General features: G+C 70.4%; 53 protein-coding genes and 3 pseudogenes (1 of these 56 only partly in view). 24 read left to right on the top strand and 32 right to left on the bottom strand.

The window, feature by feature from the left end; translation table 11 throughout:
• The 3 genes in view from ACFV7R_RS06750 to ACFV7R_RS06740 are tightly spaced (at most 22 nt apart) and all read left to right on the top strand, a layout consistent with a single transcriptional unit that may run on beyond the window.
• Positions 1–120: the 3' portion of a DUF1266 domain-containing protein gene (locus ACFV7R_RS06750; protein ID WP_385260710.1), read on the top strand. It extends 558 nt beyond the left edge of the window; 120 of the gene's 678 nt are visible here — the last part of the coding sequence; its start codon lies beyond the left edge, outside the window; the stop codon is at positions 118–120.
• A gap of 4 nt (positions 121–124) precedes the next feature.
• A complete protein-coding gene (gene recO / locus ACFV7R_RS06745) occupies positions 125–871 on the top strand; it encodes a DNA repair protein RecO (protein WP_129801862.1) in 747 nt (248 codons plus the stop codon).
• 22 nt (positions 872–893) lie between these two features.
• Complete coding sequence (locus ACFV7R_RS06740; protein ID WP_385260707.1) at positions 894–1,766, top strand: isoprenyl transferase; 873 nt, start codon at positions 894–896, stop codon at positions 1,764–1,766.
• A gap of 57 nt (positions 1,767–1,823) precedes the next feature.
• On the opposite strand, the gene ACFV7R_RS06735 is transcribed toward ACFV7R_RS06740, so the two are convergent.
• From ACFV7R_RS06735 to ACFV7R_RS06720, 4 genes are read right to left on the bottom strand one after another with little or no spacing between them, the layout of a single operon-like run.
• The gene (locus ACFV7R_RS06735; protein ID WP_385260704.1) at positions 1,824–2,243 is read right to left on the bottom strand and encodes a Fur family transcriptional regulator; all 420 of its coding nucleotides are present in this window, start codon (positions 2,241–2,243) and stop codon (positions 1,824–1,826) included.
• A gap of 58 nt (positions 2,244–2,301) precedes the next feature.
• Positions 2,302–3,204 carry a metal ABC transporter permease gene (locus ACFV7R_RS06730; protein WP_385260703.1) on the bottom strand — a complete coding sequence of 301 codons (903 nt, stop codon included), beginning with the start codon at positions 3,202–3,204 and terminating at the stop codon, positions 2,302–2,304.
• Between the two features lie 12 nt (positions 3,205–3,216).
• The gene (locus ACFV7R_RS06725; protein ID WP_385260702.1) at positions 3,217–3,993 is read right to left on the bottom strand and encodes a metal ABC transporter ATP-binding protein; all 777 of its coding nucleotides are present in this window, start codon (positions 3,991–3,993) and stop codon (positions 3,217–3,219) included.
• 17 nt (positions 3,994–4,010) lie between these two features.
• A complete protein-coding gene (locus tag ACFV7R_RS06720; RefSeq protein WP_385260701.1) occupies positions 4,011–4,979 on the bottom strand; it encodes a zinc ABC transporter substrate-binding protein in 969 nt (322 codons plus the stop codon).
• Between the two features lie 194 nt (positions 4,980–5,173).
• On the opposite strand from ACFV7R_RS06720, the gene ACFV7R_RS06715 reads away from it, so the two are divergent.
• From ACFV7R_RS06715 to ACFV7R_RS06695, 5 genes and pseudogenes are all read left to right on the top strand, one after another.
• Positions 5,174–6,556, top strand: coding sequence for a glycine--tRNA ligase (locus ACFV7R_RS06715; protein ID WP_385260700.1), 1,383 nt, complete (start codon positions 5,174–5,176; stop codon positions 6,554–6,556).
• A gap of 157 nt (positions 6,557–6,713) precedes the next feature.
• Positions 6,714–7,634: a DUF4394 domain-containing protein gene (locus ACFV7R_RS06710; RefSeq protein WP_385260698.1), complete on the top strand. Its 921-nt coding sequence runs from the start codon at positions 6,714–6,716 to the stop codon at positions 7,632–7,634.
• 36 nt (positions 7,635–7,670) lie between these two features.
• Positions 7,671–7,769, top strand: a pseudogene (locus ACFV7R_RS06705) (1,4-alpha-glucan branching protein); the annotation flags it as partial.
• A gap of 169 nt (positions 7,770–7,938) precedes the next feature.
• On the top strand, positions 7,939–8,943 hold the full coding sequence (locus ACFV7R_RS06700) for an aldo/keto reductase (RefSeq protein ID WP_385261398.1): 1,005 nt from the start codon (positions 7,939–7,941) through the stop codon (positions 8,941–8,943).
• Between the two features lie 26 nt (positions 8,944–8,969).
• Positions 8,970–9,557 carry a TetR family transcriptional regulator gene (locus ACFV7R_RS06695; RefSeq protein WP_385260696.1) on the top strand — a complete coding sequence of 196 codons (588 nt, stop codon included), beginning with the start codon at positions 8,970–8,972 and terminating at the stop codon, positions 9,555–9,557.
• Here the strand turns inward: ACFV7R_RS06695 and ACFV7R_RS06690 are convergent.
• Both ACFV7R_RS06690 and ACFV7R_RS06685 read right to left on the bottom strand, forming a co-directional pair.
• Positions 9,546–9,752: a hypothetical protein gene (locus ACFV7R_RS06690; protein ID WP_385260693.1), complete on the bottom strand. Its 207-nt coding sequence runs from the start codon at positions 9,750–9,752 to the stop codon at positions 9,546–9,548. The two genes, ACFV7R_RS06695 and ACFV7R_RS06690, sit on opposite strands and share 12 nt — an antisense overlap.
• 269 nt (positions 9,753–10,021) lie before the next feature.
• Positions 10,022–11,482, bottom strand: coding sequence for an MFS transporter (locus ACFV7R_RS06685; RefSeq protein WP_385260691.1), 1,461 nt, complete (start codon positions 11,480–11,482; stop codon positions 10,022–10,024).
• 78 nt (positions 11,483–11,560) lie between these two features.
• Between ACFV7R_RS06685 and dusB the strand changes: the two genes are divergently transcribed.
• Complete coding sequence (gene dusB / locus ACFV7R_RS06680; RefSeq protein WP_385260688.1) at positions 11,561–12,691, top strand: tRNA dihydrouridine synthase DusB; 1,131 nt, start codon at positions 11,561–11,563, stop codon at positions 12,689–12,691.
• On the opposite strand, the gene ACFV7R_RS06675 is transcribed toward dusB, so the two are convergent.
• The 3 genes from ACFV7R_RS06675 to ACFV7R_RS06665 form a co-directional block, all read right to left on the bottom strand.
• The gene (locus ACFV7R_RS06675) at positions 12,692–14,434 is read right to left on the bottom strand and encodes a CDP-alcohol phosphatidyltransferase (protein ID WP_385260686.1); all 1,743 of its coding nucleotides are present in this window, start codon (positions 14,432–14,434) and stop codon (positions 12,692–12,694) included. It lies immediately after the preceding gene.
• Between the two features lie 323 nt (positions 14,435–14,757).
• Positions 14,758–16,695: a glycogen debranching N-terminal domain-containing protein gene (locus ACFV7R_RS06670; protein ID WP_385260683.1), complete on the bottom strand. Its 1,938-nt coding sequence runs from the start codon at positions 16,693–16,695 to the stop codon at positions 14,758–14,760.
• The gene (locus tag ACFV7R_RS06665) at positions 16,692–18,215 is read right to left on the bottom strand and encodes a hypothetical protein (protein WP_385260680.1); all 1,524 of its coding nucleotides are present in this window, start codon (positions 18,213–18,215) and stop codon (positions 16,692–16,694) included. Before ACFV7R_RS06665 ends, ACFV7R_RS06670 begins: the two co-directional genes overlap by 4 nt.
• Before the next feature lie 124 nt (positions 18,216–18,339).
• Here ACFV7R_RS06665 and ACFV7R_RS06660 point away from each other — a divergent pair, with 124 nt between their 5' ends.
• The gene (locus ACFV7R_RS06660; protein WP_385260678.1) at positions 18,340–19,548 is read left to right on the top strand and encodes an ROK family protein; all 1,209 of its coding nucleotides are present in this window, start codon (positions 18,340–18,342) and stop codon (positions 19,546–19,548) included.
• A 414-nt stretch (positions 19,549–19,962) separates the two neighbouring features.
• The gene (gene ppdK / locus ACFV7R_RS06655) at positions 19,963–22,713 is read left to right on the top strand and encodes a pyruvate, phosphate dikinase (RefSeq protein WP_385260675.1); all 2,751 of its coding nucleotides are present in this window, start codon (positions 19,963–19,965) and stop codon (positions 22,711–22,713) included.
• A gap of 127 nt (positions 22,714–22,840) precedes the next feature.
• On the opposite strand, the gene ACFV7R_RS06650 is transcribed toward ppdK, so the two are convergent.
• The 3 genes from ACFV7R_RS06650 to ACFV7R_RS06640 all read right to left on the bottom strand — a co-directional run bounded on the left by ACFV7R_RS06650 (position 22,841) and on the right by ACFV7R_RS06640 (position 24,675).
• Positions 22,841–23,254, bottom strand: coding sequence for an LAETG motif-containing sortase-dependent surface protein (locus ACFV7R_RS06650; protein ID WP_385260672.1), 414 nt, complete (start codon positions 23,252–23,254; stop codon positions 22,841–22,843).
• A 39-nt stretch (positions 23,255–23,293) separates the two neighbouring features.
• Positions 23,294–23,677 (bottom strand): pyridoxamine 5'-phosphate oxidase family protein, encoded by a 384-nt coding sequence (locus tag ACFV7R_RS06645; protein ID WP_385260669.1) that lies wholly within the window; start codon positions 23,675–23,677, stop codon positions 23,294–23,296.
• 191 nt (positions 23,678–23,868) lie between these two features.
• A complete protein-coding gene (locus ACFV7R_RS06640) occupies positions 23,869–24,675 on the bottom strand; it encodes a universal stress protein (RefSeq protein WP_385260667.1) in 807 nt (268 codons plus the stop codon).
• A 577-nt stretch (positions 24,676–25,252) separates the two neighbouring features.
• Between ACFV7R_RS06640 and ACFV7R_RS06635 the strand changes: the two genes are divergently transcribed.
• The 3 genes from ACFV7R_RS06635 to ACFV7R_RS06625 all read left to right on the top strand — a co-directional run bounded on the left by ACFV7R_RS06635 (position 25,253) and on the right by ACFV7R_RS06625 (position 27,996).
• Entirely contained in the window at positions 25,253–26,128 is an 876-nt protein-coding gene (locus ACFV7R_RS06635; protein WP_385260665.1) for a universal stress protein, read from the top strand.
• 205 nt (positions 26,129–26,333) lie between these two features.
• On the top strand, positions 26,334–27,035 hold the full coding sequence (locus ACFV7R_RS06630; protein ID WP_385261396.1) for a universal stress protein: 702 nt from the start codon (positions 26,334–26,336) through the stop codon (positions 27,033–27,035).
• Between the two features lie 61 nt (positions 27,036–27,096).
• Complete coding sequence (locus ACFV7R_RS06625; RefSeq protein WP_385260662.1) at positions 27,097–27,996, top strand: universal stress protein; 900 nt, start codon at positions 27,097–27,099, stop codon at positions 27,994–27,996.
• A 63-nt stretch (positions 27,997–28,059) separates the two neighbouring features.
• On the opposite strand, the gene ACFV7R_RS06620 is transcribed toward ACFV7R_RS06625, so the two are convergent.
• Complete coding sequence (locus tag ACFV7R_RS06620; protein WP_385260659.1) at positions 28,060–28,461, bottom strand: CBS domain-containing protein; 402 nt, start codon at positions 28,459–28,461, stop codon at positions 28,060–28,062.
• Between the two features lie 392 nt (positions 28,462–28,853).
• Between ACFV7R_RS06620 and ACFV7R_RS06615 the strand changes: the two genes are divergently transcribed.
• Positions 28,854–29,519 carry a CBS domain-containing protein gene (locus ACFV7R_RS06615; RefSeq protein WP_385260656.1) on the top strand — a complete coding sequence of 222 codons (666 nt, stop codon included), beginning with the start codon at positions 28,854–28,856 and terminating at the stop codon, positions 29,517–29,519.
• 99 nt (positions 29,520–29,618) lie between these two features.
• On the opposite strand, the gene ACFV7R_RS06610 is transcribed toward ACFV7R_RS06615, so the two are convergent.
• A complete protein-coding gene (locus tag ACFV7R_RS06610; protein ID WP_385260653.1) occupies positions 29,619–30,122 on the bottom strand; it encodes a hypothetical protein in 504 nt (167 codons plus the stop codon).
• Between the two features lie 72 nt (positions 30,123–30,194).
• Positions 30,195–31,112 (bottom strand): pyridoxamine 5'-phosphate oxidase family protein, encoded by a 918-nt coding sequence (locus ACFV7R_RS06605; RefSeq protein ID WP_385261393.1) that lies wholly within the window; start codon positions 31,110–31,112, stop codon positions 30,195–30,197.
• A gap of 214 nt (positions 31,113–31,326) precedes the next feature.
• On the opposite strand from ACFV7R_RS06605, the gene ACFV7R_RS06600 reads away from it, so the two are divergent.
• Positions 31,327–31,977 carry a CBS domain-containing protein gene (locus ACFV7R_RS06600; RefSeq protein WP_385260652.1) on the top strand — a complete coding sequence of 217 codons (651 nt, stop codon included), beginning with the start codon at positions 31,327–31,329 and terminating at the stop codon, positions 31,975–31,977.
• Between the two features lie 324 nt (positions 31,978–32,301).
• Here ACFV7R_RS06600 and ACFV7R_RS06595 read toward each other — a convergent pair whose 3' ends face one another.
• The 3 genes and pseudogenes from ACFV7R_RS06595 to ACFV7R_RS06585 all read right to left on the bottom strand — a co-directional run bounded on the left by ACFV7R_RS06595 (position 32,302) and on the right by ACFV7R_RS06585 (position 34,019).
• Positions 32,302–32,592 (bottom strand): DUF1876 domain-containing protein, encoded by a 291-nt coding sequence (locus ACFV7R_RS06595; protein ID WP_385261391.1) that lies wholly within the window; start codon positions 32,590–32,592, stop codon positions 32,302–32,304.
• A gap of 184 nt (positions 32,593–32,776) precedes the next feature.
• Entirely contained in the window at positions 32,777–33,391 is a 615-nt protein-coding gene (locus ACFV7R_RS06590) for a hypothetical protein (RefSeq protein WP_385260650.1), read from the bottom strand.
• 141 nt (positions 33,392–33,532) lie between these two features.
• Positions 33,533–34,019, bottom strand: a pseudogene (locus ACFV7R_RS06585) (universal stress protein).
• Between the two features lie 192 nt (positions 34,020–34,211).
• Here ACFV7R_RS06585 and ACFV7R_RS06580 point away from each other — a divergent pair.
• Together ACFV7R_RS06580 and ACFV7R_RS06575 are read left to right on the top strand one after the other, a co-directional pair.
• On the top strand, positions 34,212–35,087 hold the full coding sequence (locus ACFV7R_RS06580) for a universal stress protein (protein ID WP_385260649.1): 876 nt from the start codon (positions 34,212–34,214) through the stop codon (positions 35,085–35,087).
• 389 nt (positions 35,088–35,476) lie between these two features.
• The gene (locus ACFV7R_RS06575; protein WP_385260648.1) at positions 35,477–35,629 is read left to right on the top strand and encodes a hypothetical protein; all 153 of its coding nucleotides are present in this window, start codon (positions 35,477–35,479) and stop codon (positions 35,627–35,629) included.
• Position 35,630: 1 nt separating this feature from the next.
• Here the strand turns inward: ACFV7R_RS06575 and ACFV7R_RS06570 are convergent, their stop codons facing one another.
• Together ACFV7R_RS06570 and ACFV7R_RS06565 are read right to left on the bottom strand one after the other, a co-directional pair.
• Entirely contained in the window at positions 35,631–36,047 is a 417-nt protein-coding gene (locus tag ACFV7R_RS06570; protein ID WP_385260645.1) for a TIGR03668 family PPOX class F420-dependent oxidoreductase, read from the bottom strand.
• A 19-nt stretch (positions 36,048–36,066) separates the two neighbouring features.
• Positions 36,067–36,594, bottom strand: coding sequence for an NUDIX hydrolase (locus tag ACFV7R_RS06565; RefSeq protein WP_385260643.1), 528 nt, complete (start codon positions 36,592–36,594; stop codon positions 36,067–36,069).
• Positions 36,595–37,100: 506 nt separating this feature from the next.
• On the opposite strand from ACFV7R_RS06565, the gene ACFV7R_RS06560 reads away from it, so the two are divergent.
• Entirely contained in the window at positions 37,101–37,868 is a 768-nt protein-coding gene (locus ACFV7R_RS06560) for a hypothetical protein (protein ID WP_385260641.1), read from the top strand.
• A gap of 51 nt (positions 37,869–37,919) precedes the next feature.
• On the opposite strand, the gene ACFV7R_RS06555 is transcribed toward ACFV7R_RS06560, so the two are convergent.
• The 3 genes from ACFV7R_RS06555 to ACFV7R_RS06545 all read right to left on the bottom strand — a co-directional run bounded on the left by ACFV7R_RS06555 (position 37,920) and on the right by ACFV7R_RS06545 (position 41,291).
• The gene (locus ACFV7R_RS06555) at positions 37,920–38,864 is read right to left on the bottom strand and encodes an SMP-30/gluconolactonase/LRE family protein (RefSeq protein ID WP_385260639.1); all 945 of its coding nucleotides are present in this window, start codon (positions 38,862–38,864) and stop codon (positions 37,920–37,922) included.
• Positions 38,865–39,030: 166 nt separating this feature from the next.
• A complete protein-coding gene (locus ACFV7R_RS06550; protein ID WP_385260637.1) occupies positions 39,031–40,515 on the bottom strand; it encodes a sensor histidine kinase in 1,485 nt (494 codons plus the stop codon).
• Positions 40,512–41,291, bottom strand: a complete 780-nt coding sequence (locus ACFV7R_RS06545; protein ID WP_385260635.1) for a response regulator transcription factor — start codon at positions 41,289–41,291, stop codon at positions 40,512–40,514. The genes ACFV7R_RS06550 and ACFV7R_RS06545 overlap by 4 nt, the downstream gene beginning before the upstream one ends.
• Positions 41,292–41,513: 222 nt before the next feature.
• Here ACFV7R_RS06545 and ACFV7R_RS06540 point away from each other — a divergent pair, with 222 nt between their 5' ends.
• Together ACFV7R_RS06540 and ACFV7R_RS06535 are read left to right on the top strand one after the other, a co-directional pair.
• Positions 41,514–42,131 carry a carbonic anhydrase gene (locus tag ACFV7R_RS06540; RefSeq protein ID WP_385260633.1) on the top strand — a complete coding sequence of 206 codons (618 nt, stop codon included), beginning with the start codon at positions 41,514–41,516 and terminating at the stop codon, positions 42,129–42,131.
• Positions 42,128–44,149, top strand: coding sequence for a SulP family inorganic anion transporter (locus ACFV7R_RS06535; RefSeq protein ID WP_385260631.1), 2,022 nt, complete (start codon positions 42,128–42,130; stop codon positions 44,147–44,149). The genes ACFV7R_RS06540 and ACFV7R_RS06535 overlap by 4 nt, the downstream gene beginning before the upstream one ends.
• Positions 44,150–44,221: 72 nt before the next feature.
• On the opposite strand, the gene nirD is transcribed toward ACFV7R_RS06535, so the two are convergent.
• Genes nirD through ACFV7R_RS06520 form a run of 3 tightly spaced genes read right to left on the bottom strand, consistent with a single transcriptional unit; the run spans position 44,222 to position 48,413 of the window.
• Complete coding sequence (nirD, locus tag ACFV7R_RS06530; protein WP_385260629.1) at positions 44,222–44,572, bottom strand: nitrite reductase small subunit NirD; 351 nt, start codon at positions 44,570–44,572, stop codon at positions 44,222–44,224.
• Positions 44,569–47,199 (bottom strand): nitrite reductase large subunit NirB, encoded by a 2,631-nt coding sequence (gene nirB, locus ACFV7R_RS06525; protein ID WP_385260626.1) that lies wholly within the window; start codon positions 47,197–47,199, stop codon positions 44,569–44,571. The genes nirD and nirB overlap by 4 nt, the downstream gene beginning before the upstream one ends.
• On the bottom strand, positions 47,199–48,413 hold the full coding sequence (locus ACFV7R_RS06520) for an NAD(P)/FAD-dependent oxidoreductase (protein ID WP_385260624.1): 1,215 nt from the start codon (positions 48,411–48,413) through the stop codon (positions 47,199–47,201). The genes nirB and ACFV7R_RS06520 overlap by 1 nt, the downstream gene beginning before the upstream one ends.
• Positions 48,414–48,675: 262 nt before the next feature.
• Between ACFV7R_RS06520 and ACFV7R_RS06515 the strand changes: the two genes are divergently transcribed.
• Positions 48,676–49,458, top strand: a complete 783-nt coding sequence (locus ACFV7R_RS06515) for a sulfite exporter TauE/SafE family protein (RefSeq protein WP_385260621.1) — start codon at positions 48,676–48,678, stop codon at positions 49,456–49,458.
• Positions 49,459–49,476: 18 nt separating this feature from the next.
• On the opposite strand, the gene ACFV7R_RS06510 is transcribed toward ACFV7R_RS06515, so the two are convergent.
• Entirely contained in the window at positions 49,477–50,106 is a 630-nt protein-coding gene (locus ACFV7R_RS06510) for a class F sortase (RefSeq protein WP_129801903.1), read from the bottom strand.
• 105 nt (positions 50,107–50,211) lie between these two features.
• Positions 50,212–50,736 (bottom strand): hypothetical protein, encoded by a 525-nt coding sequence (locus tag ACFV7R_RS06505; RefSeq protein ID WP_385260618.1) that lies wholly within the window; start codon positions 50,734–50,736, stop codon positions 50,212–50,214.
• 525 nt (positions 50,737–51,261) lie between these two features.
• Here ACFV7R_RS06505 and ACFV7R_RS06500 point away from each other — a divergent pair.
• The gene (locus ACFV7R_RS06500; protein WP_385260617.1) at positions 51,262–51,777 is read left to right on the top strand and encodes a hypothetical protein; all 516 of its coding nucleotides are present in this window, start codon (positions 51,262–51,264) and stop codon (positions 51,775–51,777) included.
• Between the two features lie 51 nt (positions 51,778–51,828).
• On the opposite strand, the gene ACFV7R_RS06495 is transcribed toward ACFV7R_RS06500, so the two are convergent.
• From ACFV7R_RS06495 to ACFV7R_RS06480, 4 genes and pseudogenes are all read right to left on the bottom strand, one after another.
• Positions 51,829–52,188 carry a hypothetical protein gene (locus ACFV7R_RS06495; protein WP_385260614.1) on the bottom strand — a complete coding sequence of 120 codons (360 nt, stop codon included), beginning with the start codon at positions 52,186–52,188 and terminating at the stop codon, positions 51,829–51,831.
• Between the two features lie 142 nt (positions 52,189–52,330).
• Positions 52,331–52,636, bottom strand: coding sequence for a hypothetical protein (locus tag ACFV7R_RS06490; protein ID WP_385261425.1), 306 nt, complete (start codon positions 52,634–52,636; stop codon positions 52,331–52,333).
• A gap of 77 nt (positions 52,637–52,713) precedes the next feature.
• Positions 52,714–52,851: pseudogene (locus ACFV7R_RS06485) on the bottom strand (FAD-dependent monooxygenase); the annotation flags it as partial.
• A gap of 27 nt (positions 52,852–52,878) precedes the next feature.
• A complete protein-coding gene (locus ACFV7R_RS06480; protein WP_385260611.1) occupies positions 52,879–53,631 on the bottom strand; it encodes a hypothetical protein in 753 nt (250 codons plus the stop codon).
• A 170-nt stretch (positions 53,632–53,801) separates the two neighbouring features.
• On the opposite strand from ACFV7R_RS06480, the gene ACFV7R_RS06475 reads away from it, so the two are divergent.
• Positions 53,802–54,719: a DUF6891 domain-containing protein gene (locus ACFV7R_RS06475; RefSeq protein ID WP_385260609.1), complete on the top strand. Its 918-nt coding sequence runs from the start codon at positions 53,802–53,804 to the stop codon at positions 54,717–54,719.
• Positions 54,720–55,077 lie beyond the last annotated feature (358 nt).

Raw genomic sequence — 55,077 nt, 5'->3', positions numbered from 1 at the left:
CGGGCCAGCCCGTGGAACCTGGCCCCCTGGGACGCCATACGTCACCCCGACCGGACCCTCCCCCACTCTCGGCTTCGCTCGAGCGGGGGGACCCCCATCTCCTGCCGTACGCGAGAATGAAGCCATGAGCCTGTTCCGCGACGACGGCATCGTGCTGCGCACCCAGAAGCTGGGTGAGGCGGACCGGATCATCACGCTGCTCACCCGCAGTCACGGGCGGGTACGCGCCGTAGCGCGCGGGGTGCGGCGGACCAAGTCCAAGTTCGGAGCGCGGCTCGAGCCCTTCTCGCACGTGGACGTGCAGTTCTTCGCGCGGGGCAGCGAGCTGATCGGGCGCGGGCTGCCGCTGTGCACGCAGAGCGAGACCATCGCCCCGTACGGCGGCGGCATCGTCACCGACTACGCCCGGTACACCGCCGGGACGGCGATGCTGGAGACCGCCGAGCGGTTCACCGATCACGAGGGCGAGCCGGCCGTGCAGCAGTACCTGCTGCTCGTCGGTGCCCTGCGCACGCTCGCCCGAGGCGAGCACGCACCGCACCTCGTCCTCGACGCCTTCCTGCTGCGCTCCCTCGCCGTGAACGGCTACGCGCCGAGCTTCACCGACTGCGCGCGCTGCGGTCTGCCGGGGCCGAACCGGTTCTTCTCGGTGGCGTCCGGCGGATCCGTCTGCGTCGACTGCCGGGTGCCCGGCAGCGTCGTACCCTCGCCGCAGACCCTGGAACTGCTCGGCGCGCTGCTTACGGGAGACTGGGAGACCGCGGACGCCTGCGAGCCGCGGTATGTGCGGGAGGGGAGCGGGCTGGTGTCCGCCTATCTGCACTGGCACCTGGAGCGCGGGCTGCGCTCACTTCGGTACGTCGAGAAGTAGAAGCAAGGGAGACGAGAGGCACATGGTCGTACGCGGGTTCCTGGGCCGCCAGCGCCGCGAGTACAGGACGCCGGAGCCGCACCCGTCCGGCGCCCGCGCGCCGAAGCTCCCGGGTGAGCTGATCCCCGGCCATGTGGCGATCGTCATGGACGGGAACGGGCGTTGGGCGAAGGAGCGCGGGCTGCCGCGCACCGAGGGCCACAAGGTGGGCGCCGAGCGCGTGCTGGACGTGCTGCAGGGCGCGATCGAGATGGGCGTGGGTGCGATCTCCCTGTACGCCTTCTCCACCGAGAACTGGAAGCGGTCACCGGACGAGGTGCGCTTCCTGATGAACTTCAACCGGGACTTCATCCGCAAGACCCGCGACCAGCTCGACGAACTCGGGGTTCGGGTGCGGTGGGTGGGGCGGATGCCCAAGCTGTGGAAGTCGGTCGCCAAGGAGCTGCAGATCGCTCAGGAGCAGACGAAGGACAACGACCGGCTGACCCTGTACTTCTGCATGAACTACGGCGGACGGGCGGAGATCGCGGACGCGGCGCAGGCCCTGGCCGAGGACGTACGGGCCGGGCGGCTCGACCCGTCCAAGGTCACCGAGAAGACCTTCGCGAGGTACCTCTACTACCCCGACATGCCGGACGTCGACCTGTTCCTGCGCCCCAGTGGCGAGCAGCGCACCTCCAACTACCTGCTCTGGCAGAGCGCCTACGCCGAGATGGTCTTCCAGGACGTCCTGTGGCCGGACTTCGACCGCCGCGACCTGTGGCGAGCCTGCGTGGAGTTCGCCTCGCGGGACCGGCGGTTCGGTGGGGCGATCCCCAACGAGGAGCTGTTGGCGATGGAAGGGCGGGCGAGTGAGGACAGCCCGTCCGGGGGTGCCCCCTCTGGGGGAGCTTGAGAACGAGGCCGTTCAGGCCGAAAAGGGGGTCCGGGGCGCAGCCCCGGACCCAGCGGCTCAACTGCCGGAGGCGCTCGCACACTCCGCACACGTGCCGAAGATTTCCACCGTGTGGGCCACGTTGACGTAGCCGTGTTCCGCGGCGATGGCCTCTGCCCATGTCTCGACCGCCGGGCCCTCGACCTCGACGGCCTTGCCGCAGGTGCGGCAGACGAGGTGGTGGTGGTGGTCGCCGGTGGAGCAGCGGCGGTAGACGGACTCGCCGTCGGAGGTGCGCAGGACGTCGACCTCGCCGGCCTCGGCGAGGGACTGCAGGGTGCGGTAGACCGTGGTCAGGCCGACGGCGTCGCCCTTGTGCTTGAGCATGTCGTGCAGTTCCTGCGCGCTGCGGAACTCCTCGACCTCTTCCAAGGCTGCCGCCACGGCGGCGCGCTGCCGAGTGGCGCGGCCCTTCACGGGCGGTCCAGCGGTCGTCACCGGTTGCCTCCTTGCGTTGCTTCTGCCGGGCCATTGTGCCAGCCCGGGCTGGGCGCGGTCAGACGCCGATCTCGTCCTGCGCACCCCTGCTGGCCGGAATTGCACACTCCGCCGGGTCCCCGGAGGGGTGCGCGGCGGCCAGCGCCCGCGCGCGGCGCCGGGCGAGCGGAGTGGCCAGGGCGGTCAGCACGATGAACGCGCCGATCGTCAGCAGCACGATGGTCGCGCCGGGCGGAACGTCCTGGTAGTACGAGGTGATCGTGCCGCCGATGGTCACCCCGACCCCGATGGCGACCGCGATCGCGAACGTGGCCGCGAAGCTGCGGCTGAGCTGCTGGGCGGCGGCCACCGGGACCACCATCAGCGCCGAGACGAGCAGCAGACCGACCACCCGCATCGCCACGGTGACCGTCACCGCCGCGGTGACGGCCGTGAGCAGGTTCAGCGCCCGCACCGGCAGGCCCGTCACCCGGGCGAACTCCTCGTCCTGGCTGACCGCGAAGAGCTGCCGGCGCAGCCCCAGGGTGACCAGCACGACGAACGCGGCGAGGATGCAGATCGCCGTGACGTCCGACTCGCTCACCGTCGACAGGGATCCGAAGAGGTACGACGTGAGGTTGGCGTTGGAGCCGGTCGGCGCGAGGTTGATGAACATCACGCCGCCGGCCATACCGCCGTAGAAGAGCATCGCGAGGGCGATGTCGCCGCGGGTCTTGCCGTACCAGCGGATCAGCTCCATCAGGACGGCGCCGAGGATGGACACCAGGGTCGCCATCCACACCGGCGACCAGGAGAGCAGGAAGCCGAGGCCGACGCCGGTCATCGCGACGTGGCCGATGCCGTCGCCCATCAGGGCCTGGCGGCGCTGGACGAGGTAGATGCCGATCGCGGGGGCGGTGATGCCGACGAGGACGGCGGCGAGCAGGGCCCGCTGCATGAAGGCGTAGTTCAGGAATTCCATGGTGGGGCCTTCTCAGCTCAGCAGTCCTGTGCGCATCGGTTCGGCGTCGTGCGCCGCGTGCGGGTGAACGTGGTCGTGGCCGGGCAGCGCGTGCTGGCCGACCGCCTTCGGGGGTGGTCCGTCGTGCAGGACGCAGCCGTCGCGCAGGACGACCGCCCGTTGGATCAGGGGCTCCAGTGGGCCGAGTTCATGCATGACCACCAGGACCGTCGTACCGCCCGCGACCTGCTCCCGCAGTGTCCGCGCGAGCACCTCCTGGCTGTCCAGGTCGACGCCCGCCATCGGCTCGTCCATGATCAGCAGCTCGGGTTCGGAGGCGAGGGCGCGGGCGATCAGGACGCGCTGGTGCTGGCCGCCGGAGAGGGCGCCCACGGAGTCCTTCGCCCGGTCCGCCATGCCGACCAGCTCCAGGGCGCGGTGTACGGCCGCATGGTCCGCCTTGCGCAGCACCCCGAAGCGGGCCCGGGACAGCCGCCCGGAGGACACCACCTCCGTCACCGTGGCGGGCACGCCGCCCGCGGCCGTGGTGCGCTGCGGGACGTAGCCCACCCGCGCCCAGTCGCGGAACCGGCGCCGCGGGGTGCCGAACAGCTCGATCTCGCCCGCGCTGACCGGGACCTGCCCGATGAGGCTGCGTACCGCCGTCGACTTGCCGGAGCCGTTCGCGCCGAGCAGCGCGACGACCTCACCGTGGCGCACGGTGAGGTCGATGCCGCGCAGGACGGGGCGCGAGCCCAGCTCGGCGCGTATGCCGCGCATCGATATGACGGGCTCTCCCGTGGCGCCCATGGCGTCCTCCGTAACGATCACTTGGTTCCCAGGGCCGTCTTCAGGGCCGTGAGGTTGGCTTCCATGACCTGGAAGTAGTCGTCGCCCTTGGACTTGTCGGTGATGCCCTCGAGCGGGTCGAGGACGTCCGTCTTGAGGCCCGCGTCCTGGGCGAGGGTCTTCGCGGTCTTGTCGCTGACGAGTGTCTCGTAGAAGACCGTGGTCACGCCGTCGGCCTTGGCCTCCTCCTGGAGCTCCTTGATCCGGGCCGGGCTGGGCTCGCTCTCCGGGTCGATGCCGGAGATGGCCTCCTGGGTCAGGCCGTAGCGCTCGGCGAGGTAGCCGAAGGCCGCGTGGTTGGTGAAGAAGACCTTCGTCCTGCTGTTCTTCAGGCCGTCCGCGAACTCGGTGTCGAGGGCGCCCAGCTTCTTGACCAGGTCCTCGGTGTTCTTCCGGTAGTCCGCGGCGTTGTCCGGGTCGGCCTTCTCGAAGGCCGTGCCGACGCCTTCGGCGATCTCGGCATACTTCACCGGGTCCAGCCAGACGTGCGGGTCGAGCTCGTGCTCCCCCTCGGAGTGCTCCTCCTCGGCGTGGCCTTCCTCACCCTCGTGGCTGTGCTCGACGTCGCCGTGGTCCTCGAGCTTGGTCAGCGTGGCCGCGTCGATCTTGGTCTTGACGCCGGACTGGTCGACGGCCTCGTCGACGGCCGGCTGCAGGGCCTTGAGGTAGAGCACCGCGTCCGTCTCGCCGAGCTCGGCGGTCTGCTTGGTGCTGAGCTCCAGGTCGTGGGGCTCCTGGCCGGGCTCGGTGAGGGTGGTGACGTTCACATGGTCCCCGCCGATCTGCTCGGCGAGGAACTGCATCGGGTAGAACGAGGCGACGACGTCGAACTTGTCCGAGTTGCCCGCCGCGGAGCTGTCGTCGGAGCATGCGGAGAGGGTTCCGAGGCCGAGCGCGGTGGCCGCCGCTATCGCGATCCCGGATATGTGAGGTCGTCGTACGTTCATGACAGTCATTTTCACCGAATATGGAAACGATTGTCAACAAGCCCCTGGTGAGGCCCGGGTAAGCCCCTGGTAAGGGGTGAGGTGCGCCCGGAGGCCGGACCGATTTGATTGAGGGGGAGTCCCCGCCGGTAACCTGAAGCATTCGCTCTGAAGCATCTCGCTTCGTCGCCCGTCGTCGTAATGAAGAGAGCACCGTGGCCGCCGACAAGATCGACACCATCGTCAGCCTGAGCAAGCGCCGTGGCTTCGTTTTCCCGTGCAGTGAGATCTACGGCGGTCAGCGCGCCGCCTGGGACTACGGGCCGCTGGGTGTCGAGCTCAAGGAGAACCTCAAGCGTCAGTGGTGGCGCTACATGGTGACGTCGCGCGAGGACGTCGTCGGTATCGACTCGTCCGTGATCCTCGCCCCCGAGGTCTGGGTCGCCTCCGGTCACGTCGCCACCTTCACCGATCCGCTGACCGAATGCACCTCCTGCCACAAGCGGTTCCGCGCGGACCACCTGGAGGAGGCCTACGAGGCCAAGAAGGGTCACGCCCCGGAGAACGGCCTCGCCGACATCAACTGCCCCAACTGTGGCAACAAGGGACAGTTCACCGAGCCCAAGCAGTTCTCGGGTCTGCTGTCCACCCACCTCGGCCCGACGCAGGACAGCGGCTCCATCGCATACCTGCGCCCCGAGACCGCGCAGGGCATCTTCACCAACTTCGCCCAGGTGCAGACCACCTCGCGCCGCAAGCCGCCGTTCGGCATCGCCCAGATGGGCAAGTCGTTCCGCAACGAGATCACGCCGGGCAACTTCATCTTCCGCACCCGCGAGTTCGAGCAGATGGAGATGGAGTTCTTCGTCAAGCCCGGCGAGGACGAGAAGTGGCAGGAGTACTGGATGGAGCAGCGCTGGAACTGGTACACCGGCCTGGGCCTGCGCGAGGAGAACATGCGGTGGTACGAGCACCCCAAGGAGAAGCTCTCCCACTACTCCAAGCGCACCGCTGACATCGAGTACCGCTTCCAGTTCGGCGGCAACGAGTGGGGCGAGCTGGAGGGTGTGGCCAACCGCACCGACTACGACCTCAGCGCCCACTCCAAGGCCTCCGGCCAGGACCTCTCCTACTTCGACCAGGAGGCCGGCGAGCGCTGGACGCCGTTCGTCATCGAGCCGGCGGCCGGTGTCGGCCGCGCGATGCTGGCCTTCCTCCTCGACGCCTACGTCGAGGACGAGGCCCCCAACGCCAAGGGCAAGATGGAGAAGCGCACGGTGCTGCGCCTCGACCACCGGCTCGCCCCGGTGAAGGTCGCGGTGCTCCCGCTGTCCCGCAACCCGGAGCTGTCCCCGAAGGCCAAGGGCCTCGCCCAGGCGCTGCGCCAGAACTGGAACATCGAGTTCGACGACGCCGGCGCCATCGGCCGCCGCTACCGCCGCCAGGACGAGATCGGCACGCCGTACTGCGTGACGGTCGACTTCGACACCCTGGAGGACAACGCGGTGACCGTGCGCGAGCGCGACACGATGAAGCAGGAGCGTGTGTCGCTGGACCAGATCGAGGGTTACCTGGCCGGCCGGCTCGTCGGCTGCTGAGGCCCGAGGGCTGACTGATACCCCGATTCCGTTACGGACGTAACAGACGTAACGGAATCGGGGTTTTTGCCGTCCGTGAGGCGGTCTGCTCCGAAGGAGAGGACATGCGCGGCCCGCATCGGGCGGGCCGCGGCGACGAACCTCTCACGGGGGCATCATGCGCAAGCAAACAGTGATCGGGGCGGCCGTACTGGCGCTGGCGGTCGGATCGGTCGGCTATGTGGCGGCGAGCGACGGGGGACAGGGCGGCGACTCCGTCGCCGGTGTCGAGGCGAAGGGCGGCGTCGGTGCGGGGCTGCCGCAGGCGTCCGGAGACCGGCTCGTCGCCGTCGGGCTGACCGGTGACCAGCGGCTCGTCCGCTTCCGTGTCGACCGGCCCGGCGTCGTCCTCCCGCTCGGCAAGGTGAGCGGCCTCAAGGGCGACACCAGGCTCGTCGGCATCGACTACCGGGTGCAGAACAACAAGCTGTACGGCGTCGGCGACCGGGGCGGCGTCTACACGATCCGTGAGATCGGCGCCAGGGTCACCAAGGTCTCGCAGCTGAGCGTCGTCCTCCAGGGCCGTTCCTTCGGCGTCGACTTCAACCCGGCCGCCAACCGGCTGCGCGTCATCAGCGACACCGGCCAGAACCTCCGCCACAACATCGACGACCCGGCGGGCGCCCCCGCCGCGGGCACGACGGCCGTCGACGGCACCCTCACCAACCCGCCGGTGCCGCCCGCGACGACGGGCGCGACGGCGACGGGCGTGACCGGGGCGGCGTACACGAACAACGACCTCGACGCGACGACGGCCACGACCCTCTTCGACCTCGACACGGCCCAGGACCAGGTCTCCGTCCAGTCCCCGGCCAACGCCGGCAACCTGGCCCCGACCGGAAAGACGGGCACGGACCTGTCTCCCGACTCGGGCTTCGACATCTACAGCTCGCCGAACAGCGGCACCACCACCGGCTACGTGGTGACCGGTTCACGCACCCTCCGGGTCGACCTGCTGACCGGAAAGGCGACGGTGACCGGCGGCTTCCCGAAGGGGCGGCAGGTGGTGGACCTGGCGATACCGCTGCGGCAGGGCTGAGGGGTCCGGCAACGGGCCCGCGATCGGCCGGCCAAGCTGGAACTGCTCACCTCCTGGCTGCCCTCCCGCCCGTGGTACGGCGGTGCCGGTGAACCCCGCCTCGCCAAGGCCGGCGGCTTCCGGCTGGACGACCCGAGGGTGCGTCGCTCCTCCCCGAGGGGGCCGCCGGTCATGTCGGCGGTGCCGGACGGCTTCGACTTGACCGCGCAGGTGTCGGCCGCCGAGGCGGTGGCCTGGGATGACAGATGACGACTGACAGATATTGAAATCTGTCAGTCGTTAGGGCAAGGTGGAGGGCATGACGATGCGAACCCGCCCCCTCGGAACCACCGGCCCCCAGGTCTCCGCCCTCGGCCTCGGCTGCATGGGCATGTCCGCCCTGTACGGCGAGGCGGACCGGGCCGAATCGATCGCCACCATTCACGCCGCCCTGGAGGCCGGCGTGACCCTGCTCGACACCGGCGACTTCTACGGCATGGGCCACAACGAGATGCTGATCGGCGAGGCCCTGCGCGCAGCGCCCGCCGGCCTGCGTGAACAGGCCCAGGTCAGCGTGAAGTTCGGCGCGCTGCGCGACCCGGACGGCGGATGGAGTGGCTACGACGGCCGCCCGGCCGCCGTGAAGAACTTCGCCGCCTACTCCCTCCAGCGCCTCGGCGTCGACCACATCGACGTCTACCGGATCGCGCGGCTCGACCCCGGCGTACCGATCGAGGAGACGGTCGGCGCGATCGCGGAACTCGTCGAGAAGGGGTACGTCCGGCACATCGGCCTGAGCGAGGTCGGCGCCGAGACGATCCGCCGGGCCGCCGCCACCGCCCCCATCTGCGACCTGCAGATCGAGTACTCGCTGATCTCGCGCGGCATCGAGGACGAGATCCTGCCGGCCACGCGGGAACTGGGCATCGGCATCACGGCGTACGGAGTCCTCTCCCGCGGTCTGATCTCCGGCCACTTCACCCGTGACCGGCAGCTCGCGGCGAACGACTTCCGGGCGTTCTCGCCGCGCTTCCAGGGCGAGAACCTCGAGCACAACCTGAACCTCGTCGAGGCGCTGCGCAAGATCGCCGAGCAGAAGGGCGTGAGCGTCGCGCAGATCGCCATCGCCTGGGTGCTCTCCCGCGGCGAGGACATCGTGCCCCTGGTCGGCGCCCGACGCCGGGACCGGCTGACCGAGGCGCTGGGCGCGCTGGACGTGACGCTGGACGAGGCCGACCTGCGGGCGATCGAGGAAGCCGTCCCCGCCGACGCGGCGGCCGGCGAGCGCTACCCGACGCCGCAGATGGCACACCTCGACAGCGAACGCTGATCCGGGAGACAGGTACGGTCGACCTCATGCCTGCGACCAGCCAGACCCTGACAGCCGAGCGCATCCTCGAAGTCACCGAGGAGGTGCTGCGCCGCCACGGCCCGGCCAAGGCCACCGTGGTGGACGTGGCCCGCGCGCTCGGCGTCAGTCACGGCAGCGTCTACCGGCACTTCCGCACCAAGGCGGCGCTGCGGGAGGCGGTGACGAAGCGGTGGCTGGACCGCACCTCCGAGGCGTTGGCCGGCATAGTCGCCGAGGAGCGCGACCCGGAGGCCCGGCTGCGCGACTGGCTCCGGGCGCTCTTCGACGCCAAGCGCCGCAAGGCGGGCGACGACCCGGAACTGTTCGCCACGTACATGGTGCTGACGGGCGAGAGCGGCGAGGCGGTCTCCGACCACATCGCCGACCTCACCGCCCAGCTGACCACGATCATCGAGGCCGGCGTCGAGGCGGGCGTCTTCCTCGCCGCCGACCCGGCGAGGACGGCCCGCGGGGTGTTCCAGGCCAGCGGGCGCTTCCACGACCCCTGCTACGCGCCGGAGTGGGCGCAGCCGGGGATCGAGGAGGACTTCGACGCGGTGGTGGATCTGCTGGTGCGAGGGCTACGCGGCTGACGGGTCCACCGTCGCCTGGTGGGCCTCGGCGAGATGCTCCTCCGCCTTCAGCCAGGGCAGAAACTGCGCGCTCCGCCGCCAGCCGCAGGTGTCGCACCTGATCGTGCGTTGCACGCCGGTGCGCTGGACCCGTACGACATGCTCGCGTCCGTGCTGATCCCAGCGGCTGACCTTGCTCGTGTCGATCTGCGGCATGACGCCTCCAGCGTCCCCGTCCGGCTGTCTCTTCGGGCAGCAAGGAGTGTGCAGCAGGATCAACATCAACAGGAGTCACTTCACGGCGAGTTGTCCAAGCTGTTTGCTCCGCTGGGTATGCGGTTCGGCCACCGCGGGTCGTTTGTGGCTGGTCGCTCCCCCACTCTCGGCTTCTCCCCCACTCTCGGCTTCGCTCGAGCGGGGGGACCCCCATGAGCGGGGGGACCCCCATCGCGGCGGAGCCGCATATCGGCACAGCCCTGCGCCTCTTACGAGGCGGGGGACCGCGCCCCCACCACCTGCCGTACCTCCTCCGACTCCAGCCGCTCAGCCGTCCGTTCAGCCGTCCCCCGAGCCCACCGCCCGCTGCTCAGCGCACCGAACACCAGCACGGCCACCCCGCACCCCACGAGAATCCACCACCCCGGCCGGGCGGCCGACACGAACGCGTCCCGGTACGACGACGCCCCGATCCCCGACGCCAGGACCGCGCCGACCACAGCGACCCCCAGCGTCTGCCCAAGCTGCCGGCTGGTGGAGGCGACGGCCGCTGCAACCCCCGCCTGCGCCCGTGGCATCCCGGACACCGCCGTGTTGGTGATCGGTGCGTTCACGAAGCCGAAGCCGACACCGAACAGCAGGTACCCGAGGAAGAGGGTGACGTTCGACGTCTCGCCCTCGAACGCCGCGAACAGCAGCGGACTCGCGGTCATCGCGACGCCCGCGATCAGCAACGGCAGCCGTGGCCCCACGCTCGCCAGCAGCCGCCCGGCCAACGGGGCGCACACCAGCGTCGGCGCGGCCATCGGCAGCATCCACAGTCCGGCGTGCAGCGCGTCCAGGCCGCGCACGTGCTGCAGATACAGCGTCGACAGGAACAGGAACCCGCCCAGCGACGCGAACGCACCGATCGCGATCACCGTGGCCCCGCTGAAGGGCGCCGACCGGAAGAAACGCAGGTCGACCAGCGGCTCCGCCCGGCGTGGCTCGTACGAGAGCAGGCCGATCAGTGCGAGGACCGCGACCGCCGCGAACGGCAGCACTGCCGCGAGCCCCGCGTGCGGCGCCTCGATGATCGCGTACGTCAGAGAGCCGAACAGCGCGATCACCAGCACCTGGCCGACCGGATCGGGCCGCCGGGCCTTCGGGGCGCGGGATTCGGGGACGTACCGCAGCGTCAGCAGCAGCGCAGCGAGGCCCACCGGCAGGTTGATCCAGAAGATCGCCCGCCAGTCCACCGCATCCACCAGCAGTCCGCCCACCAGCGGTCCCGCCGCCATCGAGATTCCGACGACCCCGCCCCACGCCCCGATCGCGCGGGCGCGCTCGCGCGGGTCGGTGAAGGTGTTGGTGATGATCGACATGGCGACCGGGTTGAGCATGGAACCGCCCACCGCCTGGACCATGCGGAAGATCACCAGTGCGTCCAGGCTGGGGGCGACGGAGCACAGGGCCGAGCCGATCGTGAAGACGATCAGGCCCGCGATGAAGACCCGCTTGCGGCCGATCCGGTCGGCGGTGGAGCCCGCGAGCATCAGCAGCGAGGCGAGGACGAGCGTGTACGCGTCTATCGTCCACTGCAGGCCCGAGGTGCTGGCGTGCAGGTCGTCCTGCAGGGAGGGCAGGGCGACGTTCAGCACCGTGTTGTCGAGACTCACGATCAGCAGGCTCATACAGCAGATCGCGAGGACCAGCAGGCGGCGGCGTTGGCTGAGCTCGGGCTCGGGCATAAGCCTCATCCTACGCCCATTTCGATAGTGCGACTAACTAATGAATTTTACAAACGCATTGCACGGCACAATGGAGGGATGTCCACGCCCCTGCAGATCGGCCCGCACACCGTCCAGCCGCCCGTCGTCCTGGCCCCCATGGCCGGGATCACCAACGCGCCCTTCCGCACCCTGTGCCGGGAGTTCAGCGGCGGCAAAGGCCTGTTCGTGAGTGAGATGATCACCACCCGGGCGCTGGTCGAGCGCAACGAGAAGACCATGCAGCTGATCCACTTCGACGCGACCGAGCGGCCGCGTTCGATCCAGCTGTACGGCGTGGACCCGGCGACCGTCGGCAAGGCCGTCCGCATGATCGTGGAGGAGGACCGCGCCGACCACATCGATCTGAACTTCGGCTGCCCGGTCCCCAAGGTGACGCGCAAGGGCGGCGGTTCCGCGCTGCCCTACAAGCGCAACCTGCTCCGCGCCATCCTGCGCGAGGCCGTCAGCGGGGCCGGTGACCTGCCCGTGACGGTGAAGCTGCGCAAAGGCATCGACGACGACCACCTCACCTACCTCGACGCCGGCCGTATCGCCGTCGAGGAGGGTGTCACCGCCATTGCCCTGCACGGCCGCACCACCGCCCAGCACTACGGCGGCACCGCCGACTGGGACGCCATCGCCCGGCTGAAGGAGCATGTGCCGGAGATCCCCGTGCTCGGCAACGGCGACATCTGGTCGGCCGAGGACGCGCTGCGGATGGTGCGGGAGACCGGCTGCGACGGGGTCGTGGTGGGGCGCGGGTGCCTCGGGCGGCCGTGGCTCTTCGCCGACCTGGTCGCCGCCTTCGAGGGACGGGCCGACTTCCGTAGGCCCACCCTGCGCGAGGTCGCCGATGTCATGGTCCGGCACGCCACCCTGCTCGGCGAGTGGATCGGCGACGAGTCCCGTGGCGTCATCGACTTCCGTAAGCATGTCGCCTGGTATCTCAAGGGCTTCGCGGTCGGCTCGGAGATGCGCAAGCGGCTCGCGATCACCTCTTCCCTGGAGGAACTCCGCTCCGGGCTGGACGAGCTGGACCTCGACCAGCCCTGGCCCGCCGGCGCCGGCGGGCCGCGCGGCCGTACGTCCGGCAACAACCGGGTGGTGCTCCCGGACGGCTGGCTGAAGGACCCGTACGACTGTGCGGGGATCGGCGAGGACGCGGAGCTGGACACCTCCGGCGGCTGATCACCCGCTGGGCTTGGAGCCGTACGCCGTCAGGAACCGGTCCCGGAAGTCGCTCATCTTCCACACCGGCGCGTCCTGGTCCGGCTTGAGGCCGTCCGTCCAGCCCCAGCCGGAGATCTTGTCGAGCACCTTCGGGTCCTTGGCGACGATCGTGACCGGTACGTCCCGGCTGGCGCGCTGGCCGCTGACCCGGGCGATGGGCTGGTGGTCGCCGAGGAAGACCAGGACGGTGTCCTCGGTGCCGTAGCGCTCCAGCCACTGGGTCAGACTGGTGAGCGAGTACGCGACGGACTTGCCGTACTCCTCCTTGGACCGGTCCGAGTCGGCGATCACCTCGGAGGGGTCGGTGCCCGCCTTCTCGATGCCGTCGAAGACCGAGCCGTCGCCCAGCTCGTCCCAGTCGACCATCTCCGGGATCGGCGCCCACGGCTGGTGACTGGACGTCAGGATGATCTCCGCCATCAGCGGCTGGTCGCGCTTCTTGCCGTGCTCCAGTCGCTGGAACGCCTCCAGCGCGTACTGGTCCGGCATCGTCGACCAGCTGAACTTCGGCCCCTTGTAGCCGAGATGGAAGGCGTCGTAGACGTTGTCCAGCCCGTAGAACTTCGCCTCCGGCCAGCCCTTCTGCACACCCGGCACCACACCGACGGTCCGCCAGTCGCCGGTCTTCTGGAAGGCCTTGGTGAGGGTGAGGTGGTCGCCGGAGGTGACGGTGCGGAAGCGCTGCTGGCTGCTGATCCACAGGCCCGACAGGAACGTGGAGTGCCCCAGCCAGCTGCTGCCCCCGTAGGTCGCCGAGGTCAGCCAGCCGCTCTTCGCGGCGTACCCCGCCTCGGTCAGCGCCTTGTCGCCGGTGTCCAGGGACTTCAGCACACCGGGCGAGATCAGCGGGTCCTCGAGCGCGCTGCGGCCGTAGCTCTCGATGAACGTGAACAGGACGTCCTTGCCGCGCAGGTCCGGCACCAGCTGGTCGCCGGGCGTGCTGCCGAAGACGTCCTCCTTCGCCTCCCGCTCGAACGCCGCCTCGTCGCGCAGCGTGGTCTGCACCCGCCGCTTCTGGACCTCCAGCAGCGCCGTCGCATGGTCGGAGGCGATCGGCAGCCCGGCGAACTGCACGCCGAGCGCGTACGCCAGCGTCCATACGACGGCGGCGGCGAGCGTCGAGCGGACGGCGACGGTGCGATGCCGGACGAGCAGGTTGCTCAGCCGGACCGTCGCCAGCGTCATGACCGCGAACAGCAGCACGGCGAGCACGATCGCCCCGATGGCCAGCCCGGTCGCGCCCGCCCCGCCCATGGTGTCCTTCATGTAGGACTGGGCGTCGTCGAGCAGACCCCAGTCGAGGACCAGGTTGAAGCCGCGGCCGAGGTATTCGTTGAAGCCCATGTCGAGCAGGTTGAGCACGGTCAGCGCGGCGAGCCCGACCCCGGCGACGATCGCCGCCACCAACCGCGGCCGGCGGGGCAGCACGAGCAGCACCGCGGCACCGATGATCGCCTCCACCGGGATCCGCACGAACTTGCCCCACTCGAGGGCGGCGAGGGTGTTCGGCACGAGCAGCGCGAACAGGACCAGGGCGACGGAGAGGGCGGTCGCGGTCCAGCGCAGGGCGCGGGCGGCGGTGGGGTGTGCGGCACGCCAGCGGGCCAGGCGGCCTTCGGGGGCGGCGGGTTCCGCGGTCTGATCCGAGGGCTGCGGTGCGTCGTCGGTCGTGTGCTGCGGTTGACGCGTGAAGACAGCCACCCGGGGGTCCCTCCGTACGAAAGCACTGTGAAGCGGCGGACCCGGCGTGGGGGAACGGGTCCGCCGCAGTGTCGTACGGCTGGACCGCGGACTCCGTTCACCCGTTCCGTCACGAAATTCCGCTGCGGTTGGGCAGCGCCCTGAAGGGGCGCGGGGCTCTGTCGATATGCGGCTCCGCCGCGATGGGGGTCCCCCCGCTCATGGGGGTCCCCCCGCTCGAGCGAAGCCGAGAGTGGGGGAGAAGTCGAGAGTGGGGGAGCGACCAGCCACGATGGTGCCGCAGACGATCGACGGCAGATCACGGCGCTTCCCCAGCGGAGCGCTTACGCGCCCCCGACCGCCGTCAGCAGCGCCAGCGGTGCCGCCGCCGAGCGGGACTCCCGTTCGCATGCGTGCGGGTACGGCACCGGCTCGGCATGGGTGTCCCGGCCGTACCCGGCGAGCACCTCCGGCAGCCGGTGCCCGGCCGCGGTCGCCGCGTCGACCAGGGCATGGGCGACGGTGCGGGCCTCGTCGTGCAGGCCGTAGCGGGCCAGACCCAGCGTGATCAGCGCGTTGTCGTGCGGCCAGACCGAACCGCGGTGGTACGACAGCGGGTGGTACGCCGGCTGCCCGGCCGCCAGCGTGCGCACCCCCCAGCCGGAGAAGAAGTCGGGTTCGAGGAGCCGCCGGCCGACGAGCTCGCCGTACTCCTTGTCCAGCAGCCCCGACCAGAGCAGATGCCCGGCGTCCGACGCCAGCGCGTCCACCTGGCGCCCCTCGCCGTCGAGCGCGAGCGCCGGGAAGGAGCGGTCCGGCATCCAGAAGTCCCGCTGGAAACGGTCCCGCAGATCACCGGCCGCCTGCTCCAGCAGCGCCGCGTACGTCTCGTCGCGCCACACCGCGCGGGCCAGCCACGCCGTGCGGCGCAGCGCGTCGTACGCGTAGCCCTGCGCGCCCGCCGCCATCACCGGCCCGGTCGGCCGGGTGCCGTCGGCGCAGCAGATCGCGCCGGGGGAGTCCTTCCAGTTCTGGTTGGCCAGGCCGCCCTGGTCGGCGCGGTAGACGAGATAGCCGCGCGAGGTCAGCCCGCCGTGGTCCAGCATCCAGCCGACCGCCGCGCGGGCGTGCTGCTCCAGCCGGCGGGCCGGCCCGGTGTCCCCGGTCTGCTCGACGTACGCCCCGAGCAGGACGAGGAACAGCGGGGTCGCGTCCACCGAGCCGTAGTACCGCCCGTACGGCACCTGCCCGAAGTGGGCCAGCTCGCCGCCCCGCACCTCGTGCACGATCTTGCCGGGCTGGGCGACCGACTCGGCGTTCGTCCCGGTCGCCTGGGTCGCGGCCAGCGCCGGGAGCGTGGCGGCGGCGAGTTGCGGCCGGTACGGGAGGGCGAACAGGGAGGTGAGCAGGGCGTCGCGGCCGAGCAGGGTCAGGAACCAGGGCGCCCCTGCGGCGGGGACGCGCAGCTCCTCGCCGTCCGGTCCGGTGGCCGGTACCTGCAACGCGGCCAGGTCGGCGAGGCCGCGCGCACAGGCTGCCGCCAGTTCCGGCCAGCCGGTCGGGAAGGCGATGCCCTCGACGAACCTGCCCTCCTTGTCGAGGAGTTCTTCGGTGACGGCGGCGGGGGAGCGCGGTACGCGCAGCGCCCGCTTCTCGCCGTGCGGGCGCGCCATCACCCGCAGGGTCAGCTCCGCCGTGCCGTGCGGTTCCAGGTCGAGGGTCCAGACGAGGCGGCGCGCGCCGGTGCCGGTCTCCTCGACGGCGTCCGGCACGGGCTCGGCCGTCACCGTCGTACAGGAACGCCACGCGCCGCGCTGGTAGGTGAACTCCACGCCGTCGTCGAGGACCTGGCGGGAGCGCAGGGCGCCGGGCTTGGTGTAGGTGCGGTGGTCCGAGCGCAGTTCGAACTGGTCGGTGAAGTCGGCGTCGGCGGTGATGGCGAGGCGGATCGTGGTCGGCACCGGGCGGTTGCTGGTGACGCGCAGCGACTCGACGAACGAGCTGTCCCCGACGGCCTGTTCACGGAAGAGCGCGTACGCGGTCGGCTCCTGGCGGCCGCCCCGCGGGACCAGCACACAGCGCGTGGTGTCCCCGCCGGTCACGGGGCTCAGGGCCTCCGGCACGGCGCCGTCGACCGTGAGCTGCCAGCGGCTGAGGTGCCGGCCGTCGCGCACGAACAGCCCGTCCGGGGAGTTGCCGCTGCGCACACCGCTGATGTCCCCGCTGTCGCCCACGGCGGCGAACGTCCCGCCGTGCACGAGCAGATGATGCCGGTTCGTCATCCCCGGTCCCCTCCCTTGGATCCGTTGGTTGTGTCGGCCGTCTTGGCTTCCAGCAGGTCGAGCGTGAGCGCGGCGGTCCAGCTGAAGCCGGTGGCCCCGCAGGCCGCGCCGGTGGACGGGTCCACGTACTCCGCGAACCCGGATGCGTCGGCGGTGTCGAGCATCGCCTCGCGCAGCGCGCCGGCCCGCTCCGTCTCGCCGTGCACCCTCAGGCCCCGCTCCAGCAGCCAGCTCGTGTTGAACCAGGCCGGGCCGCGCCAGTACCGGTGCGGATCGAAGGCCTCGCCGAGCAGGTCGTAGCTCGGCACGAGCCGGGTACCGGCGCCGAAGTGCGGACCGGCGAGCGTGCGCACGAGGGCGGCGACTACGGCGCGGGGGAGGGTGGGCAGGAGGAGGGGGACGAGGCCGGAGACGCTGCGTTCGGGGAGCAGGCCGCCGCTGCGGGTGTCCTGGCTGCTGCGGGTGTCCTGGCCGTTTCGGGCGTCCTGGCTGCTTCGGGCGTCCTGACTGCTTCGGGTGTCCTGGCTGCTTCGGATGTCCCGGCTGCTTCGGATGTCCCGGCTGCTTCGGATGTCCCGGCAGAAGAACATCCCCTCGGCCGGATCCCACAGCCGGTCGATGAGGACGCCCGTCAGGCGCTCCGCGCGGGCCTGCCGGGCCGTGCCCGTCGCGCCCAGCTCGCGGGCGATGCGGGCCAGCGCGTGCTCGGAGGCGATCAGCAGTGCGTTGAACGCCGGGTCCTCCACGGCGAACGCGCTGTCCTCGTCGGCGTAACCCCGGTCCCGGTAGTCCGTCGCCAGCCGCACATACCGCCCGTAGTCGAGGTCCGTCGGCCGGTCCTCGGGTGCGCCGTGGGCGAGGTCGGCGCGACGGAAGGAGCGGGCCGGGGCCGGGGTGACACGGGCGAGCGGGGCGTCCCAGCAGGGATTGTTGTCCATCCCCTGCTCCCACGGGTGCACGACCGACGCGAGCCCGCCCCCGCCCAGGTCACGCCGGTGCAGCAGATAGCGGTGCCAGGCCGCCAGCCGCGGATACACCCCGGCGAGAAAGCCGCGCGCCCGCGATAGGCCCGGGTCGGCGCAGTGCACCAGCCAGGCCGCCAGCGCGTGCACCGGTGGCTGCACGATGCCGGAGGTCTGTACGGTGCGCGGGGCACCCGCAGCGCGTCCCGCGGTCGAGGAGCGCCAGAAGTCGGGGCTCGGGAAGTACGCGTCCAGCGGCACGGAGGGGTTGAAGACGATGTGCGGGATCCGCCCGTCGCCCCACTGCGCGGCCAGCAGCGTCTCCAGCTCCGTCTGGGCCCGTAACGGCGACAGATGCCGGAGCCCGATCGCGATGAACCCCGAGTCCCAGGACCACTGGTGCGGGTACAGGCCGCGCGAGGGCACCGTCGACGTTCCGGTCCAGTTGCCCTCCAGGACGCGCGCGGCCCTGAGGTGCGGCGAATCCTGCGCCGGGACCGGATCGTATACAACCTCCCGCGCGGCGGGACGGAACGTGAGCTGGGCAGTGCGATCCACTCGGGGCTCCCCGAAAGACGTCCAGGCGACCGGTTCGACCATCGCTACCGTAGAGTTACGTCTATTTAACACGCAAAACCCAATATGTAATGCAGGGTTGAGAAACACAAGGGGGTGCGCAGGTATGGCTGGACGGAGCGCGAGCCAGGCGAGCGCCGGGGAACTGCTCGAGCTGGTGCGCAGCGGCCGCGCCACCACCCGTGGGGCGCTCCAACAGGTCACAGGCCTCTCCCGGGCCACCGTCGGCCAGCGCCTGGACCGCCTCTTCCGCGCGGGCTGGCTGCGCGAGGGCGCCGGCGGCCCGGTCGACTCCCCGCTCGGCGGCCGGCCCTCCATCACCCTGGAGTTCGACGACGCCCACGCGGTCGTCCTCACCGCCGACCTCGACACCCGGCACGCGCGTGCCGCCGTCCTGACGCTGAGCGGCGAGATCCTCGCCGAGCACGGCGGCACCCTGGTCATCGAGGACGGCCCGGAGCCGGTCCTCGGTGAGCTGGGCCGCTGGTTCGCGGAGCTGCTGGAGAAGGCCGGGCGCGGTGCGCAGGAGGTCTGCGGCATCGGCCTCGCCGTGCCGGGCCCGGTCGACTGCGAGACCGGCCGGGTGATCCAGCCCCCGATCATGCCGGGCTGGGACGGCTACGACATACGCGGCCGCCTGGCCAGGGCGTTCACCGAGCACACCGGTGCCGGTGAGGTGCCGGTCCTGGTCGACAACGACGCCAACCTCATGGCGTACGGCGAACAGCGCACCGGCTACCCGCACTGCTCGGCGTTCGTGCTGGTCAAGGTGTCGACGGGGATCGGCGCGGGCGTCGTGGTGGACGGCTCGCTGTACCGGGGCATCGACGGCGGCGCCGGGGACATCGGCCACATCAGGGTGCCGGAAGGCGCGGATGCGCTCTGCCGCTGCGGCTCCTACGGCTGTCTGGCCGCCGTCGCCAGCGGGGGCGCCGTGGCCCGGCGGCTGGCCGAGGCCGGGGTGCCGGCCGCCTCCGGCGCAGATGTGCGGGACCTGCTCGAGGCCGGGCATCCGGAGGCCACGGGGCTGGCCCGGGAGGCCGGGCGCCGGGTCGGGGACGTACTGGCGACGGTCGTGACGCTGCTGAACCCCGGGGTGCTGATGATCGCGGGCGACCTGGCCGGAACTCCCTTCGTCACCGGCATACGGGAGCTGCTGTACCAGCGGGCGCTGCCCCGCTCCACGGCCCGGCTGGACGTGGTGACCTCGCGGCTGGGGGAGCGGGCGGGGCTGGTGGGGGCGGGGGCACTGGTGGTGGAGCACTTGTACGCGCCGGAGCGGGTGGAGGAGAGGCTGCGGGCGCTCGGGGTGTGACCGTGTGACGCTCCGGTTGCGGTCTCTCGCGGGCGTCCGCATGGTGAAATCTCGCCCCCTGTGGCAGCGTGATTCTCGCCACCCTTGATAAGGGTCGCGCTCAGATGAGCGGATCATGCGCGACTGCACTTCTCCAAGGGGTGGCACTGAGTGCCACCCCTTGATCGTTCATCGATCGAAATCAGACGTGCTGAATGCCGCTCATGTGAGCGAGAATCCCGGTCCTCGGGGAGGCGTGCGTTCAAGAAGTGAAAACATCCGCCCGCCACCGCTTACCAAGCTTTGACTTTCGATCCGGTGGCGGACGACTGGTTACAGGCGCATGACGGGCAAGTGGACGTACCCAGGCGCCTTCGATCTGGGTATGTTCCTCGCCGTCAGGGCAGCCACCGCGTCCTCAAGGAGTTGGGACCCGTGTCGGAAAACAAAGATCCCCACGTAGCAGCTCAGGCTGGTTCGAGCGTTGAGGGCGTGAAGTTCGTTTACGACTTCACCGAGGGCAACAAGGACCTCAAGGACCTCCTCGGCGGCAAGGGCGCGAACCTCGCCGAGATGACCAACCTGGGCCTCCCCGTCCCGCCCGGCTTCACCATCACCACCGAGGCCTGCAAGGTCTACCTCGACAGCGGCGAGGAGCCGGCGGCACTGCGTGACGAGGTGAGTGCGCACCTCGACGCGCTGGAGCAGCGCATGGGCAAGAAGCTGGGCCAGGCGGACAACCCTCTGCTCGTCTCCGTCCGCTCCGGCGCGAAGTTCTCCATGCCCGGCATGATGGACACGGTCCTCAACATCGGCCTGTCCGACAAGTCGGTGCAGGGCCTTGCCAAGCAGGCCGGCGACGAACGCTTCGCCTGGGACTCCTACCGCCGCCTCATCCAGATGTTCGGCAAGACCGTTCTCGGCGTCGACGGCGACCTCTTCGAGGAGGCGCTGGAGAAGGCCAAGGAGGCCAAGAAGGTCACGGTCGACACCGAGCTGGAGGCCGCGGACCTGAAGAAGCTGGTCACCCGCTTCAAGAAGATCGTCAAGACCGAGGCCGGCCGGGACTTCCCGCAGGACCCGCGCGAGCAGATGGACCTCGCCATCAAGGCGGTCTTCGACTCCTGGAACGGCGACCGCGCCAAGCTCTACCGCCGCCAGGAGCGCATCCCGCACGACCTGGGCACCGCGGTCAACGTCTGCTCCATGGTCTTCGGCAACCTGGGCCCGGACTCCGGTACGGGCGTCGCCTTCACCCGCGACCCCGCCTCCGGCCACCAGGGCGTCTACGGCGACTACCTCCAGAACGCCCAGGGCGAGGACGTGGTGGCCGGCATCCGCAACACGGTCCCGCTCGCGGAGCTGGAACAGATCGACAAGCAGTCGTACGACCAGCTGATGCAGATCATGGAGACGCTGGAGAACCACTACAAGGACCTCTGCGACATCGAGTTCACCATCGAGCGCGGCCGGCTGTGGATGCTCCAGACCCGCGTCGGCAAGCGCACCGCGGGCGCCGCCTTCCGGATCGCGACGCAGCTGGTCGACCAGGGCCTGATCGACGAGGCGGAGGCGCTCCAGCGAGTCAACGGCGCCCAGCTCGCCCAGCTGATGTTCCCGCGCTTCGACGAGCACGCCAAGGTCGAGCAGGTCGGCCGGGGCATCGCGGCGTCGCCGGGTGCGGCGGTCGGCAAGGCGGTCTTCGACTCGTACACCGCGGTGAAGTGGTCGCGTTCCGGCGAGAAGGTCATCCTGATCCGCCGTGAGACGAACCCCGACGACCTGGACGGCATGATCGCCGCGGAGGGCATCCTCACCTCGCGCGGCGGCAAGACCTCCCACGCCGCCGTCGTGGCCCGCGGCATGGGCAAGACCTGTGTCTGCGGCGCGGAGGAGCTGGAGGTCGACACCAAGCGGCGCCGGATGACGGTGCCGGGTGGGCATGTGGTGGAGGAGGGCGACCTCATCTCCATCGACGGCTCCAGCGGCAAGGTGTACCTCGGTGAGGTGCCGGTGGTTCCGTCTCCGGTCGTGGAGTACTTCGAGGGCCGGATGCACGCGGGTGCCCAGGACGCCGACGAACTGGTCGAGGCCGTGCACCGGATCATGGCGTTCGCCGACCGCAAGCGGCGCCTGCGGGTGCGCGCCAACGCGGACAACGCCGAGGACGCGCTGCGCGCCCGTCGCTTCGGCGCCCAGGGCATCGGTCTGTGCCGTACGGAGCACATGTTCCTCGGCGACCGCCGTGAGCTGGTCGAGCGCCTCATCCTGGCCGACACGGAGACCGAGCGTGAGGAGTCCCTGAAGGAGCTGCTCCCGCTCCAGAAGCAGGACTTCGTGGAGCTGTTCTCGGCGATGGACGGCCTCCCGGTGACGATCCGTCTCCTCGACCCCCCGCTGCACGAGTTCCTCCCCGACATCACGGAACTGTCCGTCCGCGTCGCCCTGGCGGAGTCCCGTCAGGAGCCGCACGAGAACGAACTGCGCCTGCTCCAGGCGGTGCACCGCCTGCACGAGCAGAACCCGATGCTCGGCCTGCGCGGCGTGCGCCTCGGCCTGGTCATCCCGGGGCTGTTCACGATGCAGGTCCGGGCGATCGCCGAGGCCGCGGCCGAGCGCAAGAACGCCAAGGGCGACCCGCGCGCCGAGATCATGATTCCGCTCGTCGGCACGGTCCAGGAACTGGAGATCGTCCGCGAGGAGGCCGACCGGGTCATCGCGGAGGTCCAGGCCGCGAGCGGTACGGAACTGAAGCTGGCGATCGGCACGATGATCGAACTGCCGCGCGCAGCGCTGACCGCCGCTCAGATCGCCGAGGCGGCCGAGTTCTTCAGCTTCGGCACGAACGACCTGACGCAGACGGTCTGGGGCTTCAGCCGCGACGACGTGGAGGCCAGCTTCTTCACCGCATACCTGGAGAAGGGCATCTTCGGCGTCAGCCCCTTCGAGACGATCGACAAGGACGGCGTGGGCTCCCTGGTCGCCGCCGCCGCGAAGGCCGGCCGCGAAACCCGCCCCGACCTCAAGCTCGGCGTCTGCGGCGAACACGGCGGCGACCCCGAGTCGGTCCACTTCTTCCACGAGGTGGGACTGGACTACGTCTCCTGCTCACCGTTCCGGATTCCGGTGGCGCGCCTGGAGGCGGGCCGGGCGGCATCCCAGTCGACGGGCAGCGACCACCGCTGACCCACCGACCCCGGAGCCGCCGCTGATCCCCGACCCTCACCGATCCGGCGGCGGCTCCGGCAGACAGGAAGAGGGGGCGGCACCCTGTGCGGAGGGTGCCGCCCCCTTTGCCGTGCCTCGGGACCGGTCAGCGGGCGTCGCGGCGCCTGCGTGCCACGAAGAGCACGCCGCCCCCGGCGAGCAGGACGGCCGCGCCGCCGCCCGCGATGTACGGGGTGGCGCTGCTGCCGCCGGTCTCGGCCAGGTCGGTGTCCTCCTGCGCCCCTGCGTCGGAGGAGGCGCCCTCACCGCTGTCGGTCCCCTCGTCATCGGCGGGCACGAAGTCCGCGGGCGGCCGGTCACAGCCGACGCCGTCCCCGTCGCGGTCCAGGTGGTCGCCGTAGTGCTCGTCACCCTCGGGGATGCTGGCGTGCCCGTTCTCGTACGCCTCGGTGCAGTTCTTGAACGGGTGACTGCCGTCATGGGCCTCGGCGGTGGCCGGCAGAGCGGCCAGCGCCAGCGCGGCGACGGCCACGGCGGCAGGCTTGCGGAACGAATACACAGGGAGCCCCCAGCTTCGTGCGGATATCCATGCGCACGATCACGGAGAGGTGATCGGCGTGGACAGCGAGGTGATGAAGCTATGGGGGGGCCTGGTTGATACTGCGGCGATATGACGGACCCGTGATGCGAACGTGACGTGACCGGACGGTAGCTCTCCGCTCATGAAGCGGCATTCTGTGAACGAGCCGCCCAGCCGCTCCACCGCCGAAAGCCGTTCCCGCCCGTCCTCCAGTACCTCCCCGCGCCCGTCCGCACGGGCCCACCACAGAGTCGACCAGTCCTCGTCGTAGTGGTCGACCAGCACCGTCACCGAAGGGTTCTCCCGAATGTTGCGCAGGCGGCGCAGGTCCCACGTGTTCTTGAGTTTGTGGTCGACCGCGAAGTAGACGACGTCGTCCAGGACGGCGAAGGTGACGGGCACGGCATGAGGCGTTCCTTCGGCGTCGGCTGTCGCCGGCCGGGCGACGGGGAAGCGAAAATCGCTTCCGCGCGTCGAGCGGTGCGAGCTTCTTACTCCCACCGTACGAGGATCAAAGGCCCGGCCAGGTATCACGGGCTTGCCTTCCCGCAGGCATACGACCGTCCCCGACCAGGCGGCGGTGTGGAGTGCGGTCAGGGTCGGCAGAGAGGCCGTGAGGGGCGTGGTCCCGAGCTCGGCCAGGTGGAAGAGGCCGGGTGCCCCCGCAGCACCGAATGGCTCAGCAGCACGTCCGGGTACGCGGCGGACCGCGCAGCGGTCGCTTCATGCAGCTGCCTGCGGCACGACTCGAGCTCTGCCTGCTCATCAAGGAATCCGAGCAGCGGGCGTCGCAACACCCACACTGCACGCACCGAGGCGCCTCGCAAGGCGGCGGCTTCCAGGGCATGATCCAGGGCGGCGTCGGCCGACGGGCTGCCGTCGACCCCGACCACGAGATACGGCGGTTCCTCCACCGTGCGCCCGGCTTCCGGCACAACGACCACCGGACAGGCGGCGTTCGCGCTCACCGGAACGGTCGTGAAGAGAGCACTCAGCACTTCCGCCAGCCGACCCAGCCGAAGCGAGCCGAGGACCACCAGTGCCGCGTGCGCGGACTGCCGTACGAGAGCCTGTGCCGGATCGGCATCCGTGATGAACGTCGTCACCTCGAGACCCGGCTGCCGTTCATGGGCGCGCGCCTCGGCGTTGTCCAGCGCCTCGTCCCCCAGCTGCCGCAAGGCCTTGTGATGTGCGGTCTCTTCCACACCGCGCACGTGATGGGTGACGGGCAGCACCGCGTGGACCAGGTGGAGGGGCACCCTGCGGCGGGCTGCTTCATCAGTCGCCCAGGCCAGGGCAGCGTCCTGTTCCAAGATGTCGACGCCGAAGACGATCGGGAGTACTTCGCCGGCAGATGTCACAGCTCCTCCGCCTGTCTGCACTCCCGTGGTGGCAGCCATCGGCTGCGCCGGTCCATACCTGCACGGTACGCAAGGGCGGTCGACGCGGCAGACCGAGGGGCCCCGCTTCATTGGAAGCCGATCGTCCGTGAGGCGGCACCCTGGGGAGCTTCGGACCTCGATGATGCCCTCTCTGGCCCCTGCGATCTTGCACCTGGTGCGGTGGACTGGACGTATGCCGTACCGCGATACCGAGGAGCCTGGTCATGGCTGCACTCGCACGCAAGCAGAAGTTCCCGTTCCCTGATCTGCCCGAGTGGTTCGAGGCTTTCCCCGCCCGATTCACCATGCCGAGTACGCCGACGGCATGCTGACCGTCAGTGTGGGCCTCGGCGAAGAGAAGCCGGAACCGAAGCACATCGAGATCAAGCACACCACATGAGTCGCGCCCCTGGCCGGCTGGGCGGACTCCCACACAGTCCGCCCAGGCGCCTCGCGCAGGGGCTTGCTCGCGGTCGAGGCCGTGGTCGGGATGTCGCTGCTCGCACCGTGAGCAGGGCCGCTCGGCGCCTGTAGGGACTCTCAGCCAGTGAGCCGGGCACCGTGCCACGCACACGATCCGAAGGAGATCCACCCGATGCCTCACCAGGTGACCGTCGGCCTGGACGGGTCCCCCGAGAGCAGTGCCGCCGCCGAGTGGGCGGCACAGGAGGCGCTGCTGCGCGAGGTGCCGCTGCGCCTCGTCTACGCGGACGAATGGCCGGTCTCGGCGGCAATTCCGGTCGCTGGCCCCGAGGTACCGCGGTGGCCCGACGAGCTTCTGGCCGCCGCCGCGGAGGAGATGCGGCGGTTGTGTCCCTCCTTGGAGGTCAGCACACGGCGGCTGTCCGGCCGGCCTGCGGCCGCTCTGTCGATCGAGGCGGCCGAGGCCGATCTGCTGGTGCTCGGTTCCCGCGGCCTGGGCGGTGTCACGGGCTTCCTCCTCGGATCCGTCGGCATGGCGACGATCGGTGCCACCGAGCGGCCGGTCGTGCTCGTACGGGCGTCGGGACAGCCGGGCGGGCGGACCACGGCCGCTCCGGGCGGCTCCTCCGGCGATATGGTCGTCGGCCTGGACATCCACCACTCCTGCGACCCGATCCTGGACTTCGCGTTCGACGAAGCCGCGCGGCGCGGCAGCCGCCTGCGGGCGGTGTACGGCTGGTCGCTTCCGCCGGTCGTACGCGACGCCTCCGCGCTGGCAGCAGCCGAGCGGGAGGTCAGCCCGGACGTCGCACGGTGCCTCACGGGCATCCTGGCGCCCTGGCGGCAGAAGTTCCCCTCGGTGGAAGTCGTGGAGCGGTCCCCCCTCGGCGCGCCCGCTCAGCAGCTCGTTCGGGCGGCCGCCGATGCGGAACTGGTGGTGGTCGGCCGGCGCATCCGCAGGTCGCCCCTGGGGGCGCACATCGGGGCCGTCGCCCACGCCGTGATACACCACTGCGCCGCGCCCGTTGCCGTCGTCGCCCATGACTGACCGTCTCGGCCAGGTGGACGTGGTGCTCCCGTCGGCCTTCGATGTGGCCGCCGCGTTCCGGTTCCCGTTCTGGGCCGTCGCCGAGACAAGAGGCCGTGAGATGGGCCTGATGGCCCTCGATCGGGCCTGGTGGCCCTTCCTCCCGCATCCGCGACGGCATGACGCTGGTATCGGGAGCCGACCGAGCTTGACGGAGGTGTGCGTCATGGTGCAGCCCGTTGTCGCCGGAGTAGACGGATCCGCCGAAAGTCTGACTGCCGTGCAGTGGGCGGCCCGTGAGGCCGTACGCCGCGACCGGCCGCTCCACCTGCTGCATGCCGGGAACTGGCACCCCCGCCAGACAGACGGCGAACCCGCGAACGCCGCTCAGCGGCATCTCGCACGGCGTTACCTGCGCCAGGCGGAGGAGCGGATCCGCGCCACGTGCCCCGACACCCGGCTGTCGGACGAGCAAGTCGAGGGCCCTGCGACCGAGGCCCTGGTCAAGGCGGCCGAGCAGGCCGAACTGCTCGTCCTGGGCTCGCGCGGACTGAGCGGCTTCACCGGATTCCTCGTCGGCTCGGTCGCCCTCGGCGTCGTGGCGCGGGCCACGCGTCCCGTCGTCCTCGTCCGCGCGGGCGAGGAGGCGGAGGACGAGCACATTCCGGCGTACGAGGGGCAGCCTTCGGTACGCACCGGCTACCGGGACGTGGTGCTCGGCATCAACATCACCGAGCCGCGCGACGAGATCATCGAGTTCGCCGCGGACAAGCCCTCTGCCGCGCTCGTGTGGGCCGCGACTGGTGCGAGTCTCCTCGTCGTCGGTCACCGGACGGCCGACCGGCCGGTGGGCCCGCGCACTGGACCCGTCACGCACACCGCCATCCATCACGTCGGCTGTCCCGTGGCCGTCGTGCCCCATGCATGAGACACGCGGGGGCCACACCAGCCGTCCCCGCACGCACCAGATGACCAGGGAGGTGACGGTCATGATCAGGCCAGTCGTGGCCGGTGTTGAGGTTTCGCGTGAGGGCATTGCCGCGGCCGACTGGGCGGCCAGGGAAGCCCTGCGCCGAGGACTGCCGCTCCGGCTCGTGCATGCCTGGGAGGCGGGCCTGCCGGAGGGCGCCCCCGAGACGGCACTGCCGGAGCTGAAAGCACCTCAGTACCACGCCCGCCGGGTGCTGCACAGTGCGCTCGACCAGCTGAGCGAGCGATACCCGCAGCTGTCCATCACCGCGGAGCAGGTGTGCGGGCCGCCCGTGCCCGCCTTGCTCGCCGAGGCGGAGAACGCCGAACTCCTGGTCGTCGGCAGCCAAGGGCCCAGTGGCCTGGGCGGGTTCGTATCAGGGGCAGTCGCCATGGCCACGGTTTCCCGCATTGAACGGCCGATCGTCCTGGTACGGGACAGTGACACCGCCGAGGACGAGCATCTGCCGGACGGCGACGGAAAGCCGTCAGTCCGCACGCCCTGCCGCGACGTCGCGGTCGCCGTCGACGTCGACGAACCGTGCGACGACGTTCTGGACTTCGCATACCACGCCGCCGAGCGGCGCCGGGCGCCGCTGCGCGTGATACACGCCTGGCATGTGCCGTTCTCCCGCGGCCTCCCGGACGCCGAGGAACGCGCACGGACCAGGACAGAAGCGGAACGCGAGCTGGCAGGGCTGCTCTCACCCTGGCGAGAGAAGTACCGCACCCTCGTCGTCAAGGAGAACCTCCCCGAGGGACGCCCGGCACACGTCCTCGTTCCTGCCGTGAGTGGCGCCGGTCTGCTCGTCGTCGGCAGCCGCAGGCGCCGCGAAGCGGTCGGACTGCACCCCGGACCGGTCGCCCATGCACTGATCCATCACGTGCATTGCCCGGTCGCGCTGGTGCCGCACGACTGACGGTTCGGTCTTTGATGTGCGTCTAAGGACCGGGCTCGTATACGAGGCAGTGATCACCGAGGGTCACTTAGCCGCGCAGACGACCTCGCCGAAGTGGCCCACCTGTTCCTCAGGCAGTCGACGTGCGAGGTCCGCCTCGCTGATCATGCCGACCAGGCGATGGTTCTCGATGTCCGGCAGCCGCCGGATCTTGTGTTCCTCCATGGCCCGCAGGACCTCGTCCGTGTAGGCCCCGGCGTCAATAGTGATCGGCTTGCCTGGCGCGTTCCGCGCTGGACGCGATGATGCGCTCCGCCATGACTTCTTCGGCGGGGAGGTCGATGCTGAGGGACGGCGGCTGCCCTCGTAACGCTCCAGCAGGGAGGCATAGACCAGGCGCAATGACAGCCTGTGGCGCGCTGCTTCGTCCACCGCCTGCAGGCCGGAAGCTGATCCGTCGACACCCACGACCAGCGGGAGTTCCATGCTCCCCACTGCTTTCCTTTCCGGCCTCTGCGAGCACCCTGTGAATACCGTCGCACCGCCCAAGGTCCACCGCGACAGGCGGATCGGTCCTGAAGGGGGACCTCCGGCCGGATGCCGCCGCCCCGCTTGGCGGCGATGGTGGAGTCGTAGGGCCGGTCAGCCCACCGCCGTGCCCCTTAAGACCCTGAGGCCGGGCGCCTTCTCGCGGGAGGCTGAAGCTGAGAGCAGGACAAGTGGCGCGAGCGGGCTCCACCCGCGAGAGGGAGCCAGCAAATCGTCGCCGGAGTCGTCGCGGACCGGCTCAGAGCTGCCCGGGTGCGACTGCTTGACCTGTACGCGCCCTATGGCGCCGGGCCCGAGCCCTGAAACGCCGACGCGAGAGGAGGCCTGAAGTGCCTGAGACCCCGCACATCGTGAGCGATGTGATGACCCTGACGGTGGTGGCCGTCGGGCGCGACGCGCCCTTCAAGGAGATCGTCCGGACCATGGAGCAGTGGAAGGTCAGTGCCCTGCCTGTCCTGGAGGGCGAGGGGCGCGTCATCGGTGTCGTCTCCGAGGCCGACCTGTTGCCCAAGGAGGAGTTCCGCGACAGGGCCATGAGCCTCCACGAGCAGCGGCAGCGCCTGTCCGACGTCGCCAAGGCGGGAGCAGTGACCGCGGAGGAGCTGATGAGTACTCCGGCCGTTACGGTGCACCCCGACGTCACCCTGGCACAGGCCGCGCGGATCATGGCCGTGAAGCACGTCAAGCGGCTGCCCGTGGTCGATGACTTGGACATGCTGCAGGGGATCGTCAGCCGCGCCGATCTGCTGAAGGTGTTCTTGCGGTCGGACGAGGAGATCGAGGAGGAGGTCCGCCGCACGGTGATCGCCTACCTCTTCCCCGCGTTCAGCCACGCCATCCACGTGAACGTGCACGAGGGAGTCGTCACTCTCCGCGGACAGATCGGCGACACCGCGCTCGTTTCCGTTGCCGCGCGCCTCGTCCGCGCGGTGGAGGGCGTGGTGGACGTCGAGTCCCATCTCACCGGTGCTCCGGCCGGTTCGGAAGGCGAGTAGTGACAGGACACCACGCGGAACCGGCCGATGGCGGGTGCCGTCGGCCATCATGGAAGCGCAGGCGAGGCGTAGGGACCGACAGGCTGCACCTCGGGCGGGTCAGGGCTGGATGTCGAGTACTTCCGGCACCGGGCGGCGCGGTGTGCTGGGGCCCTTGGGGCCGTAGCCGAGGCGCAGCACCATCTGCGTGAAGCCCCTTCCCGACACCGGGTCGCGCAGCGGCCAGCGCAGGTCGGTCCACTCGAGGGCTTGGGTGGCGAAGGAACTGGACAGGCCCTCGAGGGTGGCCAGCAACAGGACGCGTTCCATGGCCTGCCCGGCGCGAAGCCAGTCCTCCGGACGGTCGTTGCTCGTGCTGAGAAGGGCCAGCTGAGGGGACACCTCGAAGTCGGCTGCGCCACGGCCCGCCACCGGCCTGGGCCCGGCGAAGTCCCGCATGGGAGCTTTGCCGCCGCGTTTGCGCGGCCCGAAGGCATGGTCAGGGACGCCGTCCGGGGAAGTGCTCACCGACGGAGCGTCACTGTGTGTCCATTGCTCCAGGTCCTGGTCGCTGCCACGGTCGGTGATGTTCCGCGCCTCGGCTTCCTGAACCAGTTCCAGCACCTCCTGTCTGCTCCTGTCGCGGGATCCTGCTCAGGGAAATGCGCGCCGGTAGCAGCGGCAGTCCGTGGCCGCTTACCGATCGGCCGGACTGATACGGCGGCCGGTGATGCGCGTGGGCTGGATCGACACCCACATCTCGCGTTCGCCGCCCGCCCATGGCTTGGTGTGGGCACGATCGGCCAGCCGCCGCACCGCGTCGGGCGATGTGACAACCCGCGCAGGACCGACGACGAGCACGCTCCAGCCCTGGCTCATGGCCTCGTCCAGATGATCGACCTCGAAGGCGACGTCCGATCCCACGGCGGCCGCAGGAACCGACTCGGGCGCGGTCCGGAAGGCGATCGCGCCGCCGACGACCTCGTAGTTCACCGGGACGATCGCCGGACCGTCGGGCGTCGACACCGCGACGCGGCCCACGCCGTGCGTGGAAAGCCGGGTGCGGCATTCGTCGGGGCTGAGGTCCCGCAGTTGCGGGTGCAGGAGCGCCAGGCCCTGACCGGGCGGCAGATCGAGGCCGCCTCCTTTCAGGGCCGCGACGCTGGTGCCCAGAGCATCGGCCAGACGGATGAGAGTCGCCAGGCTCGGGTCGGCCGGCTGTTCCTCCAGGTACGCCAGGTAGTCCGGCGCCATCCTGGCGCGACGGGCTGTTTCTGTCCGGGTGAGTTTCTGTCGTTCGCGTTCGGTGGCCACGCGTCGGCCGATGTCGCCAGGGTTGGGTGTCCCGTAGGGCGGGGTTCTGTCTGACACGACGCCTGGCTCATCCACGCTCGTCCGGGAGGGCTCGTGAGTTGTCTCGGGCCTGTGCTCCAGGTGACGGACATGCGCGTCGGGCCCGGGGAACACCAGCGTCACCTCGTGCGTGTCCGACCAGCGCACGTCGTAGGGAGGTGTTCCATCCGCATGGTGGAGTCCGACGATCTCGCCGTCGCGCCTGGTGGCGCCGGTCGTCGGGCTTTCGATGACGAGTTGATCGCCGAGGTGAGCTCGCATGATCGCCGCCACTTCCTCAAGATGTTGCTGTACCCAACGTGCCACGCGCGACGCGCCGCCGCACGGGACGAGAAACCCTGATCCGGGGCCGAGCGGGCCCGGTCGCGGGACCACTGGCCCCACAACGCGGGCCCGAGCGGCTCACCCGTGGGCGACTGGTTCCTGACACGCTTGACCACGACTGGCTGTCACGTGCCCGGAAGGGAGTGGCGACATGCACCACCGAACGGTCGCAGAGCTCATGACCCGAGACGTCGTCCGGGCGCGGCGTGACCTGCCGTTCAAAGAGATCGTCAAGCTGTTGGCGGAGAACGATGTCACCGCCGTACCGGTGGTGGATGAGCTGGACCGCCCGATGGGTGTGGTGTCCGAGGCCGATCTGCTGCGCAAGTCCGCGGATCAGGCCGACCCGTCCGGCCTTACACCGATTCCGCATCTGGAGGCGTGGGAGCGGGCCAAGGCCGAGGGGGCCAGGGCCGAGGAACTGATGTCGGCTCCCGCTGTCTGCGCACGACCGGAGTGGACCGTGGTCGAGGCCGCCCGCCTGATGGAGGTCCACGGTGTCAAGCGACTGCCCGTGGTGGACGAGACGGACAGGCTGCAGGGCATCGTCAGCCGCAGCGACCTGCTACGGATCTTCCTGCGCCGTGACGACGCCATCCGCGACGAGATCACCCAGGACGTATTGCACCAGACGATGGGCCTTGCTCCCTCAGAGGTGACGGTCGAAGTAAGCGAGGGTCAGGTCACCCTCGGCGGATCCGTCGAGTTCAAGAGCCTGATCCCCATCATCGAGAGGCTGTGCCGGAGCGTTGACGGTGTGGTCTCGGTCGCTCAGCACGTCACGTACCGGACCGACGCGTGATCGCGGATCGAGGTGGGGAGCACGGGCCGACGGCGGGACCGCCGGCCCTGCGCGGACGAGACCGGAACACCAGCCCGCACAGACCTTGGCCGGCTGATCTCGCCTACACCGGGAAGACGGACCGCATGAGCTGGTCCATCCGGCTGTGCAGACCTCGAGCTCGCGGAACGGGTCTCATGCCGGGAGGACGCCCCGACCGCGACGGACAGGTAGCGTCATCGGTCATCCTCCTTGCCTTCCGAGGCGGCAGCGCGTCCGCCCTTGAGCGCGGACATGATGCTTGTCGGGTTCCCAAGCCGAAGCCGGACACCAGCGAGGTTTCGGTCACATGGGCCACCCAGTGACCTGGTAAGGGTCCGGCCCGGTCGCGGCCGCCCCCATGCCTTCGATGTCACGTTCGGCGGCACCCAGCAGCTGCTCGGAGAGGTCGCGCATGGCCCTGCCCGCTGCCAGTTCGTCACCGATCTCAGGAACATCTGTGTCCGCCGGATTACGGTGCGCGACTCCGTGACCTGTGAGCGTCGCATCTCCGGTTTCCAGCACCACACGTGCCTTGGTCGTTCCCTCGTCCTCGAAGAGGTAGAGGTGAACCCTCCACTCCTCGCTGTGCGGCATCGCTTTCCTCCTCATGTCGGGTACGGACCGATGCGATTCAGATGTGCTTCGCTGCGGGCTCCGGGGCGCCGGGCCGGTCATTCCCTCCCGCAGATACGACATCGCCATGGTCACCTCGTACGGATCGGTGGTCGTCGCATCGGACATCGCCGCACCTCCTCGGAACCGAGCAGCCCTAGGGCTGTCACTGGCGGAAGCGCCCGGACCAAGACGGCTCCACCACGTCCCACTCGGCGTCCCAATGCGCGTACCTTCTGCCGTCCAGCACCCGGCGCATGCCCGCCCTTGCCGCGAGGACCCCCGCGGCCACCGTGACCGCTGTCATGCCGCCCGCCAGCCAGGCGGTGGCCGTCGCGTTGTCCGCGGTCATCGGCGGACTGGTGATGGTTCCGTCCCGGTCCAGCCAGACCCGTACAGTCACGCCTTTGGGCGTACCCGCCTTCACCGTGGCCGTTCCGGTCCTCTCCTTGCCGTCCTTACCCGTCCAGCGGACCTGCGACCGCTGCATGACGTCCTCCGCACCATCCCGCGCTCCTTCGGCATCCGAAACCACCCGGGCGGTGATCGCCTGCCGCTGCGCCGACTGGGCCTGCACGACGCGCATCGAAGCCTCGTAGGCCGTCAGCCCCGCACCCACCGAGGCCGCCGGTAGTCCGAGGGCGAGTACGAGCATCAGGAATCGGAAGAACCAGGATTCGATCCTGTCGGACGTACGCCTCAGTGGGTTTGCGCCCTTGGACGGGTGCTTCTGGTGCGGCGGGTGGGGGTTGGATGCGTACGGCGAACCCTGTGCGCTCATGACATGACCTCCAGCTATTGCTGGCCACTCCCACGATGGAACAGCGGCAGGCCTCGGTCAAAGGGCCGAAGGTCCTGGCAGGCGGCCGGCCGGGACCCACGGGCGGGCCGCCCGCCGGTTCGGTCCTCCAACCGATGCCAGTCATATCTGCGGAACGACCGCGATCGGACACGGCGCGTGATGCAGTACCGCGTGGTTGACCAGGCCGAGCTGCAGCCCCAGGTGGCCGCCGCCTGCGGGCTCCGACGACGAGCAGGTCGGCGCGTGTCGCAGCTTCCAGGAGCACCTGCCGTGCCGGTCCCTCGACCACCTGACCGACCCCAGGAGCAGCTCGGCGAGATCACCGAGCCCTCTGGACCCAAGGACCTGCGCGAAGGCGTTGCGCCCCTTGCCGACCAGGGCGGACGCCGCATCCTCATGCAGCACCTCGCTCGACAGCCGCACCGTGGGAGCGCCCTTCCACGCCCGCTCCAGGGCAGCAGCAACCAGGTCGGCCGCGTTGTGATCCGGCGCCGCCGCATGCACGAGGGAGCAGCACCTCGTGTCGGACTGCCTCGTCGGCGGCCCAGTCCACCGCCTCCAGGCTCGCCTCCGATCCGTCGATACCGACCACCGGGGGAATCGCCACTGCTGCGTCCTCCTCTCGTGCCGGACTCCGCGCCGTTCCGGGCCTGCCACACCAGGGTCCGCATGCGCCGAAGGGTGCTTTGGGGTACTCCTCGAATGAGAAGGGGCCGTGCTCGGCGGGCTGGGCGCAGTCTGGACATGGAGGGACTCACTCACCCTCGTGCCAGCTTCTTACGAGACGGAGGCAGCCGCCATGGAGCCAGTCATCACCGTGGGGCTCGACGGCTCACCCGAGAGCCTCGCCGCCGCCCATTGGGCCGCTGACGAAGCCGAGCGGCGCAAGCTCACTCTGCACCTGCTGCATGCGTGGCCTCTGCTGGCGCCAGAACCGACCAACACCCCCTCGGAGATCGATCAGAACTACTGGGCGAAGCGGATCGTCCACAACGCGCGGGCAGAACTCCAAGCACGGCACCCGGGTCTTTCTGTCGTCGGCGACCTGGTCGCCGAGGACGCCCAGGACGCACTGCTGCAGGCGGCGTCGGAGTCCGAGATGATCGTGCTCGGTTCACAGGGGCTGACGCCCGTCGAGAGCTACTTCATGGGCGACATCAGCATGCCCGTGGTGGCACGCGCTGAGCGGCCGGTGGTGCTGGTGCGTGCCGAGAAGCGCGAAGGAGGGCCGCCGCCCACTCCAGGTACGGCAGGCGCGGTAGTGGTGGCACTGAAACTGCACGGACCGTGCGACGACCTGCTCGAATTCGCCTTCGGCACCGCCGCAATGCGCGGCACGCCTCTTCGCGTCATCCATGGTCAAGCCCTGCCGGTCCACGCGTACGCCCCCTGGGGCGTAGATCATGACGTCACCGACGAGATCGCACAGGACGCGCACAAGCAGCTGAGCCAGGCTCTGCGCCCCTGGCGCGAGAAGTTCCCCGGGGTGGAGGTGGTCGACGTGGTCAGGCTCGACAGTCCCGCCAAGGCCGTCGTACGGGACGCCGAGAGCGCCGGGCTGCTGATCGTCGGCCGACGCAAGCACCGTCCATCCTTGGCACCACGCCTGGGTTCCGTAGCCGACGCCGCCATCCACCACGCATGCTGCCCCGTCGCCGTCGTTCCGCATGACTGAGCTGAATCACGGCGGGGAGCCGACGATGCCGGTCTTCCGCCGACGGCCTTTGCAGACAGGGCCCCGGTGGGCTTGAGCAGCTGCGGCACGTGACTGTGGACCATCGTCCCTTGAAGAGCCCGACGGTCCGGTCGCCCTGGATGCCTACGACGTGTTTGTCCGCGGCACCGACACCGGCGCCCTCAAGGTCATGCTGCACCGCGAGTGAAGCGCCCAGGCCGAGAGTAGCCGCGACGCCCCGTGCCTCCGCAGTGGGACACACGCAGCGCAGCCGACGCAGGTACGGATCGTGGGCGGCCGTGGCAGCAGCCGGACACGGACGTCCACGGCGATGACGCCACCGGGACGGGTCCCAGTACTCGTTCGCCCTCATCGGACTGACGATCGGGATGTTCTCGACGCGCAAGCTGTTCAGGGTGTGGAGCGGCGAGATCGACGAGGGCGTGAGGCGGGACAGGTACGACCACCCGTGCTCACACCTCGTGTTCTGCGTCGTCTCCGTGATCGTCATGTCGTTCGCCGCGTTCGTACTGGCGGGATGATTCACCGAGCCGCCCAGCCGCTCCACCGGTCGACGCGAATGGCGACCACAGGGCCTCGGGGAGGGGTGTGCTCGTACTGGGCGTACTTGCCGCGCAGCAACTCCACCGCCGAAAGCCGTTCCCGCTCATCCTCCAGTACCTCCCCGCGCCCGTCCGCACGGGCCCACCACAGTGCCGACCAGTCCTCGTCGTAGTGGTCGACCAGCACCGTCACCGAGGGGTTCTCCCGGATGTTGCGCAGGCGGCGCAGGTCCCAGGTGCTCTTGGGCTTGTCGTCCACCGCGAAGTACACGACGTCGTGCTCGACCACGAAGGTCACGGGCACCGCATGGGGCACGCCCCGGGTGTCGGCTGTCGCCAGCCGGGCGACCGGCGACCTGACAAATCGTTCCCGAGCGACGAACGGCGCGAGCTTCATGCATCCCACCGTACGTGGATCAAAGAGACGGTCCTTGTGTCGCGGGCGTTCCTTCGCGCAGGCACACGACCGTTCCCGTCCGGACGGCAGTCTGGAGCGCGGTCAGGGCCGGTAGAGGGGGCGTGAGGGGTGTGGTTTCCAACTCGGTCAGGTCGAAGAGGCCGTAGTCATTGTGCTCGGGGCTGCGGGTGATCGTCTGCCTGCGGGTGAGGGTGCCGCCGTCGAAGTAGAAGTCGATCACGGGGCCCGTTCCCTGGACGTCGGCGCGGTGGTCGTATCCGATCAGGCGGGGGGCGTGGTCCAGGACGATGCCTGTCTCCTCGAAGAGTTCTCGTCGTGCTGCGCTGACCGGGTCCTCGCCATGGTCGAGCATTCCACCTGGCAGGCACCAGGTGCCTGCACTCGGCTGGCTCTCGGCGTAGCGCAACAGCAGGATGCGGTCATCGAGGTCATGGAGCAGTACGCAGGACGCGACGATGGCCTGGGGCAGCGTCTTGACCCACTCCTTGCGGGGCAGCACAGGCGGTTCCACTGCGGTCGGGTCCAATGGGGTTCCTTCCGTCGGTCGGGCGGGCAAGGCCAAGCCGCCCACCCGGGGAAACGTGCTGCAGGACAGATGGTCACCGTCGGTCGTGAGAGGGGCCGACAGCCTTCGCACCGCACGCCGTACTCCGAGCACGGTGTCCGCCCCGGCTCATGAGCCCCGTAACTACCAACCGCCCGCTTGCCGCTCGGCCGGCCTGCGCAGGCCCCAGAGCGCTTCTTTTGGATCTTGCGTGCGTAGTGCGCCGGCATTGCGCCTGAGCCGCTTGAACACCAACAGTGTCTTTCGTCACTCCTGGGGAGGACCGGGGCACGGGCCTGTGCCCCCGGACGGGCCGCCGGGGGTGCCGAGACGGTGGCCGGAGGGCCACGGGTTGTCTCATCCCGTGGCCGCCGCCTCGCTGGTGAACACCGGCCGCGCCGCACGCTCCTCTGAGTACGCCTACTCATGCCGACCCGCACCGAGCCGGGGACGATGGGCTGTGCCGACATACAGACGGGAGGCGGGGCATGGGCAGATTTCTGGGGGCGGTGGTAGCCGTCGTGACGGCGGCCGCAGCACTGGTCTTCGCATACGTGGCGGGGGCACCGCCCGCGGTGGTGTTCGCCGTCGGAGCGGGCGTGCTGAGCCTTCTGTGGCTGCTGCTCCTGCTCACGCTGCCTTGGAACCTGTACTTCCGCGCGCATGCGGTGCTCGCTGAGATCGCGGTAAGCCGTGAGAAGGGCATGGAGGTCTCCCCGGCCCGGGATGCCGAGGCCGCGCGCATCGCCCGCACGATGCTCCGGGCGGCGGTCGCGGGTCACGTCCTGACGGCGGCGGTTGTCTTCGCGGTCACCTGGGCGACGGGAGAGTTCACGGGTTACTGGTTCGCCGCGTTCTTCCTGCTGAGCACCTTCTTCCGTCCGGCCGGCGCGTACTTCGGCCAGCTCCGGCGGCGCCTGGGCACCCTCCTCAAGGACGTGACGTATCCGCGGGACGACGTCGTTGAGCTGCATGCCCGGCTGAACCGCGCCGAGGCCGGGACGCGGGCCCTGGAGGAGAAGGCGGAGGAACAGTACCGAGCCCTCGCCGAACTGCGCCGCGCCGTGGACGCGCTGGCCATGAGCACGTACGAGCGGACCGAGGAGTCGGACCGCAGGATCGTCGCGCTGGGCAGGGAGTTCGAGTCCACGGTGAACCGCCTCACCGACAACCAGGAAATCATCGCGGGCGTGAAGGCGTTCCTGCGCCTGCTGCGCTCCACCGACGCGGCCGACGGCGCTCCGGCCTCCGCGTGACCGGGGCCTCACAGCCCGATGCGCGGCCGCCCCATTTCCGCCGGTCGGGGCTCAGAGGGAGACCGCCACCCCCGTGAACGTCGTCTCCGGCGTCTGCGGGCTCGTGAAGCGGGCGTTGACCAGGTACAGCCGGTTGCCGTAGCGGGCGGCTGTGGTGGGGACGTCGAAGCGGGGGTCCGTGATCGTGCGGCGGAGGGTTGCCGTGCGGAGGCCGCGGTCCAGGTCCCAGACGCTGATCAGGTTCAGACGGTTCTGGACGACGTACAGGGTGTGGCCTATGCGGACCAGGCCGTCGCCGTTCACCACCGAGTCCGCGCCGGAGAGGGTGATTTCGCGCGCCTCGCCGGTCTTCAGCGAGACGTGGTAGAGCGTGCCCGGGGTGCTTTTCACGACGATCAGGCCCCGGCCGTCCGGCGTCGCCACGATGCCGTTCGCGTTGTTGACGTCGGGGAGTTGCTCCCAGTCACCCGTCAACGGGAGTTCCCGTACCGCTCCCTTGCCCTCGCGCGGGACGCCGTGGAGCACCGGGTTGCGGGAGTCGGTGAACCAGGCCCGGTCGCCGGTCAGGATGACGTCGTTGATGAACGTGGCGTTGGGGGTGGTGAGTTGGTACGTCCGGACCAGGTCACCCGTGCGGGCGTCCACCACCTTCGCCGTACCGCCGGCGCCTCCCGCCAGGTACAGCAGGCCGTCGCGGTCCAGCTTCAGGCCGATCGACGCCGTGCCCGTCGCGCCCGCGTGGAGGACCCTGCCCTCGCCGGTGCGCAGGTCGGTGCGGTAGACGGCGCCGTTGGCGCGGGAGCCCATGTAGGCGTACGGCTTGCTGCCGATGGTGATGCCCTCGGGGAGCCAGCCGTCGGGGAGCGGGAACTCCGTCGGCCAGGTGGTCTTCGTGCCGGCGTGGGCCGTGCCGGTGCCGGCGGCCACCGTGAGCGCGGCGACGGCGGTACCGCCGAGGAAGGCGCGCCGGGACGGCTGGGGGCGGTTCCGAGTCATGGTTCGGACCTCCGTTAAGGGTGGCGCATGAAGGGTCGGTGCGCCCGATGTAACTCGATGACTTCGGCGAACTCGACCGACTCGGCAAACTCGACAGGAACTCGACAGCGTCACCATCGTCGCAGTCCTCATCAGTGACCGCAGAATCACCAGCTGAAACGACCTTCTAGGAGAGCGGGGCGGGTCGTGACGCGTCGGCGTATACGGGGACGGGGCGGCGTGGGCGTACCGGTGAGGGCTCCGCGGACGGGAGGCGGACCACCGCGTCGAGGCCGCCGGTGGCCGCCGGGCGCAGGTTCACTTCGCCGCCGCTTGCGTGGGCGAGGCGCTGGACCAGGGACAGACCCAGGCCCGTGCCACCCTTGGGGGCGCCGGGCGCACGCCAGAAGCGGTCGAAGGCGCGGGCGCGCTGTTCCGCCGTCATGCCGGGGCCCTCGTCGGTGATGTGCAGGTCGACCCAGCAGGGGCGGCTGTCGCGCAGGGGGCGGCGGGAGGGGGTGTGCAGCCGTAGCTCCATGGTGACCGTGCTGTCGGCGGGGGAGGCCCGCAGTGCGTTGGACAGGAGGTTGTCCAGGATCTGTTCCACGGCGCCGGGGACGGCGAGTACCGGTCCCACGCTGCCAGCGAACAGGACGAGGGAGACGCCCTCGCGTTCGAACAGCGGCAGCCAGGCGCGGTGCCGCTCCGCGCACACCTCGCCCACGTCGACCGGGCCGGGTGTGGCCGCGTTCTCCTCCAGGCGGGCCATCGCCAGCAGGCCCTCGACCATCCGGGCCAGCCGGTCGGTCTCGGTGATGGCGGCGGCGAGCCGGGGCCGGGCACGCCGGGCGACGGCCGGTTCCAGGTTCTCCAGGCGCAGTCGCAGGGCGGCCAGGGGGGTTTTCAGCTGGTGGGAGGCCTCGCCGGCGAAGGCGCGCTGGGAGGCGAGGAGGTGTTCGAGGCGGGCCGCGGTGCGGTTGAACGCGGCCGCCAGGCTGCGTACCTCCGGTGGGCCCGACGTGACCGGCACCGGGGCGGCCGGGCCGCCGTCGGCGAGCCGGTGCGCGGCCTCCTCCAGCCGCCGGAGGGGGCGGCCCGCCCAGCGTGCGAACGCGAACGCCACCGCCCCGACGCCGGTGAGGACGGCGAGGCCCACCAGGGCCAGCAGCAGCCACACCCGGTGTACTCGGGCGTCCACCGCGTCCGTCGGCAGGGTGACCCGTACCGCGCCCTGCGCCGAGCCGTCGGGCGCGCGGTGGCCGACCGGGGCCGCGACCGACAGGTAGTGCACGCCGCCGATCGTGGAGGCGTGGACGTCCGTGCTGGGCCTGCCCTGCAGTGCCGCCGTGACCTCGGGACTGGTGGCGAGGTCGCGTTCCTCCGCGCCGGACAGCCGGGGCGCGGCGGCCAGCAGGGTGCCGTCCGCGGCGAGGACGACCACCTGTCCGCCGATGCGCTCGGCGCAGTGCTCGGCCCGTTCGGCGAGCTGGTCGCGGCGTCGGGCGGCGACCGACAACTCGGCGTACGCGGCCACCGCATCGGCCTCGCTGTTCGCGGAGTTGACGATCCGTTCGCGCTCGGCCCGGGTGTAGACGAACCCCAGGGGAATCTCCAGGCCGAGCAGGACGAGCGCGGCCAGGCTGAGGTGGCTCAGCAGCAGCCGGCGGGTCATGAGGCGGTGGGACCGTGCGGGGGGTCCGGTGCGGGGCTGCGCACGGCGAGCCGGAAGCCGACGCCCCGCAGGGTCTGGATCCACGCCGGGTGGCCCAGCTTGCGGCGCAGGGTGGCGACATGCACGTCCAGGGTCTTGGTGGGGCCCTCGTAGTGGTCGTCCCAGACCCGGTTGAGGATCTCCTGCCGCGAGTAGACCGCTCCGGCGTCCTCGGACAGCAGCGCCAGCAGTTCGAACTCCTTCGGCGTCAGCGTGACGGGCACGTCCCCGACCCACACCTGCCGGGTCCGCCGGTCCACCACGAGAGGGCCGGCTGATGCGGGTGGGGTGTCGTCCGCCGGATCGGTGTACGGCGTCTCGTGGCCGGCCGACTCGCCCTCGTACGACGACTGCTGCGCGTACGGGTCGGCGGCGGGCGGCAGCCGGTGGCGGCGGTGTGCGGCGCGGATCCGGGCCACCAGCTCCCGTACGCTGAACGGCTTCGCCAGATAGTCGTCGGCGCCCAGCTCCAGACCCAGCACCCGGTCGGCCTCCTCGCCCCGTGCGCTGAGGATGATGACGGGGACGTCGGAGGACCGGCGGATGCCGCGGCAGACATCGATGCCGTCCATGTCCGGCAGGCCGAGGTCGAGCAGCACGACATCGCCGTACGGTCCCGCCAGCCCCTCCGCACCGGTGGCCACGTGGTGGACCGTCAGGCCGAAGTGCCGCAGTCCGTCGGCGAGCGGTTCGGCGATCGACTCGTCGTCCTCGATGAGCAGCACTTGTACGCCCATGGCGTCCTGTCTCTCCATGAATCCGGACAGCACGAATCCCGTGCTGTGGGAGTAGACACGCTACAAGGAAATGCACAGGCGCGGACATCGATTCCGGACCTTTGTGAAATGGCCCTCAGAAACCGCTTGTATTTCTTTGCCTTGGGGTTCGCTTAACCTTCCTCTGGGATGCGGGCCCCTACGTTCGTGGCTCCTGGTCGGAACCAGTGTCAGGGAGGCACGATGAAGGCGTTGCTGGACCGCGCCCGCTCGTTCAGGCGACGGGTCGACTTCGAGGGCGACGAATACCGGAAACTGGCCGTCGGGCAATTTCCCGAGGCCTTGTTCATTACCTGCTCGGACTCTCGGGTGATTCCCGCATTGATCACCGGAGCGCGGCCCGGGGAGATATTCGAGCTGCGCAATGCGGGCAATATCGTGCCGCCGTACGACGAGCAGGGCGCGGCCTCCGGCGAGGCCGCCACCATCGAGTACGCGCTCGAAGTGCTGGGTGTTCAGGACGTCGTGGTGTGTGGCCATTCCCACTGCGGGGCCATGAGCGCGCTCACACACGGCACCGATCTGTCCGGGCTGCCGCGCGTCGACGCGTGGCTCGAGCTTGCGCGGCCGGGGCTGGAACCCGTACTCGGCGAGGAGGGAAGGAGGTCGGGGGATCCGGCGCTGCGCGAGGTCGTGCAGCTCAACGTCCGCAACCAACTCGCCGTCCTGCGCGGGTATCCGGTCGCCCGGCGGATGATCGACGCCGGCCGGCTGCGGCTGCACGGCTGGTACTACGAGATCGACACCGGCACGGTCCACGAGCTGGACGAGGACGGCCGGTTCCGGGTGCACGGGTCATGAGCGGGGCGCACCGGCGGGCGGCCGGGCCCCGGAAGGGCGGTTCCGGCAAGGGTTCCGGTACGTCCGCGAAGGCCGACCTCGGCACCGAGATCACCGCCTCGCTCGTGGTGTTCCTGGTGGCGCTGCCGCTGTGCATCGGCGTCGCGGTCGCCTCGGGTGTGCCGGCCGAGCTGGGGATCATCTCCGGGGTCGTCGGCGGGCTGGTGGTCGGGGCGATCCGGGGAAGCACTCTCCAGGTCAGCGGTCCGGCGGCCGGTCTCGCCGCCCTCGTCGCGGAGACCGTGCTCGAACACGGCGTCGTCATGCTCGGAGTGATCGTTCTCTTCTCCGGTGTCCTCCAGATCGTGCTGGGGCTGGTGAAGCTCGGCCGGATGTTCCAGGCGATCTCCCTGGCCGTCGTCCAGGGCATGCTCGCGGGCATCGGGCTGCCGCTGATGTTCAGTCAGCTGTATCCGATGTCCGACGCGAAGGCCCCGGGCACGCCGTTCGAGAACATCGCCGGCGTCCCCGGGCTGGTCGCCGGTGTCGCGGCCGATCCGCAGGCGATGATCGCGGCCGGGCTCGGCGTCGTCACCATCGTGCTCAGCTTCGTCTGGAAGAAGGTGCCGGGCCCGGTGAAGAAGATCCCGGCCGCGCTCGTCGCCGTCGGTATCGGCATCGCGGTCGCCGCACTGCCGGGCGTGAACGTGAAGACGCTCCAGGTCGGCAACCTCGCGGACGCGGTCGACATGCCGGGGCCGGAGCAGTTCGCGGGGCTCGCCGACGCCGGGATCATCACCGCGATCCTCACCTTCACGGTGATCGCGTCGGCGGAGAGCCTGTTCACCGCGGCGGCGGTGGACCGTATGCACACCGGACCGCGCACCAAGTACAACACCGAGCTGATCGCCCAGGGCGCCGGGAACACCGTCGCCGGCATCCTCGGCGCGCTGCCGGTCACGGCGGTCGTCGCCCGCAGCTCGGCGAACGTCCAGGCCGGGGCGAAGACCCGGATCTCCCGCACCCTGCACGGGCTGTGGCTGCTCGCCTTCGCCCTGCTGCTGCCGCAGGTCCTCGCGCTGATCCCGATCTCGGTGCTCGCGGGGGTGCTGGTGCACAGCGGCTGGAAGCTGTTCGCCCCGGATGAGTTCCCCAGGATGTGGCGCCAGGACCGGGGCGAGTTCGCGGTCATGACGCTGACCACCCTCGTCATCACGGCCACCGCGCTGCTGGAGGGCGTCCTCGTCGGCCTCGCGGCCGGAGTGGTGCTGGCCGCGCTGCGGATGTCCCAGGCGGTCGTACGGCAGCACATCGAGGAGGACACCGCCAAGGTCGTCATGGCCGGCAACGCGACCTTCCTGCGGCTGCCGCGCCTGATCGAGGCCCTGGAACAGGCCGCGACCTCGGGCAAGCCGCGCATCCGGCTCGACCTGCTCGGTGTGACCCACCTGGACCATGCCTGCCGCACGCAGATCGACGAGTTCGTGAGCCAGCAGCGGGGGGCGGGGCTTCGGGTGGAGCTGCTGATGCCGGAGCTGACGGACACGGGGGTGCGGGTGCCGGAGGCGAAGGACGCGGGGGAGAGGGTGACGGGCTCGGCGGGCGCGGAGGCCGAGGCGGTGGAGTATCCCGGCCCGGCGGGCGTGCCGACGGGGTATCCCGGTGCGGCAGGCGTCCCCACGGGGCATCCCGGCAGGGGGTATCCGGACGCGGCAGGCGTCTCCACAGGGCATCCCGGCGCGGCAGGTGTGCCGACGGGGTATCCGGACGCGGTAACCGGGCCGACGGGGTATCCGGACGCGGTAACCGGGCCGGCCGGGTATCCGGACGCGGTAACCGGGCCGGCCGGGTATCCGGACGCGGTAAGCGGGCCGGTCGGGTATCCCGATACGGCAGCCGGGCCGGTGGGCTATCCCGACGTGGTAAGCCTGCCCGCTGCCTATCCCGGCGCGGAGTCCTCACCCGCCCCGAGCACCACGGCCGAGTGGTTCTACCTGGACACGCGCCCCCTCCCGGAAACGAGCGACCGCGTGGGCTGACCGTGGGCCGGACCAACCGAGGGCTCCGCGGCGGCCGGTGACGAACCGGCCGCCGCGGAGTCCTCGTCAGCGTCAGGCCGCCCGCACCTCGTACGTCCGCACCCGCACCGACTCGTCGTCCAGGCACTGCCCGGAGACCAGGTCGAAGCGCTGCTTCAGCAGCGGGGAGGCGACGAACGGGCGGCCCTGGTGCGTGCCGGTGAGGCCGCGGGAGAGAACCGCCGCGCCGCTGAACGGGTCACGGTTGTCGATGGCGTAGAGCTCGCCCCTGCGGTCGCGGAACAGGGCCACCTGGCGGCCGTCCGGCAGCAGGGCCGCCACTCCGCGGCCGGGGAGCAGCCGGTTCAGGTCGCAGACCGTGAACCAGCCGTCGGCCAGCTGAAGCTGGACCTTGAGGTCGGTCGTCTCGGGTGCCAGGGTCATCGCTGGGCGCTTCCTTCCAGGGCGGCTTCCTTGGATTCCGTGGGTCGCATGCCGATCGACAGCAGCGGCAGGTCCGGCTTCATCTGGTCGCGTTCGGGGACGAAGCCGACGACCGGGTCGGGGGCGTCGGGCGCGTTCACGAAGGAGACGAACCGGGCCAGCTTCTCGGGGTCGTTGATGGTCTCGGACCACTCGTCGCGGTAGTGCGAGACATGCGCCGCCATCAGCTTCTCCAGCTCGTCGCAGATGCCGAGGGAGTCGTGGACGACCACATCCCGTACGTGCTCCAGGCCGCCCGGGATCCGCTCCAGCCAGGTCGACGTGCGCTCCAGGCGGTCGGCAGTGCGGATGTAGAACATCAGGAACCGGTCGATCAGGCGGATCAGCTCGGCGTCGGACAGGTCCTGGGCGAGGAGGTCCGCGTGGCGCGGGGTGGCGCCGCCGTTGCCCCCGACGTACAGGTTCCAGCCATTGGAGGTGGCGATCACGCCGAAGTCCTTCGACTGGGCCTCGGCGCACTCACGGGCGCAGCCCGACACCGCCGACTTCAGCTTGTGCGGGGAGCGCAGGCCCCGGTAGCGCAGCTCCAGGTCGATCGCCATACGGACGGAGTCCTGGACGCCGTAGCGGCACCAGGTCTGGCCCACGCAGGACTTCACCGTGCGCAGCGACTTGCCGTACGCGTGCCCGGACTCGAAGCCGGCGTCCACCAACCGCGCCCAGATCAGCGGGAGTTGCTCGACCCGCGCGCCGAACATGTCGATGCGCTGACCGCCGGTGATCTTCGTGTAGAGGCCGAAGTCGCGGGCGATCTCGCCGATCACGATCAGTTTCTCCGGGGCGATCTCACCGCCGGGGATACGAGGGACGACGGAGTACGAGCCGTTCTTCTGGAGGTTGGCCAGAAAGTGGTCGTTGGTGTCCTGCAGGGATGCCTGCTCGCCCTCCAGGACATAGCCGTTCGCGCCGATCGTCGGAGCGAGGGAGGCGATGATCGAGGCGACGGCAGGCTTGCAGGTCTCGCAGCCGTCGCCGCCCCGGGCGCCCTCACGGCCGTGACGGTCGAGGAGATCCTGGTACGAGGTGATGCGCAGGGCCAGGACGATCTCGTACAGCTCCTCGCGGGTCTGCGAGAAGCAGCCGCACAGGCCCTTGTCGACCTCGACGCCGCCGGCCTCCAGTTCGGCGTTGACGAGCTGGCCGAGAACCTTGACGCAACTGCCGCAGGTCGTACCGGCCTTGGTGCACTTCTTCACCTCGGGCACGGTCGTGCACTGGTGGTCGGTGACCGCGCCGCGGATCGTGCCCTTGGTGACGTTGTTGCAGGAGCAGATGATCGCCTCGTCCGGCAGCGCGGACGGGCCGAGCTGCGCCGGGGCCCCGGCACCGGCGGGCAGCACCAGCGACTCGGGCGAGACCGGCGGGACCGAGCCGGTGAAGGCCTTCAGCGTGCCGTACGCCTCCGCGTCGCCGACCAGGATGCCGCCGAGCAGTGTGCCGTCGCGGCCGATGACCAGCTTCTTGTACAGGCCCGAGCGGGAGTCGGAGTAGACGACGTCCAGGCAGTCGTCGGCCGTGCCGTGCGCGTCGCCGAAGGACGCCACGTCGACGCCGAGCAGCTTCAGCTTGGTGGACAGGTCGGCGCCGGTGAAGGAGGCCTCGTCCGCGGCGATCGTGGCGGCCACGGTCTCGGCCTGCTCGTAACCGGGGGCCACCAGGCCGTACACCCGGCCGTCCGCCGCCTGCGCGCACTCGCCGATCGCGAACACATGCGGGTCGTTGACCGTGCGGCACTGCTCGTCGACGGTGATGCCGCCGCGCTCGCCGACCGTGAGACCGCAGTCGCGGGCCAGCTGGTCGCGGGGGCGGACGCCGGCGCTGAACACCACCATGTCGACGGCGAGTTCGGAGCCGTCGGACAGCTTCATGCCGGCCACGGCGCCCGAGGCGTCGGCGACGATCTCCTGGGTGCCCGTGCCGGTGTGGACGGTCAGGCCCATGTCCTCGATGGTGCGCAGCAGGGCCGCGCCACCGCCGTCGTCCACCTGCACCGGCATCAGACGCGGCGCGAACTCCACGATGTGGGTGGACAGCCCGAGCCCCTTGAGCGCGCCCGCGGCCTCCAGGCCGAGCAGCCCGCCGCCGACCACCGCACCGGTCGCCGCATGGGACTTGGCGTACTCCTCGATGGCGAGGAGGTCCTCGATCGTGCGGTACACGAAGCAGCCCTCGGCGTCCTTGCCGGGGACCGGCGGGACGAACGGGTACGAGCCGGTGGCCAGGACCAGGGTGTCGTACTCGAAGACGTTCCCCGACCGGGCGGTGACCGTACGGGCCTCGCGGTCGACGGTCTCGGCGGCGTCGCCGACGTACAGCTCGATCGAGTGCTTCTCGATGAACTCCATGTCCGTCATGGACAGGTCGTCCGGGGTCTTGCCCGAGAAGTACGAGGTGAGCGCCACGCGGTCGTACGCCGGACGCGGCTCCTCACAGAGCACGACCACGCGGTGCGTGGCGGTCAGGCCGCGCTCGGCGAGCGCTTCGAGGAAGCGCTGGCCGACCATGCCATGGCCGACGAGCACGATCGTGGGGCGGGGGCCGGTCCCCACAAGTGCGGTCGTGGACATCAGGAGCCTCCATCGTTGGTGAGCAGGTGGAGCAGGGGGCCGCCGTCGGACGGGAGCGGCTCTGCTCCCTCCCAGGCGCGGGCGAGCGCGCCGACGGTGCCGAGTTCGCCGACGAGGACCCCGCCGACCAGGCGGTCGTCGCGGACGACGACCTTGCGGTAGGTGCCGCGGGTGGCGTCGGCGAGCTGCACGACGTCGTCGCCGGGGCGGGGTTCCGTCTCGCCGAACGCGGCGAGGTCGAAGGGGGCCTGACCGGCGAGGGTGAGGCGGGTGAGGGAACGGGTGCCGGTGTAGCGGGCGGCCCCGTCGCCGGCCAGCGACAGGGCGAGCGCGTCGGCCTGTTCGAGGGCGGGAGTGGCCAGTCCGTACACGGTGCCGTCGTGCTGGGCGCAGTCGCCGATGGCCCGGATGTGCGGATCGGACGTACGCAGCTCGTCGTCGACGAGGACGCCCTTGTGCACGGCGAGCCCGGCGGCCTTGGCGAGGCCCGCGCGGGGGCGGACGCCGCAGGCCAGCACCACGAGGTCGGCGTCGAGGGCGTACCCGTCGGCCATCTCCACGGAGCGGACGGCGCCGCCGACGACGCGTACGTCCCGCACCCGGCACTCGGTGTGCACCTCGACGCCCAGATCGGTCAGGTGCCGCTTGACGAGCTTGGACGCGGCCGGGTCGAGCTGGCGCTCCATGAGCCGCTCGGACTGCTGGGCGAGAACGACCTGCGCCCCGCGTACGGCGAGCGCGCGGGCCGCGGAGACCCCGAGGAGACCGCCACCGATGACGACCGCCCGCACACCCGGCCGTACCGCCTTGGACAGGCCCAGGCAGTCGTCCATGGTGCGGAAGGCGTGGACGCCCTCGGGCAGCACATGGTCCGGGGCGAACAGGCCGCGCAGGGGCGGCAGGACCGGGTTGGAGCCGGTGGCCAGGACCAGCGTGTCGTATGCGATCTCCGAGCCGTCCGCACAGCGCACGGTCCGCTCGTCACGGTCGATGTCGGTCACGCGGGCACGGGTCAGCTCCGCGGGCGCCGGGAGGGAGATCACCTCCGGGCTGTACCGCCCGGCCAGCACCTCGGCGAGCAGGACCCGGTTGTACGGGCGGTGCTCCTCCTCGCCGACCAGCAGCGCGGGCGTGCCGAGCTCACCGAGCCGCCGGGCGAGCCGTACGCCCGCGAGGCCGGCGCCGATCACCACCACACGCGTATTCGAGGTCATGCTCATGAGCGTGCGGGGCGGGTGTTACCCGGCCGCATCACGTCTGTTTCACGCGGGGAACTCTGCCCTCAGCGGGGGCGGGGGGTGGATGTGAGGGTTGCGGGGGAGGGGGCGGGGCGGGCTGTGAGGGTGGGGCCGGGAAACGCGGGCGCAGGCCTGAAGGCCGCTGGCCGCGGCCGGAACCTCAGAAGACCCTCAGAAGATCCCCGGCACCCGCGAAATCCGTGGACGCTACAACCGCCCCGTCCATAGGGTCCCGATCATGCCCGACATATCTCTGACCATGGTTGTCCTCCTGTGCCTCGCCGCCCTCGCGGCCGGCTGGATCGATGCCGTGGTCGGCGGGGGCGGCCTGCTGCTGCTCCCCGTGCTGCTGCTCGGGCTCCCGGCCGGCACCCCCGCGGTGTCCGCCCTCGGCACCAACAAGGCGGTCGCCATCGTCGGCACGACGGGCGCGGCCGTGACGTACGCCCGCAAGGCACCCGTCGATGTGCGCACGGCCGTACGCATCGGGCTCGCGGCGCTGGCGGGATCATCGGGCGGGGCGTTCCTCGCGGCCGGGATGAGCACGGACGTGCTCAAGCCGGTGATCATGGTGGTGCTGCTCGGCGTCGCCGCCTTCGTGATCCTCAAGCCCGCGTTCGGCACGGCCCCGGCGCCGGGCCCGGTCAGCCGCCGCCGCGTCCTCGCGGCGATCGGCCTCGCGGGCCTCGGTATCGGTTTCTACGACGGGCTCATCGGCCCCGGCACCGGTACGTTCCTGGTGCTGGCCCTCACCGCCGTCCTGCACCTCGACCTGGTCACCGCCTCGGCCACCGCCAAGATCGTCAACTGCTGCACCAATGCGGGTGCGCTGGCGATGTTCGCCTGGCAGGGCGCGGTGCTGTGGCAGCTGGCGGGGCTGATGGCCGTGTTCAACCTCGCCGGTGGAACGCTCGGCGCGCACACCGCACTGAAGAAGGGCAGCGGTTTCGTCCGGATCGTGCTGCTGACGGTGGTGTTCGCGCTGGTGGCGAACCTGGCGTACGAGCAGTGGGTGGCCTAGGGCATATCAGGCATCGGCTCAGCTGCTCCCGGTCAGATGCGCGAAGACGACGACGTTCCCCTGGTAGCCGGTGCTGCGCGAGTAGGTTCCGCCGCAGGTGATCACCCGCAGCTCGGGCCGGGGCGCCGCCCCGTACACCTTCTTGTCGGGGAAGTCCTTCGCGTCGTACACCTCGACCGCGTCCACGCTGAACCGCGCCACACTGCCGTCCCGCCGGTCCACCTCGATGGTGCTGCCCCGTTTCAGGGCGCCGAGCCGGTAGAAGACGGCGGGGCCGTCGGCGTTGTCGACATGGCCGGCGACGATGGCGGTGCCCCGCTCGCCGGGCGTGGTGCCGGCCTCGTACCAGCCGGCGAGGTTCCTGGGCGCGGTGGGCGGCGCCTCCAGGTTGCCGGTCCTGTTCAGCCCCAGACCCGTCAGGGGCGCGTCCACCCGGATCGCGGGAATGCGGATACGGTCCGGCGGCGACGGCGGCAGCGCGGGCGCCGTGGACTGCCGTACGGTCTGGCCGGTGTGTGCCTGGGCGGCCGACGGCTGGGGCGGGGCGTTCGTCCGGGCGCCGCTGCTCAGCAGCCACACACCGGTGAAGAGGGCGACGGTGGTGACGGCCGCTATCGCGGCGTTCCCCGGGTTGTCGACTATGCGCACACGAGCCTCCTGGCCTGACCGCCCCCCTCCGGGCCGCGAGGGGCATCGGACCCGGAGGGGGGCGGGGACTTGCGGTACCGGCGGACGGACGGCGGAGGGTGTCCGTCAGATCCCGTCGCCTCTCGCCCGGCGATGCAGGAGCCAGGTACCGCCCGCAGCGGCGACAGCGAGAGCCGCAACGCCGGCCGCGGTCTGTACGGGGTCGGGGCCCAGGGCGCCGCCGACCCCCGTCTTCACACTTCCGCGGGGGTACGCCTGACCGGCGGCGGAGAGGATGACCACCAGATCGGCGCGGACCTCCGAGGCGCCCTGGGTGCACTTCACGACGATCTCGTACGTCCCCGGCTGCGCGCTCGGCGGCACCCGGAAGCGTCCGATGTCGTCGCCCTCGTCCCCATCGGTGCCGGGGGCAAGCGCGAAGGTCCCGGCACCGACCGCGGTGGCGTCCCCCTCCGCCATACCGCCGTCGCCGCAGGCCGAGGTGTTCACGGTGACGTCATGACCCGGCACCACGGTGGAGGGATACACCTCGAGCCGGCCGCCTTCCGCGCCGTACGCCGGGGCGGACAGCGCGCCCGCCGTGGCGACGGCGAGCGCGGTACCGGTCAGCAGACGGGCGGTACGTCGCATCGGCATGCTCCTTCGAGCTCATCGGGCCCCTGCACTTCCGAGGAAATCCGCACCGGGGCGAGCCCGCTTCCTGAGCGCCTGTCAGAAAATACGATGAATGGGTGTCGCGGGCCGCGTCCACGAGCCGTAGCGGGCACTGTTTCAGCAGGTCACAGACGTGCGACGGGCGCGCTGCGGAAAGAGCCCGAAGGGCATCCGGTGAAGGTGTGAACGGGTGACGAGCCCCGCGGTGCTGGATCGGTCGGCGTGGTGGGGGCGGGCCGCGCTCGTGGGCCGGGCGGTGCCTCCGGTGTAGCGTTCACCCTCAATTCATTGCAACGATCAAGGCTCGCTTGTTGCATTAGATATGAACCATTGCAACGATTTACTTACTTCTACCTGCGGTAATGAGCATCATGCGCAATGATTTCGTTGCCTAATCTATGAATGCAACGTAGCGTTTCCGTCGTGAGAAACGACGGGTCGAAGGTCTCGCAAGTCGAGAGGTGCGCGTTTCGCGAAGTCGGCGATCAAAGGGGGCGGATCATGGAAACAGCGCAGGACCAGCAGCAGGCGGCACCCGGCGCCTTCACCGCCTTCGCCCGCTTCGTACTCTGCGGCGGCGGAGTGGGGCTCGCCTCCAGCTTCGCCGTGGCGGCCCTCGCCTCCTGGATTCCCTGGAGCCTGGCCAACGCCCTGGTCACCGTGATTTCCACGCTCCTCGCCACCGAGTTGCACGCCCGCTTCACCTTCGGCGCAGGCGGTCGCGCGACCTGGCGTCAGCATGCGCAGTCGGCCGGGTCCGCGGCAGCCGCGTATGCGGTGACCAGCGTGGCGATGCTTGTCCTGCAGCAACTGGTGGCGGCACCCGGTGCGTTGCTCGAGCAGGTCGTCTACCTGTCCGCCTCCGCCCTCGCCGGTGTCGCGCGGTTCGCGGTGCTGCGCCTCGTCGTCTTCGCGCGGAACCACTCGCAGGTCGCGGCCACCGCCCGTCCCGTGCACGCGACCATGACCCGCGCCGCGGCACCCGCCGGCCCAGCGGTGCTCTGCCGCACCGCCTGACCGAGAACGGGAGGCACCCGCCGGCCGGCCCTGCTTCCGATGCGAACGTCTTCAGTACGCCCCGAACGACCAGAAGACGCCGACCTCGTCGTCGGTCACCGCGATCAGGCCCAGGTCCTCGAAGAAGTCGAGGCCGTCGAGGTACTCGGAGGTGAGGAAACTATGGGATTCAGTGCCCTGGAGGCCCGCTGCGAGGAAGTCCGGGGCCGGGTCGGAGGCGGCGGTCGTCGCGTTGGTCCAGTAGCGCGAGGTGGGCCCGTACCGGTCGAGCAGGGTCCGGGCATCCGCCAGCACGGCGTCCCGGTCCGGGCGGGAGCGGACGGGAGCAGGTTCCGACTGCCACTCCTCGGCCATGATGGCGAGCGCGGCGACCGCCGCCTCCTCCTCCAGGGGGTAAAGGTGTCCGGGCAACTCTGATGCGTCCGGGGGCGAAGGGGTACGCAGGCATCGTGTGGCGGGCGGCGTTGATGCGGTCCTGGTCCAGCCGGACCCAGCCCCGGGGGTCCGGGACCGACCGGTGCAGCACGGCGCGGACGTCGTGCGCCCAGTCCTCCTAGCACCGAGGGCCGGTAGCCACGAAGGTGTACGTGTCGTCGAGCAGCCGCAGCGCCGCCGCGTTCCAGGGACAGCGACGGGAGCGGAACTCCATCAGCAGACTGCCGACTTGGCGGGCAAAGGCGTCCTTCGGCTCGCAGGGGATGCGCCGGAGCCGGTCGAGGGCCCAGTGGACGAGCTCGCTTCCCCCTTCAGCTGCAAGACGGACCGGACCCTGCGGGAGCGGGAGGTCCGTTCCGTCCCATAGCGCCTCCAGGTGCGCGTCGAGCAGGTCCAGGGCGATCCGGTCGGCAGGCAGGGGCATCTCGCCACTGTAGGCCGTCTCTTTCGGACCATGCCGGCCCGGGGTGATGCCTCGTCATGGCTGCTGTGGGAGGACAGGCATTCGGCGAGGACGACACCCTCCTCGATCCCCTGCGCGGCTCCCTGGCCGAGGTGCGGGGTCACGGCGTGGACGGCGTCGCCGATCAGCACGATCCGTCCGTTGTGCCACGGCGCGGGCCCCTCAGTCGTCGGCATCTTTCTTTGCTCTGCCAGGTCCACGACTCAGGAGCAGGAGCGGACCGCATCGTCCCACGCGCGGGGACTGCGGTAGTGGTTCTTGTGCCCCGCGGCGAGCACGTGGCGTAGTTCCGTAAGGTGCTGGGTGTTCGTCGGGAGATCCAGCTGGTCGAGGAGGGCCAGTGCGGCGGCGGGTTCCAGATCGCCGTAGACATCGTGGTAGCTCGCCCGGAGGCCGTAGAAGAGGGCTGAGTGCAAGGCGGGGAGCTGCACGGCGGTGCGGTACGTCGGCTCCTTCACCAGCCAGGGCACCGGGCCCGAACACTCCAGAACCCGACGGGCTCGGCGGAGCAGGGCTTCCGAGCGACCGGCCACCACTCGGTCGATGTCGTTACCGAGCACTTCGGCGAAGGCCGTCGCGGCAGTACTGCGGTCCTCGAACCAGTCCACCCACAGCGAGTAGGTGACGGCCTCGACGTCCCTGTCCGCCTCCAGTCGCCGGCGGTAGCCGTCCCACAGCACGTCGGCTGGAAGGGGGCCCTTTGCGCTCTCGTCCGCGAATCGGATCTCGCACGTGACCCAGTATTCGTTGAGGAGGTCGAGCAGCCCGAAGGCCAGCCGTACCTGGTCGGCTGCATCCAGGTCTTCGGCGAATACTTCGCCCGCCCAGGAATGCGCCACTTGGCTGGTGGTGAGCAGCGCGTCGGGCGCCTCGTCGCTCACCCACCCGTCGCGCACCTGGCTAACGCCCTGATCAGCCAGCCAACGCCGCGCCGCCTCCGCGGCTTGCATCTCCATTCGGGGAGTATGGCAAGCGTCGCAAGCTCCGAACGAATCCGCCTGGAGGCTGTCGTCGAACCTTGGCCAACGACCACCCAGGGTCAGAGCTGGTCCAGCTGCCGCAGTGCAGTCGCGTCGCGGGTCAGGGGAGGAAGTCGGCTGTCAGAGGGGTGTGTCAGAGTCTTTGCATGCTCGAGATCGTGGTGAAGACGGAGAACTGGGAGCGGCACGTCCGTGTGTCCGCCGAGGAGCTGGCCAGCCTGGTTCGGCGCATCGGCGGTGACGGTGATCGGTTCCTCGTGGCCCAGCGGATACCTGACCTGCCTGACGTCTTCGCCCAGGTCTGGCACCAGGCCGGTGGTGACTACACGTTGGAGTACCGTGACGGTGCCGCTGACCGGCACTTCCAGGCGATGGCCGACAGGCCCGAGGCCGTGATTGCGGCGATTACCGGCTGGGCACGCCAGGAGGCCGGATGGGACGGTGGTCTGGCTTGGTCGCTGCTGGACATGGGCCCCACCCAGGAGGTGCCGCCGCTCGACCTCGACGAAGCCGAGCGCGAGGAGTTGGAAAAGCGCGTCCGCGAGGTGCTGATCGGCGGCTACGCCTCCCGTGCCGAACTGGCTGAGCTTGCTGAGGAGTACCTGGTCACCAGGGACCGCCGACCCGTTTCGCGCGAGCAGGCACAGGCGCTGGCCGACCGGTTGTGGCTGGAGCGCGTCGTGGAGCAAGCCAAATGGCAAGGCGAGACCGACCCTGAGCGACTCACCCGTGCGTTCACCGCCCTGCAAGAGGCCGGTATCACGGCCCGCGAGAACTTCGCCTGTTGCCGTAGCTGCGGCCAGTCCGAGATCGGCGGTGAAGGCGAGCCCGACGCCCGCGGTTATGTCTACTTCCACACCCAGTGCACGGATTCCGCCGCAGTCGGCCATGGACTGATGCTCCTCTACGGCGGCTTCGACGGCTCGTCCGAGACCACCGCAGCCATCGGCCACGAGGTCGTGGCTGCCCTCGAAGCAGCTGGCCTCCACGCCGAGTGGGACCGTGACCCCGGCCAGGCCATCACTGTCACCCCACTGGACTGGCGCCGTCGCCTCGTCGGCTAGGACCGACGCAAAAGATCACACCCCCCTGAGGAGTGAGGCGAGGGTGACGGCTGCCTGGTAGGACTCGGCTGTCTTGTCGTAGCGAGTTGGTGCGCCACGAGGCGCCATGGGGTCGAGTGAGGTGAGAGACCTTCACCGCCGGGTTGTCGCAGCAACCTGGTTGAAGCAGGGGGCAGTTCGCCTCGGAGGCTGCCGAGGTGGGCGGTAAGCAGCCCCGACAACGTCGGGACGGGCTGGCACTGCCAGACAGCCCGGGTCCGGCCAGCGAGACGGGAAGGTGCACGCGAGGAACCAGTGCTTGACGCCCCGTAATTACGACACCGGCTCCAACCTGGCGGATCTGGGCCGGACGCAGTGC

Source organism: Streptomyces sp. NPDC059866 (assembly GCF_042731325.1).
Lineage (GTDB): Bacteria > Actinomycetota > Actinomycetes > Streptomycetales > Streptomycetaceae > Streptomyces > Streptomyces flavusporus.
The sequence above is the reverse complement of the archived record's forward strand: the minus strand, read 5'-3'. Positions and strand labels throughout refer to the sequence as shown.

Bases quoted from the DNA above. Each gene is read 5' to 3' on its own strand.
- ACFV7R_RS06500 (WP_385260617.1), top strand. From the start codon at position 51,262: ATGGAAACAGCGCAGGACCAGCAGCAGGCGGCACCCGGCGCCTTCACC.
- ACFV7R_RS06580 (WP_385260649.1), top strand. From the start codon at position 34,212: ATGGAGCCAGTCATCACCGTGGGGCTCGACGGCTCACCCGAGAGCCTC.
- ACFV7R_RS06520 (WP_385260624.1), bottom strand. From the start codon at position 48,413: ATGACCTCGAATACGCGTGTGGTGGTGATCGGCGCCGGCCTCGCGGGC.
- ACFV7R_RS06690 (WP_385260693.1), bottom strand. From the start codon at position 9,752: ATGCCGCAGATCGACACGAGCAAGGTCAGCCGCTGGGATCAGCACGGA.
- ACFV7R_RS06515 (WP_385260621.1), top strand. From the start codon at position 48,676: ATGCCCGACATATCTCTGACCATGGTTGTCCTCCTGTGCCTCGCCGCC.
- ACFV7R_RS06575 (WP_385260648.1), top strand. From the start codon at position 35,477: ATGTTCTCGACGCGCAAGCTGTTCAGGGTGTGGAGCGGCGAGATCGAC.
- ACFV7R_RS06725 (WP_385260702.1), bottom strand. From the start codon at position 3,993: ATGGGCGCCACGGGAGAGCCCGTCATATCGATGCGCGGCATACGCGCC.
- ACFV7R_RS06625 (WP_385260662.1), top strand. From the start codon at position 27,097: ATGATCAGGCCAGTCGTGGCCGGTGTTGAGGTTTCGCGTGAGGGCATT.
- ACFV7R_RS06740 (WP_385260707.1), top strand. From the start codon at position 894: ATGGTCGTACGCGGGTTCCTGGGCCGCCAGCGCCGCGAGTACAGGACG.
- ACFV7R_RS06600 (WP_385260652.1), top strand. From the start codon at position 31,327: ATGCACCACCGAACGGTCGCAGAGCTCATGACCCGAGACGTCGTCCGG.
- ACFV7R_RS06695 (WP_385260696.1), top strand. From the start codon at position 8,970: ATGCCTGCGACCAGCCAGACCCTGACAGCCGAGCGCATCCTCGAAGTC.
- ACFV7R_RS06635 (WP_385260665.1), top strand. From the start codon at position 25,253: ATGCCTCACCAGGTGACCGTCGGCCTGGACGGGTCCCCCGAGAGCAGT.
- ACFV7R_RS06550 (WP_385260637.1), bottom strand. From the start codon at position 40,515: ATGACCCGCCGGCTGCTGCTGAGCCACCTCAGCCTGGCCGCGCTCGTC.
- ACFV7R_RS06720 (WP_385260701.1), bottom strand. From the start codon at position 4,979: ATGAACGTACGACGACCTCACATATCCGGGATCGCGATAGCGGCGGCC.
- ACFV7R_RS06505 (WP_385260618.1), bottom strand. From the start codon at position 50,736: ATGCGACGTACCGCCCGTCTGCTGACCGGTACCGCGCTCGCCGTCGCC.
- ACFV7R_RS06540 (WP_385260633.1), top strand. From the start codon at position 41,514: ATGAAGGCGTTGCTGGACCGCGCCCGCTCGTTCAGGCGACGGGTCGAC.
- ACFV7R_RS06570 (WP_385260645.1), bottom strand. From the start codon at position 36,047: ATGAAGCTCGCGCCGTTCGTCGCTCGGGAACGATTTGTCAGGTCGCCG.
- ACFV7R_RS06480 (WP_385260611.1), bottom strand. From the start codon at position 53,631: ATGGAGATGCAAGCCGCGGAGGCGGCGCGGCGTTGGCTGGCTGATCAG.
- dusB (WP_385260688.1), top strand. From the start codon at position 11,561: ATGTCCACGCCCCTGCAGATCGGCCCGCACACCGTCCAGCCGCCCGTC.
- ACFV7R_RS06590 (WP_385260650.1), bottom strand. From the start codon at position 33,391: ATGAGCGCACAGGGTTCGCCGTACGCATCCAACCCCCACCCGCCGCAC.
- ACFV7R_RS06605 (WP_385261393.1), bottom strand. From the start codon at position 31,112: ATGCGAGCTCACCTCGGCGATCAACTCGTCATCGAAAGCCCGACGACC.
- ACFV7R_RS06560 (WP_385260641.1), top strand. From the start codon at position 37,101: ATGGGCAGATTTCTGGGGGCGGTGGTAGCCGTCGTGACGGCGGCCGCA.
- ACFV7R_RS06535 (WP_385260631.1), top strand. From the start codon at position 42,128: ATGAGCGGGGCGCACCGGCGGGCGGCCGGGCCCCGGAAGGGCGGTTCC.
- ACFV7R_RS06595 (WP_385261391.1), bottom strand. From the start codon at position 32,592: ATGCCGCACAGCGAGGAGTGGAGGGTTCACCTCTACCTCTTCGAGGAC.
- nirD (WP_385260629.1), bottom strand. From the start codon at position 44,572: ATGACCCTGGCACCCGAGACGACCGACCTCAAGGTCCAGCTTCAGCTG.
- ACFV7R_RS06700 (WP_385261398.1), top strand. From the start codon at position 7,939: ATGCGAACCCGCCCCCTCGGAACCACCGGCCCCCAGGTCTCCGCCCTC.
- ACFV7R_RS06670 (WP_385260683.1), bottom strand. From the start codon at position 16,695: ATGACGAACCGGCATCATCTGCTCGTGCACGGCGGGACGTTCGCCGCC.
- ACFV7R_RS06490 (WP_385261425.1), bottom strand. From the start codon at position 52,636: ATGCCCCTGCCTGCCGACCGGATCGCCCTGGACCTGCTCGACGCGCAC.
- ACFV7R_RS06545 (WP_385260635.1), bottom strand. From the start codon at position 41,291: ATGGGCGTACAAGTGCTGCTCATCGAGGACGACGAGTCGATCGCCGAA.
- ACFV7R_RS06640 (WP_385260667.1), bottom strand. From the start codon at position 24,675: ATGGCTGCCACCACGGGAGTGCAGACAGGCGGAGGAGCTGTGACATCT.
- ACFV7R_RS06685 (WP_385260691.1), bottom strand. From the start codon at position 11,482: ATGCCCGAGCCCGAGCTCAGCCAACGCCGCCGCCTGCTGGTCCTCGCG.
- ACFV7R_RS06620 (WP_385260659.1), bottom strand. From the start codon at position 28,461: ATGGAACTCCCGCTGGTCGTGGGTGTCGACGGATCAGCTTCCGGCCTG.
- ACFV7R_RS06475 (WP_385260609.1), top strand. From the start codon at position 53,802: ATGCTCGAGATCGTGGTGAAGACGGAGAACTGGGAGCGGCACGTCCGT.
- recO (WP_129801862.1), top strand. From the start codon at position 125: ATGAGCCTGTTCCGCGACGACGGCATCGTGCTGCGCACCCAGAAGCTG.
- ACFV7R_RS06555 (WP_385260639.1), bottom strand. From the start codon at position 38,864: ATGACTCGGAACCGCCCCCAGCCGTCCCGGCGCGCCTTCCTCGGCGGT.
- nirB (WP_385260626.1), bottom strand. From the start codon at position 47,199: ATGTCCACGACCGCACTTGTGGGGACCGGCCCCCGCCCCACGATCGTG.
- ACFV7R_RS06710 (WP_385260698.1), top strand. From the start codon at position 6,714: ATGCGCAAGCAAACAGTGATCGGGGCGGCCGTACTGGCGCTGGCGGTC.
- ACFV7R_RS06630 (WP_385261396.1), top strand. From the start codon at position 26,334: ATGGTGCAGCCCGTTGTCGCCGGAGTAGACGGATCCGCCGAAAGTCTG.
- ACFV7R_RS06730 (WP_385260703.1), bottom strand. From the start codon at position 3,204: ATGGAATTCCTGAACTACGCCTTCATGCAGCGGGCCCTGCTCGCCGCC.
- ACFV7R_RS06660 (WP_385260678.1), top strand. From the start codon at position 18,340: ATGGCTGGACGGAGCGCGAGCCAGGCGAGCGCCGGGGAACTGCTCGAG.